Annotated in this window: 40 protein-coding genes (2 of these 40 running past the window's edge); 12 read left to right on the forward strand and 28 right to left on the reverse strand. The window is 54.7% G+C overall.

What is annotated here, in order from left to right:
• The 5 genes from AC1MKH_RS18015 to dapA form a co-directional block, all read right to left on the reverse strand.
• Positions 1-1,906, reverse strand: the 5' portion of a protein-coding gene (locus tag AC1MKH_RS18015; protein ID WP_276219851.1) for a tRNA(Met) cytidine acetyltransferase TmcA. It extends 104 nt beyond the left edge of the window; the window shows 1,906 of its 2,010 coding nt (coding positions 1-1,906); it begins with the start codon at positions 1,904-1,906; its stop codon lies off the left edge, out of view.
• Positions 1,907-1,914: 8 nt separating this feature from the next.
• On the reverse strand, positions 1,915-2,784 hold the full coding sequence (gene ypfJ / locus AC1MKH_RS18020) for a KPN_02809 family neutral zinc metallopeptidase (RefSeq protein ID WP_276219457.1): 870 nt from the start codon (positions 2,782-2,784) through the stop codon (positions 1,915-1,917).
• A gap of 128 nt (positions 2,785-2,912) precedes the next feature.
• Positions 2,913-3,626, reverse strand: coding sequence for a phosphoribosylaminoimidazolesuccinocarboxamide synthase (gene purC, locus AC1MKH_RS18025; protein WP_015963468.1), 714 nt, complete (start codon positions 3,624-3,626; stop codon positions 2,913-2,915).
• A 108-nt stretch (positions 3,627-3,734) separates the two neighbouring features.
• Positions 3,735-4,769, reverse strand: coding sequence for an outer membrane protein assembly factor BamC (gene bamC, locus AC1MKH_RS18030; RefSeq protein WP_276219455.1), 1,035 nt, complete (start codon positions 4,767-4,769; stop codon positions 3,735-3,737).
• A 16-nt stretch (positions 4,770-4,785) separates the two neighbouring features.
• Entirely contained in the window at positions 4,786-5,664 is an 879-nt protein-coding gene (dapA, locus tag AC1MKH_RS18035; RefSeq protein ID WP_108473428.1) for a 4-hydroxy-tetrahydrodipicolinate synthase, read from the reverse strand.
• A gap of 156 nt (positions 5,665-5,820) precedes the next feature.
• Between dapA and AC1MKH_RS18040 the strand changes: the two genes are divergently transcribed.
• On the forward strand, positions 5,821-6,393 hold the full coding sequence (locus tag AC1MKH_RS18040) for a glycine cleavage system transcriptional repressor (RefSeq protein ID WP_015963465.1): 573 nt from the start codon (positions 5,821-5,823) through the stop codon (positions 6,391-6,393).
• Entirely contained in the window at positions 6,393-6,863 is a 471-nt protein-coding gene (gene bcp / locus AC1MKH_RS18045) for a thioredoxin-dependent thiol peroxidase (protein ID WP_013365301.1), read from the forward strand. The genes AC1MKH_RS18040 and bcp overlap by 1 nt, the downstream gene beginning before the upstream one ends.
• Positions 6,864-7,014: 151 nt before the next feature.
• On the opposite strand, the gene AC1MKH_RS18050 is transcribed toward bcp, so the two are convergent.
• Positions 7,015-8,079, reverse strand: coding sequence for an AI-2E family transporter (locus tag AC1MKH_RS18050; RefSeq protein ID WP_015963463.1), 1,065 nt, complete (start codon positions 8,077-8,079; stop codon positions 7,015-7,017).
• A 224-nt stretch (positions 8,080-8,303) separates the two neighbouring features.
• On the opposite strand from AC1MKH_RS18050, the gene bepA reads away from it, so the two are divergent.
• The 3 genes from bepA to AC1MKH_RS18065 all read left to right on the forward strand — a co-directional run bounded on the left by bepA (position 8,304) and on the right by AC1MKH_RS18065 (position 11,285).
• Entirely contained in the window at positions 8,304-9,767 is a 1,464-nt protein-coding gene (gene bepA / locus AC1MKH_RS18055; protein WP_276219449.1) for a beta-barrel assembly-enhancing protease, read from the forward strand.
• Between the two features lie 37 nt (positions 9,768-9,804).
• The gene (gene arsC / locus AC1MKH_RS18060; RefSeq protein ID WP_276219447.1) at positions 9,805-10,164 is read left to right on the forward strand and encodes an arsenate reductase (glutaredoxin); all 360 of its coding nucleotides are present in this window, start codon (positions 9,805-9,807) and stop codon (positions 10,162-10,164) included.
• Between the two features lie 203 nt (positions 10,165-10,367).
• Positions 10,368-11,285 (forward strand): Rpn family recombination-promoting nuclease/putative transposase, encoded by a 918-nt coding sequence (locus AC1MKH_RS18065; RefSeq protein ID WP_327621900.1) that lies wholly within the window; start codon positions 10,368-10,370, stop codon positions 11,283-11,285.
• Between the two features lie 3 nt (positions 11,286-11,288).
• On the opposite strand, the gene AC1MKH_RS18070 is transcribed toward AC1MKH_RS18065, so the two are convergent.
• From AC1MKH_RS18070 to bglK, 5 genes are all read right to left on the reverse strand, one after another.
• Complete coding sequence (locus tag AC1MKH_RS18070; protein ID WP_071843484.1) at positions 11,289-11,990, reverse strand: DnaA inactivator Hda; 702 nt, start codon at positions 11,988-11,990, stop codon at positions 11,289-11,291.
• Between the two features lie 94 nt (positions 11,991-12,084).
• Positions 12,085-13,374, reverse strand: a complete 1,290-nt coding sequence (uraA, locus tag AC1MKH_RS18075) for a uracil permease (protein ID WP_276219442.1) — start codon at positions 13,372-13,374, stop codon at positions 12,085-12,087.
• A gap of 88 nt (positions 13,375-13,462) precedes the next feature.
• A complete protein-coding gene (gene upp, locus AC1MKH_RS18080; RefSeq protein WP_015963457.1) occupies positions 13,463-14,089 on the reverse strand; it encodes a uracil phosphoribosyltransferase in 627 nt (208 codons plus the stop codon).
• Between the two features lie 194 nt (positions 14,090-14,283).
• On the reverse strand, positions 14,284-15,714 hold the full coding sequence (locus AC1MKH_RS18085) for a 6-phospho-beta-glucosidase (RefSeq protein WP_276219440.1): 1,431 nt from the start codon (positions 15,712-15,714) through the stop codon (positions 14,284-14,286).
• 12 nt (positions 15,715-15,726) lie between these two features.
• Positions 15,727-16,605, reverse strand: a complete 879-nt coding sequence (gene bglK, locus AC1MKH_RS18090; protein WP_276219437.1) for a beta-glucoside kinase BglK — start codon at positions 16,603-16,605, stop codon at positions 15,727-15,729.
• Positions 16,606-16,891: 286 nt separating this feature from the next.
• On the opposite strand from bglK, the gene purM reads away from it, so the two are divergent.
• From purM to ppx, 4 genes are all read left to right on the forward strand, one after another.
• The gene (gene purM / locus AC1MKH_RS18095) at positions 16,892-17,929 is read left to right on the forward strand and encodes a phosphoribosylformylglycinamidine cyclo-ligase (protein WP_015963454.1); all 1,038 of its coding nucleotides are present in this window, start codon (positions 16,892-16,894) and stop codon (positions 17,927-17,929) included.
• On the forward strand, positions 17,929-18,573 hold the full coding sequence (gene purN / locus AC1MKH_RS18100) for a phosphoribosylglycinamide formyltransferase (protein ID WP_276219434.1): 645 nt from the start codon (positions 17,929-17,931) through the stop codon (positions 18,571-18,573). The genes purM and purN overlap by 1 nt, the downstream gene beginning before the upstream one ends.
• A gap of 206 nt (positions 18,574-18,779) precedes the next feature.
• Entirely contained in the window at positions 18,780-20,840 is a 2,061-nt protein-coding gene (gene ppk1, locus AC1MKH_RS18105) for a polyphosphate kinase 1 (RefSeq protein WP_276219432.1), read from the forward strand.
• A 3-nt stretch (positions 20,841-20,843) separates the two neighbouring features.
• Complete coding sequence (gene ppx, locus AC1MKH_RS18110) at positions 20,844-22,385, forward strand: exopolyphosphatase (RefSeq protein WP_276219430.1); 1,542 nt, start codon at positions 20,844-20,846, stop codon at positions 22,383-22,385.
• Here the strand turns inward: ppx and AC1MKH_RS18115 are convergent.
• On the reverse strand, positions 22,365-24,617 hold the full coding sequence (locus tag AC1MKH_RS18115) for a sensor domain-containing phosphodiesterase (RefSeq protein WP_276219428.1): 2,253 nt from the start codon (positions 24,615-24,617) through the stop codon (positions 22,365-22,367). The two genes, ppx and AC1MKH_RS18115, sit on opposite strands and share 21 nt — an antisense overlap.
• Positions 24,618-24,970: 353 nt before the next feature.
• Here AC1MKH_RS18115 and AC1MKH_RS18120 point away from each other — a divergent pair, with 353 nt between their 5' ends.
• Entirely contained in the window at positions 24,971-25,162 is a 192-nt protein-coding gene (locus tag AC1MKH_RS18120; RefSeq protein WP_276219426.1) for a YfgG family protein, read from the forward strand.
• A gap of 188 nt (positions 25,163-25,350) precedes the next feature.
• Here AC1MKH_RS18120 and guaA read toward each other — a convergent pair whose 3' ends face one another.
• Positions 25,351-26,928, reverse strand: a complete 1,578-nt coding sequence (gene guaA / locus AC1MKH_RS18125; RefSeq protein WP_276219424.1) for a glutamine-hydrolyzing GMP synthase — start codon at positions 26,926-26,928, stop codon at positions 25,351-25,353.
• A gap of 69 nt (positions 26,929-26,997) precedes the next feature.
• Complete coding sequence (gene guaB, locus AC1MKH_RS18130; RefSeq protein WP_149464784.1) at positions 26,998-28,464, reverse strand: IMP dehydrogenase; 1,467 nt, start codon at positions 28,462-28,464, stop codon at positions 26,998-27,000.
• Positions 28,465-28,625: 161 nt separating this feature from the next.
• Here guaB and xseA point away from each other — a divergent pair, with 161 nt between their 5' ends.
• Positions 28,626-30,002, forward strand: coding sequence for an exodeoxyribonuclease VII large subunit (gene xseA, locus AC1MKH_RS18135; RefSeq protein WP_276219422.1), 1,377 nt, complete (start codon positions 28,626-28,628; stop codon positions 30,000-30,002).
• 82 nt (positions 30,003-30,084) lie between these two features.
• Here xseA and AC1MKH_RS18140 read toward each other — a convergent pair whose 3' ends face one another.
• From AC1MKH_RS18140 to AC1MKH_RS18205, 14 genes are all read right to left on the reverse strand, one after another.
• Positions 30,085-36,528, reverse strand: coding sequence for an adhesion domain-containing protein (locus AC1MKH_RS18140; RefSeq protein ID WP_442961937.1), 6,444 nt, complete (start codon positions 36,526-36,528; stop codon positions 30,085-30,087).
• Positions 36,529-36,635: 107 nt separating this feature from the next.
• Positions 36,636-37,574, reverse strand: a complete 939-nt coding sequence (locus AC1MKH_RS18145; RefSeq protein WP_276219418.1) for a SinI family autotransporter-associated protein — start codon at positions 37,572-37,574, stop codon at positions 36,636-36,638.
• Positions 37,575-37,629: 55 nt separating this feature from the next.
• Complete coding sequence (gene sinH / locus AC1MKH_RS18150) at positions 37,630-39,810, reverse strand: intimin-like inverse autotransporter SinH (RefSeq protein ID WP_442961938.1); 2,181 nt, start codon at positions 39,808-39,810, stop codon at positions 37,630-37,632.
• Between the two features lie 227 nt (positions 39,811-40,037).
• The gene (locus tag AC1MKH_RS18155) at positions 40,038-40,256 is read right to left on the reverse strand and encodes a zinc ribbon domain-containing protein (protein WP_276219416.1); all 219 of its coding nucleotides are present in this window, start codon (positions 40,254-40,256) and stop codon (positions 40,038-40,040) included.
• Positions 40,257-40,305: 49 nt separating this feature from the next.
• Positions 40,306-41,784, reverse strand: coding sequence for a ribosome biogenesis GTPase Der (gene der, locus AC1MKH_RS18160; protein WP_015963441.1), 1,479 nt, complete (start codon positions 41,782-41,784; stop codon positions 40,306-40,308).
• A 175-nt stretch (positions 41,785-41,959) separates the two neighbouring features.
• Entirely contained in the window at positions 41,960-43,138 is a 1,179-nt protein-coding gene (gene bamB / locus AC1MKH_RS18165; protein ID WP_276219412.1) for an outer membrane protein assembly factor BamB, read from the reverse strand.
• A gap of 10 nt (positions 43,139-43,148) precedes the next feature.
• On the reverse strand, positions 43,149-43,769 hold the full coding sequence (locus tag AC1MKH_RS18170; protein ID WP_149464790.1) for a YfgM family protein: 621 nt from the start codon (positions 43,767-43,769) through the stop codon (positions 43,149-43,151).
• Positions 43,770-43,802: 33 nt separating this feature from the next.
• Positions 43,803-45,077: a histidine--tRNA ligase gene (gene hisS / locus AC1MKH_RS18175; protein WP_231826519.1), complete on the reverse strand. Its 1,275-nt coding sequence runs from the start codon at positions 45,075-45,077 to the stop codon at positions 43,803-43,805.
• A gap of 239 nt (positions 45,078-45,316) precedes the next feature.
• Positions 45,317-46,435 (reverse strand): flavodoxin-dependent (E)-4-hydroxy-3-methylbut-2-enyl-diphosphate synthase, encoded by a 1,119-nt coding sequence (gene ispG, locus AC1MKH_RS18180; RefSeq protein WP_276219409.1) that lies wholly within the window; start codon positions 46,433-46,435, stop codon positions 45,317-45,319.
• A 26-nt stretch (positions 46,436-46,461) separates the two neighbouring features.
• Positions 46,462-47,472 (reverse strand): cytoskeleton protein RodZ, encoded by a 1,011-nt coding sequence (gene rodZ, locus AC1MKH_RS18185; protein ID WP_276219407.1) that lies wholly within the window; start codon positions 47,470-47,472, stop codon positions 46,462-46,464.
• Positions 47,473-47,749: 277 nt separating this feature from the next.
• Positions 47,750-48,916: a dual-specificity RNA methyltransferase RlmN gene (rlmN, locus tag AC1MKH_RS18190; protein ID WP_015963435.1), complete on the reverse strand. Its 1,167-nt coding sequence runs from the start codon at positions 48,914-48,916 to the stop codon at positions 47,750-47,752.
• Positions 48,917-49,176: 260 nt separating this feature from the next.
• Positions 49,177-49,608, reverse strand: a complete 432-nt coding sequence (ndk, locus tag AC1MKH_RS18195; protein ID WP_015963434.1) for a nucleoside-diphosphate kinase — start codon at positions 49,606-49,608, stop codon at positions 49,177-49,179.
• Positions 49,609-49,764: 156 nt separating this feature from the next.
• Positions 49,765-52,089, reverse strand: coding sequence for a peptidoglycan glycosyltransferase PbpC (gene pbpC / locus AC1MKH_RS18200; protein WP_276219404.1), 2,325 nt, complete (start codon positions 52,087-52,089; stop codon positions 49,765-49,767).
• 1 nt (position 52,090) lies between these two features.
• Entirely contained in the window at positions 52,091-57,043 is a 4,953-nt protein-coding gene (locus tag AC1MKH_RS18205; RefSeq protein ID WP_276219402.1) for an alpha-2-macroglobulin family protein, read from the reverse strand.
• A gap of 219 nt (positions 57,044-57,262) precedes the next feature.
• On the opposite strand from AC1MKH_RS18205, the gene sseA reads away from it, so the two are divergent.
• Positions 57,263-57,671: the start of a 3-mercaptopyruvate sulfurtransferase gene (sseA, locus tag AC1MKH_RS18210; protein WP_276219400.1), read on the forward strand. The gene runs 437 nt beyond the window's last position; 409 of the gene's 846 nt are visible here — the first part of the coding sequence; it begins with the start codon at positions 57,263-57,265; its stop codon lies off the right edge, out of view.

The following is a 57,671-nucleotide window of genomic DNA, read 5'->3' on the forward strand; positions in this document are numbered from 1 at the left end:
GCGATTTTCGTCCGTGAAGGCGAAGCGCCGCACAAAGTTCAGCCTCCCCTTCTCGTCGTAGCCTGCGGCGCAGCGCCGACAACGGCAACGGGCTGAGCGAGACCAACAGGTGCAGATTACCCAGCGTAGCCAGCAACGGGCGATGGGCGAATGCAAACCCCGCCAGATCCCACCACGCTTCATCATTAAGCATAGCCTCCGGCCCCTTCGGGAGCGTCAATTTCTCATCGACCCACCCTTGCAGCCAGCGCCACTCCTGGCATAAACGTAAATGCTCATGCTGCGTCAGCTGATTTCCGGCATCGGTGAGCGGGAACAGCGCCATCGCCGCGTAACAACCGCTGCTGGCTTCGCGCTGCGTGCCGATGCGCACCAGGGTAAAGCCACAGCGTTGCCAGAATTGCCAGAGTGCTTCGGTATAGCCAAAGCTAACGGAAAGATAATCGCAGCCGGTGGCCTGCTCACAGGCACGGGCGATGAGCGCGGAACCCATGCCCTCGCGCTGGCGCAATGGATGCACTGCCACCCGACTAATGCGCCGACCAGTCAATGTTGCCGCCAGCGGGCTACCTCCGTGCGCGGCGAGCGACTGCGCGACCAGGTTACCGCGCGGTCGACGAAACCCCGCCCATACCGCCTGACTTAATTCGGCGCTCAATCCGCCCTCATCCACCAGCCATAGCGCGCCTGCCAGGCCGTTAGGCGTGTCGGCGGCGATAAAATGTTGCCCCGGTGCATCCATCATCCGCCGGAGATCGAGCGGTGAGGTGCGATAGTGTGCACCGGACAGTAGCTGATACATCGCCGTGGGGATCTTAGGTTCCGACAGCCATTGCGCCTGTTCTATCGCTCTGAAACTTAACGGGCCGGACGGGGAAACGGTAAAGCTATCGTCAGCGAAAATCAGCAGGTCATTCACCACAGCTTCCAGCGGGCAGCCCTGAGCCCAGCGAACGGGCGTGTTGAGCGTAAACTGCCGTAGCGCGGGAAAATGTGCGCAGAATTTCAGCAGGAATCCCCGTCCCGTGCCTTCATAGCCCTGAACGGTAGTGGTCAGTAAAAGATGTGGGAATCGTGAGGCAAGTTGTTCCAGCAGTGGTGCGGGAATAGCGGCGGCTTCATCCACCACCAGCCAGTCTGCGGTTTCAGTAGAAGCCAGCAGGGCGTCCGGCGCCATAAAGTGAAAACGCTCGCCGGCAAAAGCAGCAATGACGTCAGCAGATGCCCGCGTCGGCGCGGTAACGATAGCTCGCCCCTTCAGGCTGCGGATGTGCATCCCCGCCAGTGCCGATTTGCCACGCCCGCGCTCGGCGGTAATGGCGGTCACGCGCGCGGGATTACCCGCCAGCGCGTTCAGGATCGTGGCTTGTTCCGCATCCGGCTCACCGCTGGCGCGCAGCCAGTGTGGGCGCGAGGGAAAATTGACCTCCGGGAAGGCATCTCCCTGTCGCCACAGCAGTGCTTCCGGGCTTTCGCGCAATACATCGCAAAAATGGTGCACAAAGCGCGGTGTGGCAATCGCTTCTGGCGAGTCGCTCCAGCGCAGGGAATCGGTATCCGCTTGATAAGGCCATCGCGCCCATTCCGGCACCAGCAACAACAGCCAGCTTCCGGCGCGCAACGTGCCAGCGAGTGCAGCAAAAGCGGAAACGTCGAAACCCTGGCGGGCATCAAAGATGGCGTGCTGAAACTCACGCCCCAGCAGCGTTACCAGCTTTGCTGGCGCGCAGTACGGTTCCACTTGCGCTTCGGGCCCCACCCACAGTACGTCTGACTGAGCGGTATCACGAAAGGCTTGTGCCTGCTGCTGTGCCCAGTGTGACTCGCCGCTGATAACCAACAAGCGGCGTACACCTTCCTGCGCCATGCGCGGCGCGAGGGTTAAAAGTTCATCCATGATTGCGATTCATTAACTTACAGCGTTTTGCCGAACGTGTTGCACTGCGCCGGGTCACCGCTATCCAGACCACGTTTCAGCCAGGTATAACGCTGCTGTGATGTGCCGTGCGTGAAGCTATCCGGCACGACGCGCCCCTGGCCCTGCTGCTGAAGACGGTCGTCGCCAATCGCTTGTGCCGCGTTCAGCGCTTCTTCCAGATCGCCCGGCTCAAGCACGCCCTGCTGCTGCATCGCATGGCCCCAAACGCCGGCGAAGCAGTCCGCCTGGAGTTCCATACGCACAGAGAGTTGATTCACTTGTGATTCGGACGCATTCTGCTGCATCTGACGCACTTTTGGCTCGATACCCAGCAGTTTCTGCACGTGGTGCCCTACTTCATGGGCAATCACATAGCCCTGAGCAAAGTCGCCATCCGCGCCCAGTTTCTCTTTCATATCATCATAGAAAGAGAGATCGATATATACCGTGGTATCCGCCGGGCAATAGAAGGGACCCATGACCGACTGGCCGGTGCCACAACCCGTACGCGTCGCGCCGCGATACATCACCAGCTTAGGCACCTGATAGGTTTTACCCATTTTTTCAAACTGCTGGGTCCAGGTATCTTCGGTGGTCGCAAGTATTACTGAGGTGAATTTAGCGGCTTCGTCATCCTGAGGGCTAACGGTCCGTTGTTGGGAGGATTGCTGTGATACAGGTTCTCCGGTCAGAAAGCCCGTGAGATCGACGCCGTAATAGCCCGCGACAACCACGACAATCAACAGAATGATGCCGCCTTTCCCGCTGGGAATACGAATGTTTCGCCCGCCGCCTGAAATCGGCGAACCGGAATCATTTCGTCTGTCTTCAACATTGTCGCTTTCGCGACGACCTTGCCAACGCATATCTACCTCAAACCTATCCTATTAATTATAGTTATGATCGTAGGCGGTTCAGACGAGGATTACCACAGGAAATAACGGGGAAATTCAGAGGGTGCAGGCACCCTCTGCAATGCAGTGACTCAGGAGGCTCAGTCCAGGTTAACACCCAGACGACGCGCCACTTCTTCGTAAGCTTCAATCAGGCCGCCCAGGCTCTGGCGGAAACGGTCTTTATCCATTTTATCCATGGTTTGTTTATCCCACAGACGGCTACCGTCCGGTGAGAATTCGTCACCCAGTACGACTTCACCGTTGAACAAACCAAATTCCAGTTTGAAATCGACCAGGATCAGGCCCGCATCATCAAACATTTTTTTCAGAACGTCGTTGGCTTTGAAGGTCAGTTCTTGCATACGTGCGAGGTTTTCTTTGCTCACCCAGCCAAAGGTTTCGCAGTAAGATTCATTGACCATCGGGTCATGCATCGCATCATTTTTCAGGAACAGGTCGAACAGCGGTGGATTCAGTTCGATACCTTCTTCAATCCCTAAGCGTTTCACCAGCGAGCCTGCCGCACGGTTACGCACCACGCACTCTACCGGCACCATATCCAGTTTTTTCACCAGACATTCGGTGTCAGAGAGCAGACGTTCCATCTGAGTCGGAATACCCGCTTCTTCCAGTTTGGTCATAATGAAGTGGTTGAACTTGTTGTTCACCATGCCTTTACGATCGAACTGCTCGATGCGCGCACCGTCCCCTGCTGACGTATCGTTACGGAATTCGAGCACCAACAGATCCGGGTTTTCCGTACTGTAGACGGTTTTCGCTTTACCACGATACAACTCAGCTTGCTTTTGCATCTTTATTACTCCTGGTGAGATTTAACGATAAACTTGCCGCTTTTCTGCCGACGCACACGTTTGCGTATCATATCAGAAAAAAGGGCTGGATTGCTCCAGCCCTGAATATTACTTGCTAAACGCTGCCTGGAAGACGGCGACCAGCGCGTCGTTCTGAGACTGCGTCAGGGTATGACCTTTCGGATCGATGAATTGCAGACTGCTGCGGTTATCGAGGTCACCGACCTGCAGTTTGTAATCACCGGAGACCAGACCCGGATCGGTAGCACCCAGTTCCTGCCAGCTGCTGTCAGACAGCGGCTTGTAGGTTACGTTGATGCTGCCCTGAGAACGGGTGCTGTCGGTCACTTTCATGCCCACTTTTTCCAGCACGCCAGGCAGTCGTTGCCATACCTGGTTGAACGGACCACGCACTACCAGCATTGGCAGGCCAGTGTCATCCGCTGCGCTCTGCACGTCGAAGGTAGAACCCGCTGCGCTTTGTGAAGCATTCTGCGCGGCGGTCGCGTTCTGATCGAGGCCCGCAGAGATAACGTTCAGCATCTCGGCGCTGTAGCGCTGCAGCGATGCGGTATCGGCAACCGGTTTGCCCGCTTGTTCCAGGTTAACCAGTTTCACCACCACCGCCTGCTGATAGCCCTGCGGTTTCACGGAGACTTGATAACGACCACGGTACTGCTGGTCTTCATCGAGACGGTTCCACTCAACCCAATCGGTGGTTAACGTTTGGGTGGCATCATCACGTTTATCGATGGTGTAGTTTTTACCCTGAAGGATGCTCACTACCTGCGGCCACAGGTTACCGCTACGGCCACTTTCGACCAGCAGCGAGGCGGTATCGCCCGTGAACTGCGTGCGCGCACCAGAAACCAGCGCCAGAGGCTGAGCCGGCGGACGGATGTCCAGGGCTTTACCTACTGCGCCGCTACCGTTAGCAACCGGAATGTTATAATCACCGCGTTGAACCGGCAGGATCATGCCAGCCGGCGCGTGAAGTTCACTTAACGGCGCGGCATCCAGATAGGATTCATCGCCGCTCACCTGGCGCTTATAACGCGAGTCGGAACTACACGCTGCAAGCAGCAGGACAAGTGAAACACCCGCAACCTTCGCCAGGCGCGACTTCTGTACTGAGTAAGCCATCAAATCTCCCTAAACTTTACAGCAAACCGGCGTGCTTCATTGCAGAGGCGACGATATCACGACCGTGGTCGGTGATAGGTGTCATCGGCAGACGCATCGTATCGGTTGCTACAAGTCCCAACTCCTTACACGCCCATTTAACCGGGATAGGATTGGGTTCGACAAATAATTTATTGTGCAGCGGCATCAGACGTTGGTTGATGACGCGCGCTTTCGCAAACTCGCCAGCGGCGGCCAGTTTACACATTTCTGCCATATCACGCGCAGCAACGTTTGCAGTGACGGAAATCACACCCTGACCACCAAGCTGCATGAAGTCCAGACCCGTGGCATCATCACCGCTTAGCAGGATGAAATCGTCTGAAACCAGCTCTTTGATCTGGTGAACACGACTTAAGTTCCCTGTTGCTTCCTTGATTGCGATAATATTTTTTATTTCAGCCAGGCGACCCACGGTTTCTGGCAGCATATCGCAACCCGTACGAGACGGCACATTATACAGAATTTGCGGCAAGTCAGTATGTTCTGCGATCGCTTTAAAGTGCTGGAACAGACCTTCCTGAGTCGGGCGGTTGTAATAGGGGGTCACGGTCAGGCAGCCGACAACGCCGGTGTTGTTGAAGCGCTGGGTGAGGCTTATCGCCTCTGCGGTGGCATTAGCCCCGGTGCCCGCGATAACCGGAATACGGCCATCGGCCAGCTCTACGGTCATCATCACGACATCGCCATGCTCGTCGTGGCCAAGCGTCGCCGATTCTCCTGTCGTCCCTACAGATACAATCGCCGAGGTCCCGTTGGCGACATGGTAATCAATCAGTTTTTTCAGGCTTGAACGGTCGACATTACCTTTCTCATCCATCGGCGTGACAAGCGCTACAATACTTCCCGTGAACATGGGGGCCATCCTCTGTGCTGACGTGCGGACATGAGTCTCAATGGTACGTTTGGTACTGTAATAAAAGCAAGAGACTGAAGCCCTTCAGAATGTTGTATGCCGGTTTTTTTTATGCTTTCCTAGGGAATACCTCACCTTTTTGAAGGAAGCACCGGTTTGACAGCCACATTACAACACTATTTGGTCATTACAGCTCTGGGGGCCGATCGCCCTGGCATTGTCAATACCATTACGCGTCACGTCAGTAGCTGCGGCTGCAACATCGAGGACAGCAGGCTGGCCATGCTGGGTGATGAGTTCACCTTCATCATGTTGCTTTCCGGTAGCTGGAACGCGATCACCCTGATTGAGTCCACTCTGCCGTTGAAAGGGGCCGAACTGGATCTGCTGATTGTGATGAAGCGCACCACTGCGCGACCGCGCCCGGCAATGCCTTCCACCGTGTGGGTGCAGGTTGAGGTGCCTGATTCTCCACATATTATCGAACGCTTCACCGCGCTTATCGATTCATGGGAGATGAACATTGCCGAACTGGTTTCCCGAACCCAACCCGGCGATGAAAATGCACAGCCACAGCTATTTATTCAGATAACCGCGCATAGCCCGGCTACGAAAAATGCATCAAATATTGAGCAAGCGTTCAAAGCCCTATGTACAGAATTGAATGCACAAGGCAGTATAAACGTCATAAATCATTCCCAGCATGACGAACAAGATGGAGTTGCCTAATGAACCCACTGAAAGCCGGTGACATCGCACCGAAATTTAGTTTGCCCGATCAAGACGGCGAGCAAGTAAATTTGACCGACTTCCAGGGACAACGCGTACTGGTCTATTTCTACCCGAAGGCCATGACGCCGGGCTGCACCGTGCAGGCCTGCGGTCTGCGCGATAATATGGATGAACTGAAAAAAGCGGGTGTGGAAGTGCTGGGCATCAGCACCGATAAGCCGGAAAAACTCTCCCGCTTTGCCGAAAAAGAGCTGCTGAACTTCACCCTGCTGTCCGATGAAGATCATCAGGTTTGTGAACAGTTTGGCGTCTGGGGCGAAAAGTCCTTTATGGGCAAAACCTACGACGGTATCCACCGCATCAGCTTCCTGGTTGATGGCGATGGGAAAGTTGAGCACGTCTTTGATGACTTCAAAACCAGCAATCACCACGACGTGGTGCTGAACTGGCTCAAAGAGAGCGCCTGATGCGCTACGCTTATCAGGCCTACAAGGTTTCTGCAGTATTTTGAATTTGCACTATTTTGTAGGCCGGATAAGGCGTTTACGCCGCATCCGGCAAGAACAAAACGCACTTTGCCAGCAATCTTAAGCCGACGTTTTCGCGTCGGCTTTTTATTTACTCTTCGTCGGCCACCAGCCCATCCGGCCAGGCGTGCACCACCGCTTTAATCAGCGTCGCCAGCGGAATGGCGAAGAAAACACCCCAAAATCCCCACAGCCCGCCGAAAATCACCACCGATAGAATAATCACCAGCGGATGCAGGTTCACCGCTTCAGAGAAGAGCACCGGGACCAGCAGGTTACCATCCAGGGCCTGAATAATAAGGTACACCGCAAACAGGCTCCAGAATTCGGTCCCAAGGCCAAACTGGAACAGCGCCACGCACACCACCGGAATGGTGACCACAAACGCGCCGATATAGGGAATCAGGACGGAGAACCCAACCAGCACCGCAAGCAGCAGCGAATAGTTGAGGCCGAACAGAATGAAGCCTATCCAGGTCGCCACGCCGACCACCACCATTTCCAGCACCTTGCCACGAATATAGTTGGTGATTTGCTGGTTCATCTCCTTCCAGACTAACCCGGCCAGACCGCGATTACGCGGTAGCACGCGACGCACGGCGTTCAGCATCTGCTCTTTATCCTTCACCAGGAAAAAGACCATTAACGGCACCAGCACCAGATAGACCGCCAGCGTCAGCAGCCCGACCAGCGAAGCCACCGAATATTTCACCACCGAGTCGCCCATGGTCTGCATACGCGCGCGCATGTTTTCTGCCATCGCATCAATGATGCCTGCGTCCATCAGCGCCGGATAACGGCGCGGCAACGTGGCGGCAAAATCAGAAAGCTTATTCAGCATGCCAGGCATGTCGCGTATCAGGTAGATACCCTGCTGCCAGGCTACCGGCATCACCACAAACGCCATCAGTAGCAGAATACCGACAAACACGACCAACACGGCGGTGGTGGCCCAGCGTCGCGACCAACCGAGTTTCTCCAGGCGAATGGTGGGCCACTCCAGTAAATACGCGAGCACAATCGCCACCAGCAGCGGCGCTAAGAGGCCGCTAAAGAAAAACAGGATACCGAAACCGGCCACCAGAATAACCAGCAGCGCTATCGCTTCCGGGTCACTAAAACGGCGGCGGTACCACTGCATCAACATTTCGAGCATAAAGACTTCCCTGACGCACATTGGCGGATCACAGTGCCCGAATTGTATCTAAATGTCACAGAAAAGACTTCGCTTTTTCTATTTATAGACACAAACAGCAAAAGTTATGTGAATATCATTTTCAACCTCTATGAGGCCAGATAAACTGCCCAAACAGCCATTCAGGGAACGTAACGCCGCCCTGTCGGTCAAACTGAAAAATCCCACATTACAGGACAGAGGTTATGTTCAGGCAGTTGAAAAAAACGCTGGTGGCATCCCTTATTGCAACGCTCACACTCGGCCAGGCGGCACCCGCTTTTGCCGATGCCGCTGATACGTTGCCAGATATGGGCACCTCCGCAGGAAGCACGCTCTCCATTGGTCAGGAGATGCAAATGGGGGATTTCTACGTACGCCAGCTGCGCGGCAGCGCGCCGCTGATTAATGACCCCCTGCTGGTGCAGTACATCAATACGCTGGGTATGCGTCTGGTGTCGCACGCCTGGTCGGTGCGTACGCCGTTCCACTTCTATTTAATCAACAACGACGATATCAACGCCTTCGCCTTCTTCGGCGGGAACGTGGTGCTGCACTCGGCGTTGTTCCGCTATTCCGATAATGAAAGCCAGCTGGCATCGGTCATGGCGCACGAAATCTCCCACGTCACCCAGCGCCATCTGGCGCGTGCGATGGAAGACCAGAAACGTAACGCCCCGCTCACCTGGGTCGGCGCATTAGGCTCAATTCTGCTGGCGATGGCCAGCCCGCAGGCCGGGATGGCGGCGCTGAGCGGTACCCTCGCCGGTACGCAACAGAGCATGATCAGCTTTACCCGTCAGAATGAAGAAGAAGCGGATCGTATCGGCATTCAGGTGTTACAACGATCCGGCTTCGATCCGCAGGCGATGCCGGCATTTATGGATAAATTGCTCGACCAGGCGCGCTACTCCTCACGCCCACCGGAAATGCTGCTGACCCACCCCCTGCCGGAAAGCCGTCTGGCCGATGCGCGTAACCGTGCCAACCAGATGAAACCGATGGTGGTGCAATCCTCCGCCGATTTCTATCTGGCGAAAGCGCGTACGCTTGGGATGTATAACTCCGGGCAAAATCAGCTGACCAGTGACCTGATCGATGCCTGGTCGAAGGGCAATATTCGCGAACAAAATGCCGCGCAGTATGGCCGTGCGCTTCAGGCGATGGAAGCGAAGAACAACGCGCAGGCCAGCAGCCTGCTGCGTCCTCTGCTGGCCGCCGACCCGCAAAACCCATGGTATCTTGACCTGGCGACCGATATCGACCTCGGTCAGAACAAAGCCGCCGACGCCATTACCCGCCTGAAAAGCGCGCGCGACCTGCGCACGAACCCGGTGCTGCAGCTCAACCTGGCCAACGCCCTGCTGGAAGCAGGCCAGGCGTCCGAAGCGGTGACCATCCTTAACCGCTACACGTTTACCTATAAAGACGACACCAACGGCTGGGAACTGCTGGCACAGGCGCAGGCCAAACTGGGCCATCGCGATCAGGAACTGGCAGCCAGAGCCGAAAATATGGCGCTAGTCGGACGGCTCGATCAGGCGATATCTCTGCTCAGTAGTGCCAGCGCCCAGGTCAAACTCAGAAGCCTGGAACAGGCCCGCTACGACGCGCGTATCGACCAGCTTCGTCAATTACAGGAACGTTTCCGCCCTTATACGAAAATGTAAATCGGGAACGAAAAATGTCAGACACACGGGAGATTTTATGACTGATGCGGTAAAAATTTACCACAACCCGCGCTGCTCCAAGAGCCGCGAAACCTTAAGCCTGCTGAAAGCCAACGGCGTTGAGCCGGAAGTAGTGCTTTATCTGGAAACGCCGCCGGATGCCGAAGGCATCAAGCAACTGCTGCAAATGCTGGGTATGAGCAGCGCCCGCGAACTGATGCGCCAGAAAGAAGATCTCTATAAATCACTCAATCTGGCCGATAGCCAACTGACTGAAGCACAGCTGATTCAGGCGATGGTTGAGAACCCGAAGCTGATTGAACGCCCGATTGTGGTCAGCAATGGCCAGGCGCGAATTGGCCGCCCGCCGGAGCAGGTTCTGGAAATCGTTAGCTAGTGTGAGTTTGCCGCAGCCGTATTTTATCGGCTGCGGCTCCCTTCTTGATGCTGAAATGCGAGCATCTACGTCGTTCTAATGCAACGTTGCATGCCTCTGAATGTTCTCCTGATAACGCCTCGCAACCTGCAAATCCTCATATTGTTGTTTAGCATATCCCCTGCCAGAGTCCTTCCATTGGTCAACATCCCATGGAGGGACTTATGGAAGAACAAACCACATCCACACCGCACGACGCGATTTTCAAACATTTCATGGCCCACGTGGACACGGCGCGTGATTTTCTCGACATTTATCTCCCCGCCCCGTTACGCGCGATTTGCGATCTGAGCAGTTTAAAGCTGGAAGCCACCAGCATGGTGGAGAAGAATCTGCGCTCGCGTATTTCCGATATTCTCTATTCGGTGAAAACGCAGGCTGGCGATGGCTACATCTACACGCTAATTGAGCATCAAAGTCGTCCGGAAAAACACATGGCGTTTCGGATGCTGCGCTACTCGCTGGACGTTATGCAGCGGCATCTGGATGCCAAAAATAAACATCTGCCTATCGTTATCCCCCTGCTGTTTTATCATGGTGAAGCAACGCCCTATCCCTATAGCCTGCGCTGGTTTGACGAGTTTTCAGACCCGGACCTGGCTAAACGACTGTATAGCCAGCCTTTTCCGCTGGTGGATATCACCGTCATTCCCGACAGCGAAATTATGCAGCATCGGCGTATTGCCACACTCGAACTGCTGCAAAAACATATCCGATTGCGGGATCTTTCCGAGCAGATCGCCCCGCTAGCCGCACTTTTGACGATGGGATACACTGACAAGGATCGACTGCTTGCCATTCTGAACTACATGCTGCATACCGGCACAGCCGAGAACCCTGAGAAGCTGATTCAGGAGCTTTCTCAGCGCACGTCACACCATGAGGGAACGCTTATGACTATTGCCGAATATCTTGAGCAGAAAGGCTGGACCAGAGGAGTTGAAGAGGGGCAACAGAAAGGTCGCAGTGAAGAGGCGCGACGTATTGCGCTTGCCATGCTGGATGAGGGATTTAATGTGCAACAGGCGAGTAAACTGACAGGTATCGCTGAGTCCGAGCTGGTCAGCGCCAGCACGCACTAACCGCTACAGCTTCAGAATCTCTTTCACAAACGGAATCGTGAGTTTTCGCTGGGCAGTAATCGACGCGTGATCCAGCTGGTCGAGCGTTAAAAATAGCGTACGCATCTCTCTGTCCAGCCGTTTAAGCAGGAAACGGCACACATCTTCCGGCAGCTCAAACCCGCGCAGACGCGCGCGCAGTTGTAGCGCTTGTAGTTTGTCTTCATCAGAGAGCGGCTGAAGCTTATAAATTTGCCCCCAGTCGAGACGAGAAGCGAGATCCGGCAGGCCGAGATTAAGCTGACGCGGTGGACGATCGCCGGTGATCAGCAGTCGGGTATTCCCGGTTTCGAGGATCCGGTTATACAGGTTGAAAATCGCCATCTCCCAGAGTTCATCTCCGGCGACGCACTCGATGTTATCGATACACACCAGCGCAAGCTGTTCCATCCCTTCCAGCACTTCCGGCACAAACCAGGTGCGTTTATCCAGCGGAACATAGCCCACGGCATCACCGCGCGCCGAGAGTTCAGCACAGGCTGCGTGCAGCAGATGGCTACGCCCTGCCCCTTCCCGTGCCCAAAGATAGATGTATCCGCTGTGTTCCTGGCGCAGGACGTTTTGCACGGCTGCAAGGAGAGAAGGGTTATCACCCGGCCAGAAACTTGCAAACGTTTCGTCGTCGGGAAGATAGAGTGGCAAAGAGAGCTGTGCCGGTGCGTTCAGAGGGACCTCTTCATGAGCTTACGTAAAAACGCGATGAGTTTATCACAGAATTATCCCATGAGAGAACCGGGCGGCGTACCGCCCGGTCAGAGGATCAGCGGGTGGAGACGTCGCTGTCGTCAGCATCCAGCACCACTTCTTCCGGGCGCAGCACGCTAATCAGTTTGAAGATCAGGCTCAGGCAGACGCCCACAACGGTCGCCAGCGCCATGCCTTTCAGCTCCGCAGCCCCAATGTGCACTTTCGCGCCGCTGACGCCGATGATCAGAATCACAGAGGTCAGGATCAGGTTTTGCGCTTTGCTGTAGTCCACTTTCGATTCGATCAGGACGCGAATACCGGATGCGCCAATCACGCCGTACAGTAGCAGAGATACACCACCCATCACCGGCAGCGGGATAATCTGGATGGCCGCAGCCAGTTTACCGACGCAGGAGAGCAGAATCGCAATCACCGCTGCGCCGCCGATAACCCAGGTACTGTAGACGCGGGTAATCGCCATCACGCCAATGTTTTCACCGTAAGTGGTGTTTGGCGTGGAGCCAAAGAAACCAGAGATAATCGTCGACAGACCGTTAGCGAACATAGAACGGTGCAGGCCCGGGTCACGAATCAGGTCTTTTTTAACGATATTCGCGGTCACCACCAGGTGGCCGACGTGCTCGGCAATCACCACCAGCGCAGCAGGCAGAATCGTCAGAATAGCGAACCATTCAAAGCGCGGGGTGTAGAAAGTTGGCAGCGCGAACCAGTGCGCCTGCGCAATCGGCGTGGTATCGACAACGCCCATCACGAAGGAGAGCGCATAGCCCACCAGCACACCAATAAGAATAGGGATAATGGCGAGGAAGCCGCGGAACAGAACTGAACCAAATACGGTGACCGCAAGCGTTACCATAGAGATAATGATGGTGTTGCTATCCGGCGTTTGCCCTTCCGCTGGCAGCAGGCCCGCCATGTTCGCCGCCACGCCGGCCAGTTCAAGACCGATGACGGCAACGATTGCGCCCATCGCCGCCGGAGGGAACATCACATCCAGCCAGCCGCTACCGGCTTTTTTCACGATAAACGACACCAGACAGAACAGCACGCCGCACATAATAAAGCCGCCGAGCGCCATTTCGTATCCCAACGGCAGCAGGAGCATTACCGGTGAAATAAACGCAAAACTCGAGCCCAGATACGCCGGAATTTTGCCTTTACAGATAAAGAGGTAAAGCAAAGTGCCGACACCGTTGAACAGCAGCACGGTTGCCGGGTTAATGTGAAACAGGACTGGCACCAGAACGGTGGCACCAAACATGGCGAACAAGTGCTGCAAGCTAAGCGGGATCGTCTGTAACAGCGGCGGTCGTTCACTCACTCCGATAGCACGGCGCGTCATAATGTTTTCCTCAGTGTTATTAGATTTTGCATTTAGTTTTATTCAAAAAAAAGCCGACTCTTAAGTCGGCTCTTTATGATTTATTATCTTATTTAGTACCAAAGATTTTGTCACCGGCGTCGCCGAGGCCCGGAATAATGTATCCGTGCTCGTTTAACCCGTGGTCAATGGATGCGGTGTACAGCTCGACGTCCGGGTGCGCGCTTTCCAGCGCAGCGATGCCTTCTGGCGCCGCGACCAGCACCAGCACTTTAATGCTGCTGCAGCCCGCTTTTTTCAGCAGGTCGATGGTGGCGATAACGGAACCGCCGGTTGCCAGCATCGGGTCAACGATCAGCGCCATACGCTCATCAATATTGGAAACCAGTTTCTGGAAGTACGGTACCGGCTCCAGCGTCTCTTCGTCGCGGTACATACCCACAACGCTGATACGCGCGCTCGGAACATTTTCCAGCACGCCGTCCATCATGCCAAGGCCCGCGCGCAGGATTGGCACAACGGTAATTTTCTTGCCTTTAATCTGGTCGATTTCTACCGGGCCATTCCAGCCTTCGATAGTGACTTTTTCGGTTTCCAGATCGGCTGTCGCTTCATATGTCAGTAAGCTGCCAACTTCGGAGGCGAGTTCACGGAAGCGTTTAGTACTGATATCGTTCTCGCGCATCAGGCCTAGCTTGTGTTTGACGAGTGGGTGTTTCACTTCCACAATCTTCATTCTCTTTCTCCTTTGAATAGGGCAGCCACAAAAAAAATCGACGGATTATACCGCCATTCTTTTCGCCGGCAACATTTTTTTACTTGATGCTGATCAAGCATAGGCGGGGTTGCTGTGAAGAGAGAAACGATTATCGGCGCAGACACGCGTTGTGAAAGGAAAGCGGCCAACCGGGGTTGACCGCTTAAAAGCAATTACAGCTTCTCGCCGTTAGAGGCGATCACCTCTTTATACCAGTTGAAGGATTTTTTACGGCTGCGCGCCAGCGTGCCATTGCCTTCGTTATCTTTATCAACGTAGATAAAGCCGTAGCGTTTTTTCATCTCGCCGGTGCCTGCGGAAACGAGGTCAATACAGCCCCATGGGGTGTAGCCCATCAGGTCAACGCCATCTTCCACAACCGCTTTTTTCATCTCGCTAATGTGCGCCGCGAGATAATCGATACGGTACTGGTCGTTCACCGTACCGTCGCTTTCCAGCACGTCGATTGCGCCAAAGCCATTTTCGACGATAAACAGCGGCAACTGATAGTGGTCGTAGAACCAGTTCAGCGAGTAACGCAGCCCTACCGGGTCAATCTGCCAGCCCCAGTCGGATTTCTGCACGTAGGGGTTAGAGACCAGACTGGTGGTTTCATCGTAATCAAGCTGCGGGTTATCGTCGGTCGCTTTGGTGGCAAACGACATGTAATAACTAAAACCGATGTAATCGACACAGCCCTGAGTCAACGCCTGTTTGTCTTCTTCGGTGATATCCAGTGCAAATCCGCGACGTTCGAAGTAGTTCAGCAAATGTTGTGGATATTTCCCGCGTACGTGCACATCGGTGAACCAGTAGCGGCGATGCATGGCGTTCATCGCCATCATCATGTCGTTAGGCGCGCAGGTCAGCGGATAGATAGGACACATGGCAATCATGCAGCCGATTTGCAGCGAAGGATTAATTTCACGCCCCGCTTTTACTGCCAGGGCGCTGGCCACCAGCTCGTAGTGCGCCGCCTGATACATCACCGGCTCGCGATCTTCACCCGGCTGATATTTGAGCCCGGAGTTGGTAAACGGGGCGAAATCTTCGTGGAAGTTGGCCTGGTTGTTGATCTCGTTAAAGGTCATCCAGTACTTCACTTTGTGCTGATAGCGCGCGAAAACGACCTGTGCAAAGCGTACGAAAAAGTCGATGAGTTTACGGTTACGCCAGCCGCCATATTCGGTGACGAGGTGATACGGCATCTCGAAGTGCGATAGGGTGATCACCGGCTCAATGCCGAGCTTCAGGCACTCATCAAACAGAGAGTCATAGAACTGCAATCCGGCTTCATTCGGTTCCAGTTCGTCGCCTTTAGGAAAAATACGCGTCCAGGCGATAGAGGTTCGGAAACACTTGTAGCCCATTTCGGCAAACAGTTTGAGATCGTCTTTATAGCGATGATAGAAATCAATGGCTTCATGATTGGGGTAATTTTTGCCGGACAATACGCCATCGGTGATTTCACGCGGCACGCCGTGCGCACCCGCCGTCATTACATCAGCCACGCTGATGCCCTTCCCGCCTTCCTGCCAGCCACCTTCCAGCTGATGCGCAGCCACCGCGCCGCCCCACAGAAATCCCGCTTTAAATCCAGACATAGCTTTCCCTCATTAAACAGTCGCGTTCTGTTGATTGAAATGGTAAACCGCGCCCAGCAGCCCGGCGTCGTTGCCCTGGCTTGCCGCACACACGAAGTCGTCGATACCGAACCAGCGCAAATGCTCACGCAGCAACGCCAGGAATCCAGGGCGTTCAATAATGCCGCCGCCAATAAAAATGGTTTCAGGATCGAAAAGATTGACCAGGTTATAGAGCCCGGTGGCGATGCCGTTAAGGAAATCATCGACCAGGCGAAGCGCCGCGCGATCGCCGGCTTCATAGGCATCAAAAACCGCTTCGCCGGTGATGGCATCGAGCGGCTGCCCAAGGCTATCGGCATAGCGTTTACGCAACACGCGCAGCGTACAGGTTGTGTTCATGGTGTAATTTGTTACATGGCGCGAGGCGGGCCGATCGGTGAACATGTAACCAAACTCACCGGCGCGAAAGCGCTTGCCGTGAACCAGTTTGCCGTTGCAGAAAATCGCGCCGCCGATACCGGTGCCGATAGTCAGCACCAGAAAATCATTCATGCTCGTGGCTTTACCAAGCCAGCGCTCCGCCAGCAGCACGCAGTTGGCGTCGTTTTCGACCGTTACGGGGCGCGATGTTTTCGCCTCCAGCCACGCTTTCATCGCAAAGTTATCGAAGCGACGGATAGCGCCGCCCATTTCGATAAATCCGGTATGAGGATTAACATAGCCCGGTGCGCTGATAGCGATGCCCGTACAGTGAGGATGCGCAGCAACCCAGTCGAGCATTGCCTGCAAAATTTGGTCGCCGTCGCTATCGACAATCGTCGCTTTGCCTTTCTCTACAATCGTGCCCTGCGCGTCCACTACGCCCATTTTTAGCGCGGTGCCGCCAATATCAAATGCTGCAATGCTCATCGTTCTCATCCCTCCAGAATGGTAAAACGACACGCTGACTTCTCGTTTTCGCCAAAACAGAAACCGGTTTCAGTGGCATCATGTGCATTCAACGCAACTGATGCAAGGACAAAAATGTACCCGGTTTCATTTTCGTGAACGGTATCAAACTTGACCGCGTTCTCAGGCCGAACGGCAAAAATCCACGCCCTGAAAAATGGATGCATAATGGGCTCGCAAACGTTTGCTTAGACTGTTAGAATTGCGCCGATTTTTCTTGCTAACGCAAACGCGTGGAGACTTAGCAGTGACCGACAAAACCTCTCTCAGCTATAAAGATGCCGGTGTTGATATTGACGCAGGAAACGCTCTGGTTGACCGAATCAAGGGTACGGTGAAGAAAACCCGTCGCCCGGAAGTGATGGGTGGATTAGGTGGATTCGGCGCATTGTGCGCGCTGCCGCAAAAGTATCGTGAGCCGGTGCTGGTCTCTGGCACTGACGGCGTTGGCACCAAGCTGCGTCTGGCAATGGATTTAAAGCGTCACGACACCATCGGTATCGACCTCGTCGCCATGTGTGTGAACGACCTTGTTGTTCAGGGCGCTGAGCCCCTGTTCTTCCTCGACTACTACGCCACCGGCAAACTGGACGTCGACACCGCGGCCAGCGTAATCAACGGCATCGCGGAAGGCTGTTTACAGTCTGGCTGCTCCCTGGTGGGCGGCGAAACGGCGGAAATGCCGGGCATGTACCACGGTGAAGATTACGATGTGGCAGGCTTCTGCGTCGGGGTGGTAGAAAAATCAGAAATCATCGATGGCTCAAAAGTCACCGACGGCGACGTGCTGATCGCGCTGGGCTCCAGCGGCCCGCACTCTAACGGTTATTCACTGGTGCGTAAAATCGTGGAAGTCAGCGGTTGCGACCCGGAAACCACACAGCTGGAAGGCAAGTCCCTCGCCGACCATCTGCTGGCGCCAACCCGTATCTACGTGAAAAACATTCTGGAACTGATCGAAAACGTTGACGTTCACGCCATCGCTCACCTTACCGGCGGCGGTTTCTGGGAAAACATCCCGCGCGTGCTGCCGGATAACACTCAGGCGGTGATTGACGAGTCTTCCTGGCAGTGGCCGGCCATCTTTAACTGGATGCAGGACGCAGGTAACGTTAGCCGTCATGAAATGTACCGCACCTTTAACTGCGGCGTGGGTATGGTGATTGCGCTGGCAGCCGACGAAGCGGATAAAGCCATCGCCCTGATGAACGAAAAAGGTGAAAACGCGTGGAAAATCGGCTATATCAAAGCCACTGATTCCGAACAGCGTGTGGTCATCGAATAATGAAAAATATCGTGGTGCTCATTTCCGGCAACGGAAGCAACTTACAGGCAATTATCGACGCCTGTGCGCAGAAGAGAATAAAGGGCACCATTCGTGCGGTATTCAGCAATAAGGCCGACGCGTTCGGCCTTGAGCGCGCCCTTGATGCAGGTATCCCACAGCATGCGTTAACCGCCAGCCAGTACGCCAGCCGTGAAGCGTTCGATCGCGAACTGATGCACGAAATCGACGCTTATGCGCCGGATATCGTGGTGCTGGCAGGCTATATGCGCATTCTGAGCGCCGAGTTTGTCAGCCACTATCAGGGGCGTTTGCTGAATATCCACCCTTCCCTGCTGCCAAAATATCCCGGCCTCGATACCCATCGACAGGTGCTGGAAAACGGCGATGCTGTACACGGCACCTCGGTACACTTTGTCACCGAAGAACTGGACGGCGGGCCAGTGATTTTACAGGCCAAAGTCCCCGTGTTTGACGGTGACGACGAAGCCGATATCACCGCGCGCGTGCAGGCTCAGGAACATGCCATATACCCGCTGGTGGTGAGCTGGTTTGTTGAAGGCCGCCTGGCCATGCGCGAAAACAGCGCCTGGCTGGATGGCGTAAAACTACCAGTCAGTGGTTATGCGTCTGAAGATGAGTAATTTTATTCACCGCAGTTTCCGCTGCGGTGATTTCAATACAAGCAATCCTCCCACCAAAGCCGCCCGGCGAATAGTATTCTGGTCATGAATTTCCCTGCCACCGCTTAATAAGTGTCATACTCTTCTGGCACAGTTGGACATTCAACTGGAATGCTCGCCATAATAGCCAGGCCATAACGCGTGGATGGAACGGAGTGTAAGTAGTAATGGGTCAGGACAAACTGTATATCGAGAAAGAGCTAAGCTGGTTATCCTTCAATGAGCGGGTTCTCCAGGAAGCCGCGGATAAAAGCAATCCGCTGATTGAGCGCATGCGTTTTCTGGGGATTTATTCCAATAACCTGGATGAATTCTACAAAGTGCGTTTCGCCGAACTGAAGCGGCGCATCATCATCAGCGAAGAACAGGGCATCACTGCCCACTCTCGTCATCTGTTGGGCAAGATCCAATCCCGCGTACTGAAAGCCGATCAGGAATTCGACGGTCTCTATAACGAACTGCTGCTGGAAATGGCGCGTAATCAGATCTTCCTGATTAACGAGCGTCAGCTTTCAGTGAATCAGCAAAGCTGGCTGCGTCATTACTTTAAACATCAATTGCGTCAGCACATTACCCCGATTTTGTTGAACCGGGAAACGGACCTGGTGCAGTTCCTGAAGGATGATTACACCTATCTGGCGGTGGAGATTATTCGCGGCAATGAAACTAACTATGCGCTGCTGGAAATTCCGTCTGATAAGGTTCCACGCTTTGTGAATCTGCCGCCGGAAACGCCTCGCCGTCGCAAACCGATGATTCTGCTGGATAACATTCTTCGCTACTGTCTGGATGATATTTTCAAAGGCTTCTTTGATTACGATGCTCTGAACGCCTACTCGATGAAAATGACCCGTGATGCCGAATACGATCTGGTACACGAAATGGAATCGAGCCTGATGGAGCTGATGTCCTCCAGTCTGAAGCAACGTTTGACCGCCGAGCCGGTGCGTTTTGTGTATCAGCGCGATATGCCAGATGCGATGGTGGAAATGCTGCGTAAAAAGCTCACGATCTCCCGCTACGACTCCATCGTTCCGGGTGGCCGCTATCATAACTTTAAAGACTTTATTGGCTTCCCGAACGTCGGCAAAGCCAATCTGGTTAATAAACCGATGCCGCGCTTGCGCCATATCTGGTTCGACAAATTCCGCAACGGTTTTGATGCCATCCGCGAACGCGATGTGCTGCTTTATTATCCGTATCACACGTTTGAGCACGTGCTGGAGCTGCTGCGCCAGGCGTCATTCGATCCGAGCGTGCTGGCTATCAAAATTAACATTTACCGCGTGGCCAAAGATTCCCGCATCATCGACGCCATGATCCACGCTGCGCACAACGGCAAGAAAGTGACAGTAGTGGTGGAGTTACAGGCGCGTTTCGATGAAGAGGCCAACATCCATTGGGCCAAGCGCCTGACGGAAGCGGGCGTTCACGTTATCTTCTCGGCGCCAGGGCTCAAAATTCACGCCAAACTGTTCCTCATTTCGCGTAAAGAAGGCGAAGATGTGGTGCGTTACGCCCATATCGGTACCGGGAACTTTAACGAGAAAACCGCGCGTATTTATACCGACTACTCGTTGCTGACCGCCGACGCGCGGATCACCAACGAAGTGCGTCGGGTCTTCAACTTTATTGAGAACCCGTATCGCCCAGTCACCTTCGATTACCTGATGGTGTCACCGCAAAACTCCCGCCGTCTGCTCTATGAGATGATTGACCGGGAAATCGCCAACGCGCAAAACGGCCAGAAAGCGGGCATTACGCTCAAGCTGAACAACCTGGTTGATAAAGGCCTGGTCGACAGGCTGTATGCCGCGTCAGGCTCGGGCGTGCAGGTTAACCTGCTGATTCGTGGTATGTGTTCGTTAATCCCGGAACTGGAAGGGCTGAGCGATAACATCCGCGTGATCAGTATCGTTGACCGCTTCCTCGAACATGACCGGGTCTATATTTTTGAAAACGGCGGCGACAAGCAGGTTTACCTCTCTTCCGCCGACTGGATGACACGTAACATTGACTACCGAATTGAAGTGGCGACGCCGCTGCTCGATCCGCGTCTGAAACAGCGCATTCTCGATATTATCGAGATTCTGTTCAGCGACACGGTCAAAGCACGTTACATTGATAAAGAGCTGAGTAATCGCTATGTTCCGCGTGGTAACCGCCGTAAAGTGCGGGCCCAGCAGGCGATCTACGACTATATAAAATCACTTGAACAACCTGAATAACCTATGCCCATAAAAAGCAAAGCCCCCCGCCCGCAGGAATTTGCGGCGGTAGACCTTGGTTCGAACAGTTTTCATATGGTTATCGCCCGTGTGGTTGACGGCGCGATGCAGATCATTGGCCGCCTGAAGCAGCGTGTGCATCTGGCTGATGGTCTGGATGAAAACAATATGCTCAGCGAAGAAGCGATGGAGCGCGGATTAAGCTGCCTGGCGCTGTTTGCCGAACGTCTGCAAGGGTTCTCCCCTTCCAGCGTCTGTATCGTCGGTACACACTCGCTGCGTCAGGCCGCGAACGCCACGGAATTTTTAACCCGCGCTGAAAAAGTGATCCCCTATCCGATTGAAATCATTTCGGGTAATGAAGAAGCGCGTCTGATTTTTATGGGCGTGGAGCACACCCAGCCGGAAAAAGGCCGCAAACTGGTACTGGATATCGGCGGCGGTTCGACGGAACTGGTGATCGGCGAAGATTTCGAACCCAAGCTGGTTGAGAGCCGTCGCATGGGATGCGTCAGCTTCGCGCAGCAGTTTTTCCCGGGCGGCGTGATTACCCGCGAAAGCTTCCAGCGCGCCCGTCTGGCGGCGGTACAAAAGCTGGAGACGCTCTCCTGGCAATATCGCATTCAGGGCTGGAACGTTGCGCTGGGCGCATCAGGCACGATAAAAGCCGCCCATGAAGTACTGATCGAAATGGGTGAAAAAGATGGTTTCATCACGCCGGAGCGCCTCGAGATGCTGGTGGAAGGCGTGCTGAAATGTAAGAACTTTTCGGCGCTAAGCTTGCCGGGTCTTTCCGAAGAACGCAAAAACGTGTTTGTTCCAGGGCTTGCGATTCTTTGCGGAGTCTTTGACTCACTGGCGATTAAAGAGCTGCGTTTGTCCGATGGCGCGCTACGCGAAGGCGTGCTGTATGAAATGGAAGGCCGTTTCCGTCATCAGGATGTTCGTAGCCGTACCGCGCAAAGTCTGGCAAACCAGTACAACATTGACCGCGAGCAGGCACAGCGCGTGCTGGAAACCACCACGCATATGTATGAACAGTGGCTGGCGCAGAATCCGAAGCTGGGACACCCGCAGCTGGCGGCTCTGCTGCAATGGGCATCGTTGCTGCATGAAGTTGGGCTGAATATTAATCACAGCGGTATGCATCGCCACTCCGCTTATATTCTGCAAAACAGCGATCTGCCGGGATTCAATCAGGAACAGCAGTCACTGATGGCGACGCTGGTGCGCTACCACCGGAAGGCCATCAAGCTGGATGATCTTCCACGTTTTACGCTGTTTAAGAAAAAACAGTTCCTGCCGATGATTCAGTTACTGCGCCTTGGCGTGCTGCTGAATAATCAACGTCAGGCCACCACTAAGCCGCCGACGCTGACGCTGAAAACAGAGGCCCATCACTGGACGCTCTGTTTCCCCCACGGCTGGTTTAGCCAGAATGCGCTGGTCCTGCTCGATCTGGAAAAAGAGCAGGAATATTGGGAAGGCGTTTCCGGTTGGTGGTTAAAAATCACCGAAGAAAGTTCACCGGAAATCGCTGCCTAATCGCGGCGATAAAGGCTCGGTAGCCAGTTCCTCCAGAGGAGCTGGTTTGCCGATGCAATATCCCTGAAGGTAATCAATTCCCAGCGATATCGCTGCTTCACGAATCTCTTCATTTTCGACAAACTCCGCGACCACTCGCATGTTTTTCATCCGCGCCAGATGGCAAATGGAGGCGACGATTTGGTAGTCGAGGCTGCTGGTCGCGATATTGCGGATAAAGCTGCCGTCTATTTTGAGAATATCGGCGCTGACGTGTTTTAGCCGCGCATAGCTCGCATAACCGGTGCCAAAATCATCAATCGCCACGCGGCATCCCATATCCTGAAGCACTGCCAGCGTCTGACGAGCCTGCTCCGGGTTACTCAGCGAATGGCTTTCGGTGACTTCAAAAATCAGCTGCCAGGCTTCAATATTATATTTTGCCAGTAAATCAGCCACCTGCTGGGAAAACTCCAGCCCGCAGGCCGTAGACGGCGATAAATTGACCGACAAGCGCATTCCGGGATGATGCTCACGATGGTTATCCATAAAGCGCAATGTATGTTCCAGAACCCAAAGATCGATTCGTGATGCCATCCCGAATTCATGGGCGACAGGCAGAAAATCATTGGGCGAAATCAGTTCCCCGTCATCGCCAATCATCCGCAGCAGCACTTCATGATAATCATCGCCACGAATACTGACGATCGGTTGCGCCATCAGACAAAAGCGATCGTTCTCCAGCGCCTGCTGCACGCGTAGCATCATCGCCACTTTATCTTTTAATTCCTGCTGCAAATGCAGAGCGCCACGCCGCTGAAGGTTTTCCGGCTGGTGAGAAATCAGTGACAAATCGGCGATGGTACTCAGTTCTCCCAGCAGCAGGGAAAGGTGGGAAACCGGTGAATGAATGTAGCAGTAGCTCATCCCGACCTGTGGCTGAAGCGGCATCCCGTTCCAGATATAGCGAAATTGCTTCACTCTGGCATCTACCCGCGCGATATGTTGCTGGTAGTCTTCAGTATTCAACCGCATTGCCAGATCGTGCCCTGAAAGCTGGTACACATCTTCCCCAGGCCGCAGCACCTCGCTCAGCCACTCTGCCAGTTTCTGTTTGTAGTTGATACGGAGCATCACGCCGTAATGGCGGCCCAGTACTTCCAGGTCGGGCATCCGAAGGAAACAGACCACCGACCAGGGCGCAGCATCAATTGCCCGATTCAGGGCGCGGAGATTGGGTAAATGTACCACCGGGTCGAGGAATGCCATCCTCCGCACTCTGGCATGGATCGTTCGCTCACGCGTCGACAACACGGCGATGTAAGCAATGATAAAGGAGAACACCAGGTAACTGGATGAGGTGATCGCCAGTTGAGAACTATAACCGGGGTGTATAGGCAAATAGTGATAATGGAAATGAATCGCGACAATCAGCAGCAGAGTCCACAACGGCGAGATGAAGCGATAGCCAAAACGCATCGCGCCCCACAGCGTCACGGGCAACAGCAGCGACAACGTGTAGTTGGTGCTGAAAATGGTGCTCTGATTGGTCAAAGGCATCAGCAGCAGGCCAAGCAGCAATGAAAGGACAATCAGCCAGGCGACAACTTCCATCCACTTTACTTTGGGATCGAAATCGAGCCGCATCTGCGAAATCAGCCCGCGAATGTAGCAAGGGTTACGTGCCAGGCGAATCAGCATGTAGCAGAACGGTACGCCGGTTAAACAGCTTACCAGCAGCGATTGATAGTTAATCAGGCTGCGTAACGTCAGCGGCGATACCCACTGAAAATCACTGCGGCTGGGATAGAGCCCCACGTAGATGGCAAACTGAAACAACAGCTGAAACACGGTCGCCGGGAAGAACATCTGCCAGAACAGGCGATGCGCAATCAGCCGCGTATCACCATGAGAAACCATTTGGCGTCGCGGGATAAAAATACGATAGCCGCCCCAGGCAAGAACCAGCGGAATAATAAAATGCAGGACAATACCGACTCTCTCAAGAAAACAGAGATCCTTGCTCAGGTAGAGCCAGATGCTCGCAGCAATACCCGGTATCGCTTTCCAGCCAAAAAAAAGCATTAGACACAGCATAAATGGCAGCGGCAGATAATAAAGCGATACCTTGCCCCCATCAATCCATGCATATGTATTAGCAAGCTTTATGATTGGTAGTAAAATCAAGGGCAAAGCAAGCGGTAATGCCCACCAGCAATCACGATATTTTTTATATGTTTTACAGAAATACATAGATGCTCTAAGGATATCCCAAATCCTGCTGGGTATATTCAGACAGGCATCCAACCTGGCTTAGTGGCCCGCAAAGTAAGTTACCATGCGGTTCGGACTGGGAATTCTAGAGGTCAACAGGCATGAGCGCTTGATACAAATCAACAAATAACGCGCATAAAAACATAAAGTTTCAATTTTTTGCGGTGGGGCAGATTAATTAATGGATTTTGTAAATAGCATTATTATCTTATATAACATTAATTAATGATTCGTTTGACGTTTTTTTACATTGTCTTTGATTGACCCCGATGATTCCCTATGCCTTAATGTAGACATCGCCCCGTTTGTGGGTATTGTTAAAGGACCCCTTTGTGAGCCAGGCTACCAGTATGCGAAAACGACACCAATTCAATGGTCGAATGATTCGAATCATACTACTCATCAGTTTGATGTTCTTCCTTGGGCGTTTCGTCTACTCTTCTATCGGCGCGTGGCATCATCATCAGGATAAAAAAGAATCACAATCAACGACCCTGACGATTGAGGCACCTGTGCAGCGCTGAATGATACCGCTATGCTGTAACCGAATCGCTGAGTACTCTTTTATCGTTGCCCTCCCTCCCGGATTATTCGTACGATATTATTCTTGTCATTAATTTTTCGTACGTTCTTCTTTTAAGTTTCTGAAAGCATAAAAAAACCCGCCGTTAAGCGGGTTTCAAATTACTTTACCGAATCAAAGCAGAAAGAATCATTCCCACTCAATCGTTGCTGGCGGTTTACCGCTGATGTCATACACCACGCGGGAAATGCCGTTCACTTCGTTGATGATGCGGTTGGACACACGGCCCAGGAAGTCGTACGGCAGGTGTGCCCAGTGTGCGGTCATAAAGTCGATGGTTTCGACAGCACGCAGGGAAACAACCCAATCGTACTTACGGCCATCGCCCATTACGCCAACGGAACGTACCGGCAGGAACACGGTGAACGCCTGGCTCACTTTGTTGTACAGATCCGCTTTATGCAGTTCTTCGATGAAGATAGCATCCGCACGACGCAGCAGGTCGCAGTACTCTTTCTTCACTTCGCCCAGTACGCGAACGCCGAGGCCTGGGCCCGGGAACGGGTGACGGTAGAGCATGTCGTACGGCAGGCCAAGTTCCAGGCCAATTTTACGCACTTCATCTTTGAACAGTTCACGCAGCGGTTCAACCAGGCCCATCTTCATCTCTTTCGGCAGGCCGCCCACGTTGTGGTGAGATTTGATGACGTGCGCTTTACCGGTGGCGGAGGCCGCAGATTCGATAACGTCCGGATAGATAGTGCCCTGGGCCAGCCATTTCACATCTTCCAGTTTCAGCGCTTCTTCGTCGAACACTTCAACAAACACGCGACCGATGATTTTACGTTTCGCTTCCGGGTCATTCTCACCCGCCAGCGCATCGAGGAAGCGTTTTTCGCCTTCCACGTGAATAATGTTCAGACCGAAGTGATCGCCAAACATATCCATCACCTGCTGAGCTTCATTCAGACGCAGCAGGCCGTTATCCACGAAGACACAGGTCAGGTTTTTGCCGATAGCGCGGTGCAGCAGCATCGCGGTTACAGACGAGTCCACGCCGCCGGAGAGGCCGAGGATCACTTTGTCATCGCCAACCTGTTCGCGAATACGGGCTACAGCGTCGTCGATAATTTTTGCAGGAGTCCACAGGGCTTCGCACTGGCAGATATCCAGAACAAAGCGTTCCAGCATGCGCATACCCTGACGGGTGTGGGTCACTTCCGGGTGGAACTGCACGCCGTAGAAGCGTTTTTCTTCGTTCGCCATAATCGCGAACGGGCAGGTCTCAGTGCTGGCAACAGTAACGAAGTCAGCCGGGATCGCGGTGACTTTGTCGCCGTGGCTCATCCAGACGTCCAGCAGCGGTTTGCCTTCCGGCGTCAGGGAGTCTTCGATACCGCGAACCAGCGCGCTGTCGGTCAGGACTTCAACCTGTGCATAGCCGAATTCACGCTCAGAGGAGCCTTCCACGTGACCGCCAAGTTGCATGGCCATGGTTTGCATGCCATAGCACACGCCAAATACCGGGACGCCAGCTTCGAAAACATACTGCGGCGCGCGCGGGCTGTTTTCTTCAGTGGTGCTTTCCGGGCCACCGGAAAGGATGATGCCGCTTGGATTAAACTCACGGATTTGTGCTTCAGTAACATCCCACGCCCACAGTTCACAGTAGACGCCCAGCTCACGTACGCGACGTGCAACCAGTTGGGTGTACTGCGATCCGAAATCGAGAATAAGAATGCGATGCTTATGAATATTGTCTGTCATTTGACGATTGTTCCGAGGCAAGTGAAACAGGGTAAATAAATCGCCCGACGCGGAGTCGGGCGAAGAAAATCAGGAACCCAGACGGTAGTTCGGGGATTCTTTGGTGATGGTCACGTCGTGAACGTGGCTTTCCTGAATGCCCGCACCGCTGATGCGTACGAATTCAGCTTTAGTACGCAGCAGGTCAATCGTACCACAACCGGTCAGGCCCATACAGGAGCGCAGGCCGCCCATCTGCTGGTGAATAATCTCTTTCAGGCGACCTTTGTAAGCGACGCGGCCTTCGATACCTTCCGGTACCAGTTTGTCAGCGGCGTTATCGCTCTGGAAGTAACGGTCAGAAGACCCTTTAGACATCGCGCCCAGGGAACCCATACCACGGTAAGATTTGTAAGAACGGCCCTGGTAGAGTTCGATTTCACCCGGGGATTCTTCAGTACCCGCCAGCATGGAACCCACCATTACCGCGCTTGCACCAGCGGCGATGGCTTTCGCAATATCGCCTGAGAAACGAATACCGCCGTCGGCGATAACCGGAATGCCCATACCTTCCAGCGCTTCAACTGCGTCGGAAACAGCGGTGATCTGCGGAACACCTACGCCGGTAACGATACGGGTAGTACAGATGGAGCCAGGACCAATACCTACCTTAACTGCGCTGCAACCGGCTTCCGCCAGCGCGCGAGCGCCTGCGCCTGTTGCGACGTTACCGCCAATAATTTGCAGATCAGGATATTTAGCACGGGTTTCACGAATACGTTGCAGAACGCCTTCGGAGTGGCCATGTGAGGAGTCAATCAGCAGGACGTCAACGCCCGCGGCAACCAGCGCATCAACACGCTCTTCGTTGCCCGCACCCGCGCCTACTGCCGCGCCTACGCGCAGACGGCCATGCTCGTCTTTACAGGCATTCGGTTTACGTTCTGCTTTCTGGAAATCTTTAACGGTGATCATGCCGCGCAGATGGAAGCTGTCGTCAACAACCAGCGCTTTTTCAACGCGTTTTTCGTGCATTTTCGCCAGAACCACTTCGCGGGTTTCGCCTTCACGCACGGTAACCAGACGCTCTTTCGGCGTCATGTATACGCTGACCGGCTGGCTGAGGTCGGTAACGAAACGCACGTCACGACCGGTAATGATACCCACCAGCTCGTAATCTTCGGTGACAACCGGGTAGCCTGCGAAGCCGTTACGCTCAGTCAGTTCTTTCACTTCGCGAAGCGTAGTGGTCGGCAGAACGGTCTGCGGGTCGGTGACAATACCGGACTCATGTTTCTTCACGCGCTTCACTTCTTCAGCCTGGCGCTCGATAGACATGTTTTTGTGGATAAAGCCGATGCCGCCTTCCTGCGCCAGCGCGATAGCCAGGCGAGCTTCAGTCACGGTGTCCATTGCCGCAGAGAGCATAGGAATATTCAGGCGAATAGTTTTCGTCAGTTGGGTGCTGAGGTCAGCAGTATTCGGCAGAACGGTGGAATGAGCGGGAACAAGGAGGACGTCGTCAAACGTCAGAGCTTCTTTAGCGATACGTAGCATGGGCAATATCTCGACCAGAGTGGTTAATAAATATTGCCGTGGCATTATACAGAGCGTAATCGGTTGCATCCACCTTTTTTTGCAAATAATGCTTGCGCTCCCCGGTCAGCACGTTACTATCGATTGAATAACCTGCTGATTTAGAATTTGATCTCGCTCACATGTTACCATCTCAATCCCCCGCAATTTTTACGGTTAGTCGCCTGAATCAGACCGTCCGTTTGCTGCTTGAGCAGGAGATGGGGCAAGTGTGGATCAGCGGCGAAATCTCTAACTTTAGCCAGCCCTCTTCCGGGCACTGGTACTTTACCCTCAAAGACGATACCGCCCAGGTACGCTGCGCGATGTTCCGCAACAGCAATCGCCGGGTGACGTTCCGTCCGCAACACGGGCAGCAGGTGCTGGTGCGTGCCAATATTACGTTGTATGAGCCACGCGGCGACTACCAGATTATCGTCGAAAGCATGCAGCCTGCCGGTGAAGGCTTGCTGCAACAGAAGTACGAACAGCTAAAAGAGAAATTGCAGACAGAAGGATTGTTCGATCAGCAATTAAAAAAACCGCTTCCCTCACCTGCGCACTGCGTTGGGGTGATTACGTCAAAAACCGGCGCGGCGCTGCACGATATTCTGCATGTGTTAAAACGACGCGATCCGTCTCTACCAGTGATCATCTATCCCACCGCCGTTCAGGGCGATGATGCGCCGGGGCAAATTGTTCGCGCCATTGAAATGGCGAATCAGCGCAATGAGTGCGACGTGTTAATCGTCGGGCGCGGCGGCGGTTCGCTGGAAGATCTATGGAGTTTTAACGACGAGCGGGTGGCGCGGGCGATTTTTACCAGTGCCATTCCGGTGGTCAGCGCCGTCGGCCATGAAACAGACGTGACGATTGCCGATTTCGTTGCTGACCTGCGTGCGCCAACACCGTCTGCTGCCGCCGAAATGGTGAGTCGCAATCAACAAGAATTGTTGCGCCAGGTACAATCTGCTCAACAGCGACTGGAGATGGCGATGGATTATTATCTCGCTAATCGCATGCGCCGCTTTACGCAAATTCATCATCGGTTACAGCAGCAGCATCCACAATTAAGGCTGGCACGACAACAAACCACGCTCGAACGGCTGCAAAAGCGGATGAGCTTTGCGCTGGAAAATCAGCTTAAACGCGTGAACCAACAGCAACAGCGACTGACGCACCGGCTAAACCAGCAAAATCCGCAGCCGCAGATCCATCGCGGGCAACGCCGCATTCAACAACTGGAATATCGCCTGACTGAAACACTTCGTGCCCAACTGAGTATCACACGTGAACGCTTTGGTAATGCGATAACCCACCTTGAAGCGGTAAGCCCACTTTCGACGCTGGCACGCGGCTATAGCGTAACCAGCGCTGCTGATGGTACGGTGCTGAAGCAGGTTAAACAGGTGAAAGCGGGTGATACGCTAACTACCCAACTTGGCGATGGCGTGGTGGTCAGCGAAGTGAGCGCCATAACCAAAACACGTAAGCCGCGCAAGAAAACGGTAAATCCATAGGCCGGTTAAGGCGCAGCCGCCATCCAGCAATTTACGCCAGTCAGCGCCAGATGCGACGTAAGCGCCTTATCCGGCTGACCGATTACTGGAAGCAGGTCACAAATCCTGCGGTGCTGCCAGGGAAAACAGCGCAATCCTGGGCCCCACTGTCTTCGTACACCCCGCATCGCTGAGAGGATAAATAAGGGAAACTCGGCGAAGCCGGCCAGCCCAATGCGCTAAAGTTGGCATGCAGCGTCACCAGATCGTCATCATCAGGCGCATTACTCGAACTGCCGCATTGCGCTTTAATATCCCATTTACCTGAATCAACCATGTGCCCCAGCGCCCAGGTTTCATTATTCACATCCGGCGCAACCGCCGCTACCGCATTCGAAGGTATTTCCGATTTCAGCAGCGGGCGATGCAGCGTCTTGCCGTTCACCGATGTTGTATCTGCCATATGCCCCCAGAAATAGGCCGATGCGACATTCGGGCTGGTGGGTACGGTGAAAATGGTGTCCAGCGTTGAGGCGATCGTGGCGTTATCGGTTAACGTCACCGTCATCGGCGTTTTATAACCCGGCGTCTTATCCTGGCGGATCGTAAAGCTGGCCGTACCGTCTGCGCCGGTAACGCCGCTTATCGCGTTCCCGCTGTCGGTCAACGTCGTGGCAGCACCCGATGACGGCTGGATGATAATATCGTCCATCTCCGTCACATCACCATACAACGTAGCCCCGCTGTTGCGCGGTGAGGCATCGCCGCGTTTCAGGGTAAAGGCCACGTTCGGCACCAGTTTCCCGGCGCTGTCTTTGACCGTCACGGTCAACGGCATCGCCTCGCCTTTCTTCACAACCGCCGCCTGATAACCGGCATCAAACGCCGTCGAGGTGAGCGTCACGTTCGATACGGAAGCGTGCGGATGTACCAGGCACGCCTGGAAGGCGCGAGATTTATTCGTAGGCAATTGCTCCGTATACAGATCAATTGACTCGCAAGCATTCGTACCGGGCTTCGGAGGACAGGTGGCGTTGGTCCACCACGCATAGCCACCCTGTTTCACCGGCCAGCCAATCGCGTCCACGATGCTGCCATTCGGATAGCGATCGTATAACGATTCAAGTTCACCCAGCGACGGATGGCGCGCATCTTCACAAGGGTCGTTATCGGGATTGCCTCTTTGTCCAATAGAATAGAGCGCAGGCCAGTCTTCATTATTATATTTCACCGCAGAGACATTCATACCTCCGCCAGTGGTTGCGCCTAATTCAGCCCACAGTTTTGGCCGCTCAAACTCTGTACCGTCTGCGCTGCTCACCGTTTCCGGCATATGGCCCCACATGTTTGCCTTCGGAGTATCCGGGCTGGTGACAACGCTGAAAATCACGTCAACCGCGGCGGTTGGCCTTGCGCTGCTGCCCATTGCCGTTGCGCTTATCGGCGTTTTCAACCCGTTCGAGTTGTCCTGGTGGAGATTCAGCGTTGCCTGCCCCTGTGCATCGGTCTGGATAAACACATAATTATCATTACTCTGCCCGTCCATCGTGACATTCTGTATGGATTGCGCCGGAGCGAAGGTATCCAATACGAAATCATCGGTGTTGGCGCCACTGGAGGCTTCCGCCCCCTGGCGGTTTTTACTGACGCCGCGCAAAATCCCTACCGACTCATACGGCGCAGGCGAACCGTCGGTGAGCGTGACTTTGACCGTCAGTGGAAGCGGCGCGCCTTTATGCGCCTTCCCGACAGACTCCGCACTGTCCCAGTTTTCCGAGGCAACGGTCAGGGTAATATTACCCACCGATTCCGCGTTTTTCAGGCAGGTCTGAGAATACGTCTCAGCGGAGGTGTAGGCCATCAGCCCAACGCTCCCTGCCCTGAGATCGATATAGTTATAGGAAGGATTGAGCGAGCCTGTACTTGAGGAGACCGTCCGCGACCAATAGAAAGGTTTCGACCACGCGGATTTGTCCAGCGGCCAGCCCTGTTCAGACTCTATCGTTCCGGAGGGATATGCCTCATACAACGATTGCAAATCATTGATAGCAGGCAGTTTATCTTTACATCCGCTCTGTGCGCCGCTTAGCGCATCGCTGATGGTGAGCCGCTGCCAGCTCTCATTATTAATATCTAAGGAAACGGAAGACCCGGCTTCTATTTTCAGTTGCGGACGTTCAAACACCTTACCGTTTTTCGCCGTTAAGGTTTCCGGCATATGCCCCCAGAAGTTCGCTTTTGGCGTATCCGGGCTGGTCACGGTGGTGAAAATCGCACTCAGGGTGTTCGACGTTGTTCCACTGCCATCATCGATTTCCGCCGTCAGCGGGATGCGCGTTCCCTGACCTTGATACTGCTGCCAGAAAGTCAGGGTGAGCGTGCCGTCGCCGTCGGTCATGCTGTAAAATTTCTCACCGTTGTCGAGATAGATGCTGGGGTTGTTGTAACTGTCGTGGATGTAAATCAGCGATCCCTGATTGGTGATCTTACTGTAATTGGTCGCATTCGCTGTGCGGGGTTCCGTGGCGGCATGATTCAGGGTAATCGGCACATAACCTTTAGGATTCCCCTGGGCATCGCGCGTTGTCACCGTCATGGTGATAAAATCGCCCGTCTTTGTGTAGTTGGTTCTGACTTTTACCGCATCAAAATTATCATATTTCGCCGTCTGGGCTGAACTCAGTTCGATGGCGCTCGCCTCTGAATTGGCCGTCGTCTGGCAGGTCAGATAGCCCATATCGGCTGCCGCCAGGCTACTGCTGGTGCCGTCGCTCAGCTTCACGTTTTTATATTTACGATCGCTGTTACTCTTTTCATCCGGCGTGCTGGAATCGTAATTTTTCTGGATCGGCCAGCCGTCAACCGCATGCCCATGCCAGCCGCTGGCGAGAGTCTCCAGCGCGGTCTGGGTGGGAATATAGTCAACGCCACAGCCGTTATTATTGGTCTTTCCCGCCTGCGCTTCGGTAAACATTGCCCAGGCTTCGTTATCCTCTTCGGGCGATTTCCGTTTTGCCGCAGGGTTGCCGGTTAACTCGGCGAACAGCAGCGGGCGTTTGAAGGTTAGCCCTCCGGCCTCCAGCGTTTCCGGCATATGGCCCCACATTTTGGCTTTTGCGCTATCCGGGCTGGTCGCCACGGTGAAGATGGTATCCATCGTGGCTTTTTTGGTCGGATCGGAGTAGAGCGCAGCGGTGAGCGCCGTTTTGGTGCCATAGGTATCCGGGCGGGTAATAGTGAGAATCTTACTGCCGCCGCTGCCGGTCATTCCCCCATACGTCGTAGCGGTATCGTTTAGCGTCATCTCATCAGATTGACCGCCATCGACAACCACGGAAGAGACAATGCCGTCACCACTGCCCGCTACATGGCGCTCGCCTGCGCGGGTGTAACCATCGCCGCGATTAAGGGTAAACGGCATGTCCGGCATCGGGTTGCCCGCCGAATCTTTTACCGTCACCTTCACCTGTAGCGATTCGCCTTTTTTCAGCTTCGCGGCGCTCAGCGAGCCATTCCACTGCGCCTGATCCACCACTTCCAGCGTGATGCTGTTCGCCGCCGGGTTCGCGGCAGTCAAACAGCTCATATAAATGGGCTGCTCGTTGTTATTCACCAGCGAGCCGTTATTTAGCCAGGTCGCGTAGAGATGCGGCACTTTGTCGGCAGGCGTGCTGCTCCAGTACTCTTCGCGCTGGGTCGGCCAGCCGTGAACGGTCTGAATGGCGTTGTTGCTGTTGGCGTCGTACAGCGCAGTCAGTTGCGTTCTGCGCGGAACCTTGTTCGCTCCGCAGCCGCCCGCAGCGGTATTTTCAACATCCGCCTGCACAACGCGCACCCAGGTTTCGTTACTTTCGGTCAACGAACTTTGTTCACCACTCACTTCCGAGATTAATTTCGGGCGTTCAAAGGTCATGGAGTCAACTTTAATCGTGTCGTCCATATGTCCCCACATCTGCGCGCCGGTCACATCCGGGCTGGTCGGAACGGTAAAAATAACGTAATAGTTGATGGTATTCGGCAGTACGGAATGACTCGGCGTGACGGCTAGCGGCGTTCTTAAACCCACACCCTGCGGCTGTTCAATTTCTATCGTGGCGACGCCCTGCGCGTCCGTGGTGCCGGAGTAGATCACTGATGGCTGCGCAGTACCGTACTGCGTGCCGTTCATAGTGATGGCACCGCTGGTTGGATCAGTATAACCAGATGTCTGACCTGCCCGATCAAGCCCAATCCCTTTGGTAATCGTAAAGGCCGTATTGGGTATTGGTTCATTGTTGGAGGCATTAACGGTATGCACCGTCATGGTGATTTTTTCACCGACCTTCGCTTTGGCGAGTTTTGAATCTGGCGCGGTGTCTTTGTCGGTATCGACCACCACCTTCGCGATCAACTCGTTAGCGGAACAGGTGAGATAGTTTGGCTTGAGGCCGGAATAGGTATCGACAGCGCCATTACCCAGGTCAATGGAGACATGGGTGTCAGGTTGCGTCACGGCGGTCAGATAATCCTGTTTTACCGTCGGCCAACCATGATCGATACCGATCTCGTTTCCCTGATGGCTTGCGTATAAGCTCGCCAGTGAGCTTTGCGACGGAACCTGCCCAACGCCGCACTCGGCTTCCATGCTGGCACCTTGATCAAACAGCGCCCAGTCTTCGTCATTTTCACGCACCGAACCAACTTCATTCGTCGTTTCATCTGCCAGGCGCGGGCGTTTGTAGAGGTTGCCGCCTTCCATAATACCGTTGCCCATGTGTCCCCACATGCGGGCATACTCGCTGTCCGGGCTGGTGACAACGGTGAAGATCACGTCTTTGGCATCCATTGCAGTAAAGTTGCTGCGCATCTTCGCCGTTATGTGCGTTTTTACCCCGGCACCGCCGGCATTCGTCAGCAATATACTGGCCTGCCCGTTGACGTCAGTGATCCCCTCATAGTTATGCTCATCAACCTCCTGCAAATTGCTGTCGCCCGTGAGCTGTACCGGGTGAACCTCCCAATCCGGGCTGGTTTCGCCCTTACGGTTGACGCCATCATCCAGATGCAGTGAGAAGTAGTAATATGGCAGCGGCTGGTTATTATCTTTCTTGTCGGTAATAGTCAGGCGCATGGCGACCTGTTCGCCCACCTCTACTTTTGTCGCCTGTATACTCTCATCATAATTTTCCAGCGTCAGCTTAAGCTCCGGCTCTACGTCGGGTTCCGCTTTATCTACGCAGCTCACGATGAACTTTGTGCTGTCCGGCTTTTGCGCTTCACTACGGTTAGAGACGTCTGCCGCGTGGTGCTGCCCGGCGATCCCCGCCAGCGACGACCAGTAGTAGTCCTTCTGCATCGGCCAGCCCGCAACTTCCTGAATTGAGGTCGGAACCACCGTTGCCAGCGCGCCGAACTGGCGCATCCCCGGCAGAATATCGCAGTGCTGATCCGCCCCACTCCAGATAAAGGTTGACCAGGTTTCGTTGTGGTCGTCAACCGTACCGTCTTCATTGCTCACCTCCGCCGCCAGTTTCGGGCGGGTGAAGGTGTATTGCTGGGCCTGAATGGTATCCGCCATATGGCCCCACATGTTCGCCTGCGGCACGTCGGGGCTGGTGAGTACGGTAAAAATCACCGCCGTTTCGCTGGTTTGGCTAATACCCGCCAGGCTGACAACGAGCGGCGTTTTCACGCCCGGCCCCGCTGGCTGCGTCACCGCGACCGTGGCGGTGCCGTTGGCATCCGTCGTGCCGTGATACTCCGTCGCCGTGGTGGTGAGTTCGGTACTTCCCAGCCTGACCGGGCCAGTGTTATTCACCGCGCCCTGGCGGTTTTCCGCATCTTTACGTTTGATAATAAAGGGGATATTGCCTGCGACATTGCCCTGGCAATCTTTGGTTGTGACCGTTAACGTTAGCGTACCACCGACGGTGGTTTTTGCCGCCTTTAACGTATCGTCATAGCCGCTGGCGGCAACGCTCACCAGCTCGCCCTGCGCGGGCGCAATTTTCAGCGTGACCTTTTGATCGATCAACGACAAGATTCCCTGATTTGGCACGCCGGTCATGGTGAACAAATACAGCGCCGGAACCGTTTGCTCCTGGCTAACTTGCGGCCAGGCCACCAGCGTGCGCCCGGCCATATTCTGCGAACAAAATGAGCGGCTGGCGACGGGTTGCGGGGTGAGCGGGGTATCTGGCGTGGCGGCATCGGCCCATATTAACGATACCGCAGGCGGCGTCTGGTTTTCCCAGCGTAACATCGGCGGTGTGTTAAACAGATCGCCTTCGGTATCCCGCGGGTTCGCCAATATTATTTTTGCGGCGGTATCATCAACGCTAAATTCGCCAGGTTTGGCGGAAGATTCAATGTCGTAGGTTTTGGTGGGATCAAGCTGTACGCTGCCCTGATATACGGGGATACTGGCGCTATCAGCCAGCGGCGGCGTGCCATTAATTGCATCAGTCGATGAATCCAGCGGGATCCATTGCCCCGCCTGTACAGATGGACACCCCAACGCCAGCGCCAGGAAAACCAGCGCCTTTTTTAGTTTCTGCAGCCCGCCCATGCCGTTACCCATTGTTTTCATTTACCCTTCAACGTGCTTTGCTTAACGCCGCGTTAAGCAAAAAACGCGGAAATGCCACCCCTTTGCGGGGTGGCGTGCGATGAACATTATTTGTGTTCGTACTCGATGGACAGGCCGTAACCCTGAACACCGTCGTTGCCGATAACCAGACCACCGCCCGAGTTGTCGAAGGCCGCTTTCGCTTCCGCGTTGGTAACCGGAATAACAAGAGGCTGGTTATTCCAGGATTCAGCGACAATACCGCCTGCCGTACCCAGTTGCAGGCTGGTGCCGGTGAATTTCCAGCGGTAGTTGTAGTTTGCGGTGACGTCTTCACCAGTATCGTACCGACCGTTGCCGTTTTCATCCGACCACAGCAGGACTTTATAGGTTGTGGCGGTTTTCAGTTTCGTCGACGAGCCGATAAGGTTAGTCGTGGTATTGTCTTCGTAGATCGAAACTTTCAGGTTGTCGTTGACTACCGGGCCTGACGGAACATCGTCGTCGTTATCGCCGCCGCCGGTATCCGTCGATAAATCAAACAGATACAGTTGGTCACCGGCTATCGGTATACCGGTCTGCGTCGTTGGCGTTAGCGTTACGCCAATGTAACGGCCGCGATCCGCGTCGGTGATCGTGTAGCTGTCGCTGCCTGCCGTACCAATTGGCTTCGGATCGGTGCCGCTGGCATCTTTGTAGCTCATCCACTGCATCGTTTCTTTCGTCGCGCCGTTGTCGCCTTTAGTACCGCTGTCAAGGTCGCCTTCGGTATCGCCAATAACCCAACTGAGCGTGACCTTATCGCCTACATGGAACATTTTTTCCTGATCGGTAGTGGCAGTACGCGAGCCACGATCAACCGCTACGGTCACATGCCCTTTATCGCTATCGGTCTTTTCCGAGGCGCTACGGAAGATCCAGGGGATCGTCCCCTGAATGGCGTCGGTCGTTCCTGATTCCGTCCACGCCAGCGCCGCCGGAACTAAACAGCATCCGGCCACCGCCAGCGCGACTTTAGTCAGTCGCTGTTTCATTTGATATCTCATCAATACTCTCCTTGATTAAATTCCAGCGACTGGCCGGATAGCCATTGCGCTGATATTACTTTTTGCTGTACACCACACGTAAACCGTATCCCTGCACGCCATCCCCCGCCTGCGCGCCAAACTTCTTCACCGCTTCCAGGTTGGTGGCGGGAATCACAATGTCCTCATTGGCGGTATGGGTCTGCGCGCCCGTTTCGCCATGGGCGCTCTGGCCGGTAAACTCCCAGCGATAGTCGTACTGCGCCATTTCTTCATCGCTGAGTTTTTCTGACTGCTGGAACACGCCGTCTTTGTTCGCATCACGCCACAACACAAAACGGTAGGTGGCATCGACGGGCGGGTGCTCTTTGTCATTGGCGATCAGGTTGACCGGTTTATCTGCGCCAGTGCGGTAAATAAAGGCGTTTAGCCCACCGATATCCCCACCAAGGAACGTCACGTCAACATAGTTACTGTCGTCATAGGGGGCCGCTTTCGCCTTCCAGCGGAAGGTGCCGGGCAGCGTGCTGGAGAGCGTTACCGTGCCTTTTTCTTTATCCTGTTTGGCGATAAAGACACAGGGAGTGTCAGTCGAGCAAGGTTGGTTGGTGAGGGTGACTTTTTTATCTTTCGCGTCGTAAAGCTGCGGCGCAAGGTTATCTTCCGGCAGCGCCTCGCCGTTGCGATCGGTGCCGTCTCCAAAGCTATCGGTAACGTCGAGATCCATCACCACGCCATCGACGCCATCTGCCTGGGCGCTGGCTTCATGGCTGTGATTGTTCTCATCCGGCACATCTGCGATGTTATTGACGATCAGCTCAATTTTACGGTCTTGCTGAACGGTGATTTCCACCACACCGGAATTCTGCCGATTACCCTTTTCATCCTCCAGCGCCAGCCGTACCCGCCAGGTGTTCAGCTTTTCCTGCTCAGCTTTATCGGAACTGTACTGCCAGGCAGGCAGCACCAGATTCCAGTGGTTGTTGTTCCCTTCAGTGATGGTATTTGCTTTAACAACAGGCATGACCAGCGTGCGGGCTGCGTTGTTTTTCGCCTGCCACGAGGCGGCGACAATTTTGTAGTGGTGGTTTATCAGCGCGTTGATGGTCCATTTACATTTTTCCAGGCCAACCGCTTCCTCTGGCGTATCTTTAATCACGCATTCCGGATGCTCATTGGTGGCGTCCGCTTTGAGCCACAAGGTGACGTCAAGCGGGTCTTTTTCTTTGTATTCCAGCACGATAAAGTTATTACGTTCGACGAAATCATGCCGACTGCCCATCAACGTGTGGGCTGCCGCGACATTATCGCCGTTGAGCTGATCCTTCAGCGGGACGCCAAACTGGTAATTGAAGGTGGCATTAATGCTGACATCAGTATTATCGCCGGTCCCCGCTTTGTAATCAGCGCCAACGGTGAGAAGAGGTACCGGCTGATAGTTCACGCCAACGGTCACAGCAAAGGGATCTTTCTCTAAGTTATCCGTGCCGAAAAGCGCAACTTCATCGCCATAATATTGTTCAAAAACCAGTTTTCCGCCCAGTTGCGGGTACGCGGGTAGCCAGGCTTCTGCGCGAACATCCCAGCCGCGCGCCGGACGTTCTTCATAGAAATCGAAGTCTTCAGAATCTTTCCAGTCTGAAAGCGGATGATAATAGTTACCGGAGAATTTTAAATAATCGGTCCAGGCTTCTGTTCCTAAGCCTAATCGACGATGGCCTCGGGTAAAATCATAATCGTAAAATATATTTCCACCTAATAACCATTTATCTAAATTATGCCTTACCCCAAAACCGATATTCCCTATTGTACGGTCATCTTTTCGCTGAGCAGATAATTGGCTAAATAAAACAGTTTGTTGGTTATCATATAAGGGAACAAAATAATCTAAGGAACTTCCATCAAGATCGCCGCCTTGTCCAATAGAAAGGTTTGAACGAACTTTACCAAATGGCGACATTGCCCCCTCGATTAAAGACTGCGCGCCCGAGGTGACCTGCCCTTGAAGGTAGCTACGCGCCTGCGACTCCAGCGCCTCAGGCGTCAGGTTCTCAAAGCCCTGGGTCGCAGAGCCCATGAAATACTCCGCGCCCTGCTCTTTCAGCGATTGCCCTTTAGATTCCTGCTCTTCTCGCTGCGCTTGCTCACTGCCAAGATCGGGCAGTGTAGATTCCGGCGGATGTTTATTATCAGGCGTAGCAGTATCGGGCTCGGCGTATACCGTCCCTGAAATAAACAGAAGTAATAGCAGGCGCATCCACTGCACGATAAAAAATCCTGACAATAAAATTTTGACCGACTAATTTTATGTCGACAAAAAAGAAAAAATAGTGACGCCACTCTAAATAAATTCTGAAAATTAGTTTTTCTTGATTAATCGCACATCATGTATTGGAATAATTTATTTTAAGAAATAATATAAACAAACATAACATTCATTAAATGAATATCCCCGACAATTAAATTGCCGGGAATAATATTCATTCAGGCAGGAAGAATAAATTCGACACGTTTGCGGGAAATCAACCCGTGCCCATTCTGGCAGAAATAATCGACCGCGCCGCAGGCTTTCAGAACCTGTAACGGCTGATGGCAATCCGGGCAGCAGGCCAGCAGTTCGACATCATTACCGCAGGATGGACAATGCGCATGTGCGCCATCCTGCTCCAGCAGGAGCTGACATTTTGGGCAAAGCAGTTCCATAGTGGCTCCTTAATGACAATGGCCTCTTAAAGAGGCCATTGATTAGTGATTACTTACTTTTCTTAATGTGCTGAATCAGACGTTTACGCTTACGCATCTGGGTTGGGGTCAGCGTATTGCGCTTATTCGCATACGGGTTTTCCCCTTCCTTGAACTGAATACGAATCGGCGTCCCCATCACATCCAGCGACTTGCGGAAGTAGTTCATCAGATAACGTTTGTAGGAATCCGGCAGGTCTTTCACCTGGTTGCCGTGAATTACCACGATTGGCGGGTTATAACCCCCGGCGTGCGCATATTTCAGCTTCACGCGACGGCCACGCACCAGCGGCGGCTGATGATCTTCCACCGCCATCGTCATGATGCGAGTCAGCATGGCGGTTCCTACGCGGCGGGTCGAACTGTCATAGGCTTCGCGTACGGATTCAAACAGGTTGCCGACGCCGCTGCCGTGCAGCGCAGAGATAAAGTGCACGCGCGCGAAGTCGATAAAGCCCAGACGGTAGTCCAGCGTCTCTTTCACCTGCTCTCTGACTTCGTTACTCAGGCCATCCCATTTGTTGACCACAATAACAAGTGAGCGCCCACTATTCAGGATGAAGCCCAGCAGGGACAGGTCCTGATCGGAGATGCCTTCACGGGCATCAATAACCAGCAGCACCACGTTAGCGTCTTCGATCGCCTGTAACGTCTTGATAACGGAGAATTTCTCGACCACATCGGTAATTTTTCCGCGCTTACGCACACCGGCGGTGTCGATGAGCACGTATTCACGCTCATCGCGTTGCATCGGGATATAGATACTGTCACGCGTCGTACCCGGCATGTCATAGACCACTACGCGGTCTTCGCCGAGAATACGGTTAGTAAGTGTAGACTTACCTACGTTCGGACGACCGACAATCGCCAGCTTGATAGGCAGCGTTGTCGGGTCGAAATCATCTTCCGGCTCTTCCAGCGGTTCACCGTTCTGCTCAGCTTCAAATTTCGCCCAGTACTCCGCGTCTTCGTCTACTTCTTCCGGCGGGTTAACGTCATCAACAAACGGCAGCAGCACGTGTTCCAGCAGGCTGGTCACGCCGCGACCGTGGGAGGCGGCGATCGGGTAGATATCCCCCAGACCGAGCGACCAGAAATCAGCGATGGCCTGATCGGCATCAACGCCGTCCGTTTTGTTCGCTACCAGGAAGGTCGGTTTTTCACGAGAACGCAAATGTTTGGCGATCGCTTTATCCGCAGGCATCAGCCCGGCGCGCGCATCGACCATAAACAGCACCACGTCGGCCTCTTCAATCGCCAGCAGCGACTGTTCCGCCATACGGGTTTCTACGCCCTCTTCTGTACCGTCGATACCGCCAGTATCGATACAGATGAACTCACGGCCTTCCACTTCAGCACGACCGTATTTACGGTCACGAGTCAGACCCGGGAAATCCGCGACCAGCGCATCACGAGTGCGCGTCAGGCGGTTAAATAGCGTGGATTTTCCAACGTTAGGGCGCCCGACAAGCGCGACCACAGGAATCATGTTAAAGCCTCATTAACTCAATATTTGGTTTGCCGGGTGGCGCTGCGCTTACCCGGCCTACAGAAAATGTAGCCTCATAAACGTTGCACCATCGGGCACAAAAACAATAATAATAAAAATAGCAAACGGCCCCTGATTTAACAGGAGCCGTTATTCACTGAATCACCGCACTATTTTAACGCGTAATCGCGTACAGCGTACCGTCTTTTGCCTGAATCAGCAGTTTGCCATCGGCAACAACCGGCTCAGTCAGGAAGCCAGAGCTGTCCACTTTTTGCTGTGCAACAAAGCGGCCATCTTCGGTGTTAATCCAGTGCATGTAACCTTCGCTATCGCCAACCACCAGACTGCCGTTATACAGCGCAGGCGCCGTCAGCAGGCGGTGCAGCAGATCGCTTTGCGTCCACAGCGTTACGCCGCCATCAGTGGTGAGCGCCAGAAGGCGGTCGTTCTGATCGACCATGTAGATACGGTTGCCATCGACGATGAAATCATTCACCGAACCCAGCTCGCGTTTCCACAGGATCTGGCCGCTGCGCAGGTCCAGTGCGGTCAGGTTACCGTTGTATGCCAGCGCGTAAACGACGCCATTGGCGATAACCGGCGTGGTATCGACATCGCTCAGACGGTCAATTTCGGTGTTACCCGTTGCCTGAGAAATACGTTGCTGCCAAATCAGCTGGCCCTGCTGCATCAGCACGGCGCTGACGCGTCCGTTATCACCACCCACAATCGCTGCGCCGTAAGCAACAGCCGGAGCGGATTCACCGCGCAGTGACAACGCTGGCATATCCAGGTTGACGGTCCACTTGATCGCACCGTCAGCTTCGTTCAGCGCCTGCAGCTGACCGTTGCTGGTATGAACCAGCACCAGGCCGTCGCTGACCACTGGACGAGACAGAACTTCACCCGCCATAGCCGTCTGCCAGGTGATGGAACCATCGCCTGCATCCAGGGAATACACTTTTGCTTTTTCACTGCCGACATAAACATGGCCGCCAGAAACGGTCAGGCCGCCGGAAAGCAGCGCCGGTTTACGTGACAGCCAGCCATCTTTTTCCGCCAGGTCTACAGACCAGACTTCTTTGCCGTCATCCGCGTTCAGCGCTTTAACGGTACCACGACGATCTGCCGCATAAACCACGCTGTCTGCATAGGCCGGATGCAGGTTGGAATAGAAGTTGCCAATCCCGTTACCCACCGACACATCCCATGCGGTAGAAGGTGTGAACTGGTTTTCAACCGTCGGCAGCGGGGACATTTTTACGATATCTTCTTCGCCGCTAAACCAGGAACAACCACTCAACAGAGTGACAGAAAGCAGTCCTGGCAAAAGTAATTTACGCAATTGCATCGGGTCCCTCTCAGATGGACAAATTATTAATTTTCATGCGCATCATTTCGCTGAGCGCAGGAGAAGCATCGCTTTTCGCCCCTGCTTCCCAGGCCGCGCGAGCGCCTTGTTTGTCACCTTTGCTGAGCAGAATTTCCCCGCGCAAATCGGCGACGATAGCCGTCCAGCCTTCGCCTTTAATGCTTTCAATGGTCTTCAGCGCCGCATCCGGCTGCTTCATTTGCAGCTGAACGCGTGCCAGACGCATGCTGATAACCGATTTCAGATTCTCATCAGAAGCCGCAGCTAAGCCCTGGTTAAGCTGTTTTTCCGCTTTATCCAGTTCATTTTTGTCTACGTATTGCTGAGCCAGTTCCAGCGACGCGAAAGCACCGTAGGTGTTTTTCGATTCGGCAGCGAATTTCTCTGCTCCGGCCAGCGCTTCCGGTTTCCCTGAACTAAGAGAAGAAACGGCATTTTCATAGGCCTGTGAAGATTCACGCGCCGTATTCAGCTGATGGGACGTCCAGTAACGCCAGCCAACCAGCGCACCAATCCCTAAAATGACCCCAACGGCCAGCGCTTTACCGTTTTCGGCAAAGAAACGCTTAAGCGCGTCAACCTGGTCGTTATCGTTATTGTACATTTCCACGCAGTCCTTCTCCTGATAAAAATGTCCGGGAGATTAACCCAGAATAGTGCGCAAATGCGCGGCAACGCCGTCCTGCGTTACGGTTGTCTGCTCGCCAGAACGTAAATCCTTCACGACCACATTCGCTTGTGCGACTTCAGACTCACCTAACACCAGAGCAACGCGCGCACCCCATTTGTCCGCACGGGCAAACTGTTTCTTGAAGTTGCCGCCGCCGTGGTTAGTCATCAGTTTCACACCCGGAATTGCATCACGTACCTCTTCAGCCAGACGCATTGCGGCGGACTGAGTATCAGCACCTGAGGCTACCAGGTATATATCGACAACAGGATCGGCTTTAAATTCCGGATTAACTGCCTGAACTAACAAAACAAGTCGTTCGAGACCCATCGCGAAGCCCACCGCCGGGGTGGCGCGACCGCCCAATTGCTCAACCAGACCGTCATAACGCCCACCGGCGCAAACGGTACCCTGCGAGCCCAGGCTGTTGGTCACCCACTCAAACACGGTGCGGTTGTAGTAGTCCAGACCACGCACCAGACGCTGGTTGACGGTGTAGGCAATGCCTGCCGCATCCAACTGAGCGCACAGACCGGCAAAATGTTCGCGAGACTCATCGTCAAGATAGTCGCCCAGCGCAGGCGCGTCGTTCAGCAGCGCCTGAACGTCCGGATTTTTTGAATCCAGTACGCGCAGCGGGTTGCTGTACATACGACGTTTGCAGTCTTCGTCCAGCTTCTCTTTATGCTGTTCGAGGAAGGCAATCAGCGCATCACGATAGTTCGCACGCGCTTCCAGGGAACCAATAGAGTTCAGCTCCAGCGCGACATGTTCAGAAATGCCCAGCGCGCGCCACCAGCGAGCGGTAAGCATAATCAGCTCGGCGTCGATATCCGGCCCTTGCAGACCAAACACTTCGCAACCCAGCTGATGGAACTGGCGGTAGCGGCCTTTCTGCGGACGTTCGTGACGGAACATCGGCCCGATATACCACAGACGCTGCTCCTGATTGTACAGAAGACCATGCTCGATGCCGGCGCGTACGCAGCCCGCAGTACCTTCCGGACGCAGGGTCAGGCTATCGCCATTGCGGTCCTCAAAGGTATACATCTCTTTTTCAACCACGTCGGTCACTTCACCAATCGCGCGTTTGAATAACGGGGTCTGCTCTACAATCGGCAAACGGATTTCACTGTAACCGTAGCTGCCGAGCACGTTTTTGAGTGTGCCTTCAATGCGCTGCCAGATGGCGGTCTCGCCAGGCAGATAATCGTTCATGCCGCGGATGGCTTGAATGTTTTTTGCCACGTTTATTCTCTTTATAAATATAAAAATGAACCCTCAGCGGATTTCCCGCAGGGGTTCAATCATACACGGGAAGTTCGGGTCGTCATATACACTTCATCCTTCAAGTTGCCTCTGCGTTGGCTGCGCTCGTTCACCCGAATCACTTACCCTGGTAAGCTCATCGGGATTCACTCGCTTGCCGCCTTGACGCAACCTGAATGATTTTGTGTATACCTTGAGAACACTAACTTCCCATCTTGTTAATTTTCGACCTGCTGAACATCGATACGATTAGCTTCATCCAGAATCGTCGCCTTCGCACGAATGCGGGCTTCCAGCTGGTCAATCATATCGTTGTTATCCAGACGGTCTTTACGCACGCCATCTTCGTACAAGCCGCTTTTCTTATTACCGCCCGTCACGCCCAGCGTTGATACCAGCGCTTCACCTGGGCCATTCACCACGCAACCGATAATGGAAACGTCCATCGGCGTGATGATATCTTCCAGGCGCTGTTCCAGTGCGTTGACCGTACCGATAACGTCAAATTCCTGACGTGAACAGGTCGGGCAGGCAATGAAGTTGATGCCGCGCGCACGAATACGCAGGGATTTCAGAATGTCGAAACCGACTTTGATCTCTTCAACCGGATCGGCCGCCAGCGAAACACGCAGCGTGTCGCCGATCCCTTCCGAGAGCAGCAACCCTAAGCCGATCGCCGATTTCACCGCGCCGCTGCGTGCGCCGCCTGCTTCGGTGATCCCCAGGTGCAGTGGCTGATCGATCTGCTTGGCCAGCAGACGATACGACTCAACGGCGAGGAAAACATCAGAGGCTTTCACGCTGACTTTGAACTGATCAAAGTTCAGACGATCGAGGTGATCGACATGGCGCATCGCGGATTCCAGAAGCGCCTGCGGCGTCGGTTCGCCATATTTCTCCTGGAGATCTTTCTCCAGAGAACCGGCGTTAACGCCAATACGGATAGGAATATTTTTGTCGCGCGCGCAATCCACCACCATCCGGATACGTTCTTCGTTTCCGATGTTGCCGGGGTTGATACGCAGACAGTCGACGCCGTATTCCGCGACTTTTAGCGCAATACGGTAGTCGAAGTGAATATCAGCCACCAGCGGCACGCTGACCTGCTGTTTGATGAGTTTGAACGCTTCTGCCGCGTCCATCGTCGGCACGGAAACACGAACGATATCCGCCCCGACGCGTTCTAACGCTTTAATCTGATTAACCGTTGCTTCCACATCGGTGGTACGCGTGTTGGTCATCGACTGTACGGCGATGGGGGCCCCATCGCCAATCGGCACGTTCCCAACGTAAATGCGTTTCGATTTTCTACGTTGAATTGGAGCCTGGTTGTGCATGAAAAATCTCCCGCGTTGCCCGTCTGTTACTGTGCCGGTGATTGTTCGGCATTCACGGTCAGACGCGCAACCTGGTTAGTTCTGATAAAACGGCTCAGATCGACAGGTTTACCCTGATACTGGATCTGTACTGCAGCCGGCGCGCCAATTTTCAGTTTGTACGGCGCCTGGCCCACGAGATTCAAGTTACCATCTTTACGCTGCATACCGCTGAACAGTTTTTTGCCGGTCGCATCGGTGACTTCCAGCCAGCAATCCGCGGTAAAGTTCATCACCAGCGCATTCGGGTCAGCCGCTGGCGTAACAGGCTGAGCCGGGTCAGTTGGCAGGCCAGTGGCTACCGGTGCAGTCGTCTGCGCGGTCGCTGCCGGGTCGACATTCGCCTGGGACGGCGCAACAACAGCGTTATTCTGCGCGTCGGTTGCTGGCGCAGGCGTCGCTGTCGGGGCTGGCGTTTGCGTCGCTGCGGTATCTGCTGGCGTCGTTGCTGGCGCGGTGTTATCCGCTGTAGCAGGCGCACTGGTTGCGCCGGTATCTAATGGCACATCCTGAGAACCGGTATTGCTGCTGTTATTGAGTTCCACGGAGGATTGATCCGCCATGGTGGTGATCTCTTCCTGCTGCGCTTTGTGGTTTTGCCACCACCACGCCACCGTAAGACCGACGACCACGAACAGCACCAGCCAGGTGAAGCTCATCAGCCAGCCGTCACGTTTTTTACGACGTTTACCCAGCGAGAAGCTCTGCATCGGCGCGACTTTCGCTGCGCGAACCGGTGCCTGCTTTTCCATCATCGGCAGCAGTTCTTCTTCAGGAATATGAACGAGGCGAGCGTAAGAACGGATATAACCACGCAGGAATGTTGAAGCGAGTTCAGCGGGCGCTTTATCTTCTTCAATATCGCGAACGGTGGAAACCTTCAGGCATAACCGTTCAGCAACCGCCTGCTGGCTGAGTCCGAGTTGTTCACGGGCATTGCGTAAACGGGAGCCCGTGGTACGTGCTTCTTGTTGATCAGGGTTGGTTTCAGTATTCATTCGCTACAACTGCTGGTTCGTGAAATTAAGACTCTGATGCAGACTACGCCTACACCGCGAAACATCCGATCGTTGACTTCGAACAGACAGTATAAGCTGCCCGGTTAGCGACCTCAAAACAGCACCAGAGACGGTAGCGGCACTGTCATTCCTGCGCTACATACTGCCTCAATACTGGCGGAAACGCACCGTAATTATTAACCAGATCAGTACGTTTCGCCTAATCCTTGCCCATTTAACGTCGCGCACGCCATTTCTGCCGTGCGCGAAGGCATGATTACACGGCTTTTACGTCGATAGCCTCGCCCTGCATACGCTTACGCAGGGTACGTTTGGTACGGTCGATAACATCACCGGCCAGCTGGCCGCATGCAGCATCGATGTCATCACCACGAGTTTTACGCACAATAGTGGTAAAACCGTATTCCATCAGTACTTTCGAGAAACGGTCGATGCGGCTGTTAGAGCTACGGCCATACGGCGCGCCCGGGAACGGGTTCCACGGAATCAGGTTGATTTTGCACGGCGTATCTTTCAGCAATTCAGCCAGCTGATGCGCGTGTTCAGTACCGTCGTTGACGTGGTCGAGCATCACGTACTCGATGGTCACACGGCCCTGATTGGCGTTAGATTTTTCCAGATAACGGCGAACCGCCGCCAGGAAGGTTTCGATATTGTACTTTTTGTTGATCGGTACAATTTCATCACGAATTTCGTCGTTTGGCGCGTGCAGGGAGATCGCCAGCGCAACGTCAATCATATCGCCGAGTTTATCCAGTGCCGGAACGACGCCAGAGGTGGACAAGGTGACACGACGTTTGGACAGACCAAAACCGAAATCATCAAGCATGATTTCCATTGCCGGAACCACGTTAGTGAGGTTCAGCAACGGCTCGCCCATGCCCATCATCACCACGTTGGTGATAGGACGCTGACCGGTGATTTTGGCCGCGCCAACGATTTTCGCCGCACGCCAGACCTGGCCAATAATTTCCGAAACGCGCAGGTTACGGTTAAAGCCCTGCTGCGCCGTAGAACAGAATTTACACTCTAACGCACAGCCAACCTGTGAAGAAACACACAGGGTTGCGCGATCGTCTTCCGGGATATAAACCGTTTCAACGCGCTGATCGCCAACCGCAATCGCCCATTTGATGGTGCCATCGGAAGAACGTTGCTCTTCAACCACTTCCGGCGCACGAATTTCAGCGACTTCTTTCAGCTTATTACGCAGCACCTTGTTGATATCGGTCATATCATCAAAGTTATCGCTGCAGTAGTGATACATCCACTTCATGACCTGATCGGCACGGAAGGGTTTCTCGCCTAAGTCTTTAAAAAACTCGCGCATCTGCTGACGGTTGAGATCCAGCAGGTTAATTTTTCCATCTTTATTGGGAACCGCCGGGATGGCGCTCTCAGGCGTGACAATTTGTTCAGACATAATCTTTACCGGCCTCGTTGTTACACGTTATGGCCCCTGGAGGGTTAATAAAAAGAAACGCCCCGGGAGAGCGGTCTGCTCGTCCGGGGGCGTTGCATTGTACAAATTCTGGCGCACGGACGCCACGTCTGCACGTGACATTCGTAAAAATAATCATACCTGTCTCAACCGTAGGCCTGATAAGCGAAGCGCCATCAGGCATTGTGCGGGTGCTTTGCCGGGTGGCGGCTGACGCCTTACCCGGCCTACAGGCTGATCAATTAGCGAGTGCGCGGGCAGACTTCGCCTTCACCGAAGAAGTAAGCGATTTCGCGCTGTGCAGATTCAACAGAATCGGAACCGTGGGTGCCGTTTTCGGTGAAGCTGTCAGCGTAATCTGCGCGCAGGGTACCCGCCAGGGCGTTAGCCGGGTTGGTCGCACCCAGCAGATCGCGGTGACGCTGTACCGCGTTCTCACTTTCCAGAACGGAAACCACGATCGGGCCAGAGGTCATGAATTCAACCAGACCGTCGAAGAACGGTTTGCCATCATGCTCAGCGTAGAACCCACGCGCTTGCTCAACGGTCAGATGCAGCATTTTGGTGCCGACGATTTTGAACCCTGCCGCTTCAAAACGCGCAAAGATGCTTCCAATAACGTTTTTTGCCACCGCGTTTGGCTTGATGATGGAAAAAGTACGTTCAATAGCCATGATTACCTCTGAAATGTGTTCTGTTGTTATGCATACGTCGTATGACCTGGCGCGGATTATAATGAGACAAGCTCGCCTTGCCTATGGACGAAGGTAACATTTTTTTAAAATAAAATTAGCTTTAGCAACATTCTTACGCTAGCTGGCGCAAAAATCTTATTGAAAGGTAAAATTCACCGTCGCTATCTGCCCACCGTCATCTATCACCACCAGTTGATATTCTGCCGCTTTTTGTAACGTAAGCGTCAGATTTTTTCCCGCGCTTTCCTGCGGCTCACCATTCAGGAACCACCAGCGTCGCCCTTCTCCGCCGCTGGTTTGCAGCGCAATCGTAGCCAGAGATTCACCGGGGGCACGTTGGATCACCGCGCCTTCTCGCACGCCAGAAAGCACTAACGGCGGCGCGTCCTGCGTTATTTGTGGCGGGCAAACGGTTGAGGCGGCAGGAAGTCTGGCAGCGCGTCGCTCGCTGGAGGGAAGCCAGGGTTCAAGCGGCAGCGGCCACACATCCAGGGTGGTTTGCTTCGCATCCGGGCAATCTGCTGCAACGCGTTTGCCCTGCGCATCCAGCCAGACCGGGAAGCGAATTCCGCGAATGCCTTCCTGACCGGGCAACAGCAAAGTCGGTGGCTGGCTGCTGTCCAAAAGCCAGGTCGCGAGACGGCGGCGGCAGTTCGCATCGCCCTCCGGCAGCGACTGCCCGCCAGGCCAGCATATCGTCCCACCGCTCACCGAAGCAGGACGTGGATCGGTCGGTAATCCGTTTTTCCCTGCACTGGCGTGGGAAAGTAACAGATTGCTCACCTGATTCAGTAGCGGCACCGCGCTGGCAAAACCAAACTGCCCGGCGACGGGCGTACCGTCTGGCCTGCCGGTCCAGATGCCGATGCTGTAACGCGCATTCAGGCCAATTGCCCACGCGTCGCGATAGCCGTAGCTGGTCCCGGTTTTCCATGCCAGCGGCACCACCTGTGGCAGAGAATCATCGGCCATCGGCTGATCTTCTCCCGCCAGAATACGGCGAATGATCCACGCCGATCCCGGCGACAAGAGCGGGCGTTCCACCAGTGGATCGTCGGCAAGCAAACGTAAGCGCCCTGCTTTACCATGACGTGCAAAAGCGCTATAGGCGGCAGTGATGTCTGCCAGCCTCGCGCCCGCCCCGCCGAGGATCAACGATAAATTAGGCTCCGCGCCTGCAGGCAGTATCAACGGTAAACCGGCGTTACGCAGGCGCGCGGCAAACTGTTTCGGGCCGTAGGCTTCCAGAACCTGCACAGCTGGAAGATTCAGCGATCGCACCAGCGCCTCGCTCATGCTCACCGGGCCGTGGAAGCCGCTATCAAAGTTTCCGGGTCGGTAATCCCCCACCCGGCGCGGCACGTCCTGGAGCAGCGAAGCAGGGTGGATCAATCCTTCATCCATCGCCATACCATATACAAACGGTTTTAATACCGATCCCGGCGATCGGATCGCCGACACCATATCGATATGCCCAAATCGACTGTCGTCAGCGATGTCCGCCGACCCCACCCAGCCGCGCACCTGCATCGTACTGTTATCCACAACGATCATCGCCAGCGAACTGCGCGGCGGCAGGCGCGATTTCCAGTTGAGCGCCATCTCTTCAAGCTGGCGTTGTAGCCCGGCATCCAGCGTGGTGGTGATTTTTTCTGCTTTGCTCATCGCCAGCACTTTGCGCGAGAAGAGCGGCGCCAGCTGCGGCATCTGCCGTGGGAACAACCAGACAGGCTCTTCGCTGGCTTCTTTCACCACCTTTGCGGGCCACACCTGCTGGGTTTGCATGCGGGCCAGCACTTTGTTGCGTGCCGCCTGCGCGCGTTCCGGCCAGCGATCCGGGCGTAAACGACTCGGCGCCTGCGGCAGCACGGCCAGCAACGCTGCATCGGCATAGCTCAATTGTGCGGGCGGTTTACCCAGATAGGCCCAGCTTGCCGCGCCCACGCCCTGCAACGTGCCGCCGAAAGGGGCGCGATTGAGATAGAGGGTGAGAATATCGCGTTTTGAAAGGTGCCACTCCAGCTGAAACGCGCGCCAGAGCTGACGGAATTTACCGCCAAAAGTACGAGGATGAGGGTCCAGCAGGCGTGCCACCTGCATGGTTAGCGTACTGCCGCCGGAGACCACGCGCCCGGACGTAAGATCCTGCCAGGCCGCGCGCAGGATCGACAACGGGTTAACGCCGGGATGATCCCAGAACCAGCGATCTTCATACTGGATCAGCGCATCAAGATAGCGCGGTGACACCTCTTCGATGGTGACCGGATAACGCCAGATCCCTTCAGCGTCAGCAAAACGCCACAGCGGTGTGCCATCCTGAGCGACCACCACGCGGGCGGGCGTCACTTCATGTAACGGCAACGGCCAGAGACGATCGGCCCCCAGCACCGCCAGCCACACCACTACCGCGCTCGCCGCCAGCCAGAGCCAGCGGCGTTTAAACGCAGACCACAACCGCATCTTACGGCGTGACGATCAGCGGGCCATCCGCCTGGCCGGTCGCGCGCCACTGCGGCACATACATCGATTCCACCTGCGGCTGCGGCAACTGATAAGTACCCGGCATCACTGCACGCGCCAGATAAACCAGCGTGACCGGCTGGTTCTCATTGACGGCAACGGCCGCCACAAAGCGATCGTCGCGGAATTCCATATGCTGAATATCCGCCTGTTGCATCTGGTTGATCAGGTTCTGCGCTTCGCCTGCGTTATCCGCAAGGCTGGCGCTGCTGTTTGCCAGGTTTTGATTTTCCAGCTCCAGCCCGGCAGGCAGCATATCAACGACCAGCGCATCCGGTACGTTCTGGCTGGCGTTGATCTCAAGGCGCACCAGCACCAGGTCACCGCTGCGCAGTGACGAGATGGCTTTCGGCCTTCCGTCAGTACCGAGGATCTGGCGTTCAATCTGCAATACGTTACTGACCGGCTCTGGCGAATATTCCGGGTACCCGGTGGCATCGAGGCGCAACCACAGCGGCTGCGTGCCGCTATTAGTCACCTGCAACGCGCCTAACTGGTCCGCATCCAGATTGCGGGTTTGTGCTTTATCGCTCTGCAACGGCGCGGCATCCAGCGACGTTTGCGCCTGCCAGTTGCCCGGTAAATCAGCAAGACCGCGACCCGCCAGGAACAGCGAATTGCTCTCCTGCGTGGATAACCAACGCTCTCCGAACGCCTGCTCAGAGAGCGTTTGCAGCAGCGTGTTTTGCGCATCCGGCAGCAGTTTGTTCTCTTCCATCAACGCCAGCATCAGCGCGTTATCCCGCAGCGCGCTGCCGTAATCACCAATCCAGCGCGGCGTGTCGGCACGCGGCGTTTTCAGCGCCAGTTGAATGGCTTCTTCACTACGCGGCGCATCGCCCATCGCTTTCAATGCCACGCCCAGTTGCATCAGCGACAGGCCCGATTTCGCCTGCGCGTGACGTTCCCAGATTTCGCGCAGCGCGCCGAGCGGCGCTTTCTGCTGACGCGCCAGCACCTGCGCGGCATAAGCCTGAACGGCAAAGCGGCTGGCGGCAACGTCATCGCTGTAGCGAAGGGTCATCAGCCCCGGCTCCTGTAGATAACGCAGCAGACGGTTATTGCCTTTGTTGATGGCGTCTGCCGGTACGCTGTAACCCTGCTCGCCCGCGCGCACCAGGAAGTCCATCGCGTAGGCGGTCAGCCAGTACTCTTCCGGGCCTTCTTTATCCCACAGGGCGAAACCGCCATCCTGACGCTGCATTTGCAGCATCCGTGAAATTCCCACATCTACCGCCGCGCGACGTTTCTCATCGCTGTCGCCGGTAATACCGAGCGTTTTGAGCTGCGCCGCATTGGTGTATAGCGATGGGAAAAGACCGCTGGCGGTCTGCTCCAGACAACCATACGGATACGCTTTCAACTCGCGGATATAGCGCGCCAGGTTCAGCGGCGGCTTACCGCTCAGCAGCAGTTGCCCCTGAACCGTTGCCGGAGAGAAATTCGCCAGAGAGTCCGGCGGCACATTCCAGCTTTCGCCGGGTTGCAATGCAGCCCCCATGTTCACCGTCTGCGCCGGGAAGGCCGGGCGTACGCCCAGCTTCCAGGATTTACTGACCGGCGGCAACGTTTCCCCCGGTAATGTCAGGCCACTTACCGTGATATCCACCTGACCGTCGCCAAAACCCTCTTTCGCGCTTACCGGCACAAACTGAATATTGCGCACGCCCGGCTGTAACGTAATCGGCGCAGGCTGCGCGCCTTCCAGCTGAATCAACCCGCTCGCCGCTAGCTGTACGTTCAGCGTTTGCGGTTTATCCGTGAGGTTAGTGATATCCAGCGTCAGACGCGCGGTATCGCCGCCCGCCAGGAAGCGCGGCATGTTCAGTTCAGCAATCACCGGCGCGGCAACCACCACTTTATCTTCGCTGCTGCCAAAATCTTCATCGGTCCACGCCTGCGCCATCACGCGCAGCTCGCCGTTGAAATCGCCAATCGGCAACGTGACGGTGCCTTCGCCGTTTTCATCGAGCGTTACCGGCTGGGCCTGTTGCGCGATAATGGTGACGTGGTTAACCGGCGGTTTACCGCCGCGTTTCAGTTCGTCGCCATCACCACCAAAGCGCAGGCTCGCCAGACGACCCTGCCCTTCAATCACCTGGCCGTAGATATCATAAATATCCGCGCCGTAGCGTTTCTGGCCAAAGAAGCCCTGCCACGGATCGGGCGTGGTGTAATCAGTAATGTTCAGCACGCCGCTGTCCACCGCCGAAAGCAGCACGTTCACTTGTTTCGGCGCTGCGCCCTCTTTACGGTCAACTTTCACTTTCACCGTCAACGGCTGATTCGGGCGCATTTTCGCAGGCGCATCAAGAGCGATATTCAGACGACGGTTCTCATCGCCGAGCGGCAGATGCAGTACGCCGACCGCGCGCTTTGGCGTGGCGGAACGGGATTTGTCACCCGGACGCACCACCAGCGTGCTCAAATAGAGGTCATGACGATTCCAGCTTTTATCCACCGGAATGGTGAGATCCAGCCCTTCCGCCGGAACGGTGATTTCCTGCCACCACAACGGGCCTTCGCTCGATTCCACCATCGCATAACCTTTGCCCGCCGCCGGAGCGGCTACGTGCAGCTTGATGGTATCGCCCGGTTTATAGGACGGTTTATCCAGCTTCATGGTCACGCGATCCGGGCGCGCCGCGCCGCTGCCATCGCTGTTATCCTGCCAGCTGTATCCGGCCCAGAAACGTACGCTGCTCAGGGTATCGTTCGGCCCTTTCACTTCCAGACGATAGGCGCCCCACTCAACCGGGAAACTGACCTTGCCAGTTTCATCGGCTTTCAGATTAAGGCTCTCTTCGCCTTCCACCAGGTCTTTCTGGTCAAACTGGGATTTCCAGCCCTCGTCTTCTGACCAGTTCCAGTAGTAGTCACGACGCTCACGGATAAGGCGAACCTGTAAGCCTTCTACCGCTTTGCGCTCGCCCTGCGCGTTGGCATAAACGATATCAAATGCGGCCTGGCTGTCTTCGTCAACAATCGGCTGATTCACCGTGGTATCGGTGCGATAGTCATATACTGCTTTGCTGGCGAACTGTGGGCGAATACCCGGCAGTTCCGGCGCCGGCCAGATAGCCTGTTCGGCGCGACGCGTCACCGGGCGGCCACCGGATTCCAGCAGGCTGGCCTGTAAAATGACCTGCAACGGGGAATGTGCTTCCTGCCACTGGCTGGAGATAGTCACTTCCCCGCGCCCTTTTTCATCCAGCGTCAGGCTGGCTTCATCCAGACTGCGCGAGAGATTTTGTTCCGCAATATCGCCAAACTGGAAACCCGGCAGCGCGGCAACGGCATCACGAAGCGGACGCAGGAACAGTTTGCCCTGTAAGGTGTTGCCATTGGCCGGTGCGCCATAGAGGTAGTAACCGACAACGCCAAACTTCACATCATCTTCTGGTGCCAGCGGGGTTTTCTCGGCGCTCAGGTTAAGCGCCAGACGTTCCGGCATGAAATCTTCAACGTGGAAATCCCACTCCTGGCGCTGGTTATCACCGGTGTTGGCGCGAATATGCCACATCCCGGTCGCCGCGCTGCTATCGAGTGGATAGTTCAACTGATACAGACCGTTCACCGGTTTGCTGACCACGCTGCGCACCACCTGGCCGTCGGGTTTCACCACGTCGATTTTGACCGGTTGTTCCGCCAGCGGTTTGCCATCGCCATCGCGTAGCAGGCCGTTAAGGATGACGGTTTCACCTGGACGATAGAGATCGCGCGGGCCAAACATGAAGAATTGTTTGCTGTAACCTGGCGCGCCGGCAATGGCGAATTCAGCGAGATCGAGCGCCGGGAGTTTGAGATCGAGAAGCGTGGTTTGGCCATCTTTGCGCGCCAGCACCAGCGCCGCTTCTTTATCGGTTTGCAGCGTGGCGTGCCCCTGCGCATCGCTGTTCGCCTGCGCCAGAGTTTGCCCTTTTTCATTCAGCAGTTGTACATCGACCGCCGACTGCGCCGCGCCGTTTTCCAGACTTTGGGTAAAGACGTCCAGACGATTGTGATAGCGGTGCGCGGAAAGGCCGATATCGCTCAGGGTAAAGAGCGTGGCGGCATTACTGTAGTTATAGTGCCCGGCCTGATTCATCACCGCGATGTATACACCGGACTGTTGCAGCGGTTTGATATCTTTCAGCGGCAGCAGCAGTTTCTCGCGGGTGTTACGCTCCGGGTTGAGATCGAAGCGCCCGGTGTAGACTAAATCCGCCATTTTCAGCAGTTCGTCAGATTCCCAGTTGCTCAGCGAGTTACGGTATTCCCACGAACTGACAAACGAGGCCAGCGACTCCGGCTTCACGCGGTAGAAGTTGACATCGACGTTGTTAACGTTGAGCGCCATCACTGGCAACCCTTCCACCACTTTGCCCGGCAGCAGCGAACCACGGCTGGCAAAACCGACCGTTGGCGCAATATCGCGGGTAGAAATTGTTTTTTCGACGCCTTTGCCCAGCGTCTCTTTATTCACGGCAACCAGTTCAGGATCAATGGTCACAATCAGTTCGCGTTTTGGCTCCAGATGCCGCAGACGCAGTTCTTTCAGATTCGGGGCAAGCTCCCAGGCACCGTCAATTTTGCCGTTCTTTTTATCGACGGCATGCACGGTTTTGGCGAAATCCTGATTGGGATCGAGCGGCACTGAGAACGTGAGCACCAGCGCCGACGCGCCTTCAAGCTGCACTTCCGAGGCATCCAGCAGAGTTAAGGCCTTTCCTTCGCTCTGTTGAGCCAGTTTGGCTAACATCGCGCTATCAGGTTTTGCGGGAGCAGGCGTCGCCGGGGTAGACGTTGTGGCTGCAGGTGCAGGCGCAACGGTTTTCTCTTTATCGTTATTATCACAGCCGGCAAGCGTCGACGCGGCAAGCAGCGCAAGTGCCGCCAAACGGAAGGGTTTCATCCTTAGAACCTCTGGCTCTGGAGCCTGTTTGTCATGAATGCTCAATAGTATTACGCGTGAACAGCGTTTTACCACCTCTCCGGACGTTTAAATTGCGGTCTTTTTCCGAATTATTTATTCAGTAACTTATTCGGTGTTATCACATACCTGGAGTCATTAACTTGTCACTGCCCGGCAAAACGCCGACAATTCTTTTACAACTGATAAATGGAGGCCCATATGAGCACCTCTTTCTTTGTCGCCGCCGACTGGCTGGCAGAACACATTAACGACCCGGAAGTTCAGATTATCGATGCGCGCATGGCGCCGCCGGGGCAGGAACATCGTGATATGGCCGCAGAATACCGCGACGGTCATCTCCCTGATGCTCTTTTCTTTGATATTGAAGCGCTTTCAGACCATACCACCCCGCTACCGCATATGATGCCGCGCCCGGAAGCCTTCGCGGTTGCTATGCGTGAACTGGGCGTCAGCAGCGATAAACATCTGGTGGTGTACGATGAAGGTAATCTCTTCTCCGCACCACGCGCCTGGTGGATGCTGCGTACATTTGGCGCTGAAAAAGTCTCAATTCTGGCTGGCGGATTAGCGGGCTGGCAACGCGATGATTACCTGCTTGAGCAGGGTA

It is taken from the genome of Pseudocitrobacter sp. CD920760, assembly GCF_057782505.1.

Coding starts and splice junctions, on each gene's coding strand:
- ypfJ (WP_276219457.1), bottom strand. CDS start 2,784: ATGCGTTGGCAAGGTCGTCGCGAAAGCGACAATGTTGAAGACAGACGA.
- purC (WP_015963468.1), bottom strand. CDS start 3,626: ATGCAAAAGCAAGCTGAGTTGTATCGTGGTAAAGCGAAAACCGTCTAC.
- bamC (WP_276219455.1), bottom strand. CDS start 4,769: ATGGCTTACTCAGTACAGAAGTCGCGCCTGGCGAAGGTTGCGGGTGTT.
- dapA (WP_108473428.1), bottom strand. CDS start 5,664: ATGTTCACGGGAAGTATTGTAGCGCTTGTCACGCCGATGGATGAGAAA.
- bcp (WP_013365301.1), top strand. CDS start 6,393: ATGAACCCACTGAAAGCCGGTGACATCGCACCGAAATTTAGTTTGCCC.
- AC1MKH_RS18050 (WP_015963463.1), bottom strand. CDS start 8,079: ATGCTCGAAATGTTGATGCAGTGGTACCGCCGCCGTTTTAGTGACCCG.
- bepA (WP_276219449.1), top strand. CDS start 8,304: ATGTTCAGGCAGTTGAAAAAAACGCTGGTGGCATCCCTTATTGCAACG.
- arsC (WP_276219447.1), top strand. CDS start 9,805: ATGACTGATGCGGTAAAAATTTACCACAACCCGCGCTGCTCCAAGAGC.
- AC1MKH_RS18065 (WP_327621900.1), top strand. CDS start 10,368: ATGGAAGAACAAACCACATCCACACCGCACGACGCGATTTTCAAACAT.
- uraA (WP_276219442.1), bottom strand. CDS start 13,374: ATGACGCGCCGTGCTATCGGAGTGAGTGAACGACCGCCGCTGTTACAG.
- upp (WP_015963457.1), bottom strand. CDS start 14,089: ATGAAGATTGTGGAAGTGAAACACCCACTCGTCAAACACAAGCTAGGC.
- AC1MKH_RS18085 (WP_276219440.1), bottom strand. CDS start 15,714: ATGTCTGGATTTAAAGCGGGATTTCTGTGGGGCGGCGCGGTGGCTGCG.
- bglK (WP_276219437.1), bottom strand. CDS start 16,605: ATGAGCATTGCAGCATTTGATATTGGCGGCACCGCGCTAAAAATGGGC.
- purN (WP_276219434.1), top strand. CDS start 17,929: ATGAAAAATATCGTGGTGCTCATTTCCGGCAACGGAAGCAACTTACAG.
- ppk1 (WP_276219432.1), top strand. CDS start 18,780: ATGGGTCAGGACAAACTGTATATCGAGAAAGAGCTAAGCTGGTTATCC.
- ppx (WP_276219430.1), top strand. CDS start 20,844: ATGCCCATAAAAAGCAAAGCCCCCCGCCCGCAGGAATTTGCGGCGGTA.
- AC1MKH_RS18115 (WP_276219428.1), bottom strand. CDS start 24,617: ATGTATTTCTGTAAAACATATAAAAAATATCGTGATTGCTGGTGGGCA.
- guaA (WP_276219424.1), bottom strand. CDS start 26,928: ATGACAGACAATATTCATAAGCATCGCATTCTTATTCTCGATTTCGGA.
- guaB (WP_149464784.1), bottom strand. CDS start 28,464: ATGCTACGTATCGCTAAAGAAGCTCTGACGTTTGACGACGTCCTCCTT.
- xseA (WP_276219422.1), top strand. CDS start 28,626: ATGTTACCATCTCAATCCCCCGCAATTTTTACGGTTAGTCGCCTGAAT.
- AC1MKH_RS18140 (WP_442961937.1), bottom strand. CDS start 36,528: ATGGGCGGGCTGCAGAAACTAAAAAAGGCGCTGGTTTTCCTGGCGCTG.
- AC1MKH_RS18145 (WP_276219418.1), bottom strand. CDS start 37,574: ATGAGATATCAAATGAAACAGCGACTGACTAAAGTCGCGCTGGCGGTG.
- sinH (WP_442961938.1), bottom strand. CDS start 39,810: ATGCGCCTGCTATTACTTCTGTTTATTTCAGGGACGGTATACGCCGAG.
- AC1MKH_RS18155 (WP_276219416.1), bottom strand. CDS start 40,256: ATGGAACTGCTTTGCCCAAAATGTCAGCTCCTGCTGGAGCAGGATGGC.
- der (WP_015963441.1), bottom strand. CDS start 41,784: ATGATTCCTGTGGTCGCGCTTGTCGGGCGCCCTAACGTTGGAAAATCC.
- bamB (WP_276219412.1), bottom strand. CDS start 43,138: ATGCAATTGCGTAAATTACTTTTGCCAGGACTGCTTTCTGTCACTCTG.
- ispG (WP_276219409.1), bottom strand. CDS start 46,435: ATGCACAACCAGGCTCCAATTCAACGTAGAAAATCGAAACGCATTTAC.
- rodZ (WP_276219407.1), bottom strand. CDS start 47,472: ATGAATACTGAAACCAACCCTGATCAACAAGAAGCACGTACCACGGGC.
- rlmN (WP_015963435.1), bottom strand. CDS start 48,916: ATGTCTGAACAAATTGTCACGCCTGAGAGCGCCATCCCGGCGGTTCCC.
- ndk (WP_015963434.1), bottom strand. CDS start 49,608: ATGGCTATTGAACGTACTTTTTCCATCATCAAGCCAAACGCGGTGGCA.
- pbpC (WP_276219404.1), bottom strand. CDS start 52,089: ATGCGGTTGTGGTCTGCGTTTAAACGCCGCTGGCTCTGGCTGGCGGCG.
- AC1MKH_RS18205 (WP_276219402.1), bottom strand. CDS start 57,043: ATGAAACCCTTCCGTTTGGCGGCACTTGCGCTGCTTGCCGCGTCGACG.